At 73.3% G+C, this 56387-nt stretch carries 52 protein-coding genes and 1 pseudogene (1 of these 53 cut by a window edge); 29 read left to right on the top strand and 24 right to left on the bottom strand.

The window, feature by feature from the left end:
• Nucleotides 1–159: 159 nt before the first annotated feature.
• Entirely contained in the window at nt 160–504 is a 345-nt protein-coding gene (locus ACFY3U_RS26680; protein WP_387206584.1) for a putative quinol monooxygenase, read from the top strand.
• Here ACFY3U_RS26680 and ACFY3U_RS26685 read toward each other — a convergent pair.
• Nucleotides 491–1357 (bottom strand): NAD(P)H-binding protein, encoded by an 867-nt coding sequence (locus tag ACFY3U_RS26685; RefSeq protein WP_387206586.1) that lies wholly within the window; start codon nt 1355–1357, stop codon nt 491–493. The two genes, ACFY3U_RS26680 and ACFY3U_RS26685, sit on opposite strands and share 14 nt — an antisense overlap.
• 86 nt (nt 1358–1443) lie before the next feature.
• Between ACFY3U_RS26685 and ACFY3U_RS26690 the strand changes: the two genes are divergently transcribed.
• On the top strand, nt 1444–2187 hold the full coding sequence (locus ACFY3U_RS26690) for a TetR/AcrR family transcriptional regulator (protein ID WP_387206588.1): 744 nt from the start codon (nt 1444–1446) through the stop codon (nt 2185–2187).
• Between the two features lie 36 nt (nt 2188–2223).
• On the opposite strand, the gene ACFY3U_RS26695 is transcribed toward ACFY3U_RS26690, so the two are convergent.
• Both ACFY3U_RS26695 and ACFY3U_RS26700 read right to left on the bottom strand, forming a co-directional pair.
• On the bottom strand, nt 2224–3696 hold the full coding sequence (locus ACFY3U_RS26695) for an ATP-binding protein (protein WP_387206590.1): 1473 nt from the start codon (nt 3694–3696) through the stop codon (nt 2224–2226).
• Nucleotides 3693–5351 carry an FAD-dependent oxidoreductase gene (locus ACFY3U_RS26700; RefSeq protein WP_387206592.1) on the bottom strand — a complete coding sequence of 553 codons (1659 nt, stop codon included), beginning with the start codon at nt 5349–5351 and terminating at the stop codon, nt 3693–3695. Before ACFY3U_RS26700 ends, ACFY3U_RS26695 begins: the two co-directional genes overlap by 4 nt.
• 128 nt (nt 5352–5479) lie before the next feature.
• On the opposite strand from ACFY3U_RS26700, the gene ACFY3U_RS26705 reads away from it, so the two are divergent.
• The gene (locus ACFY3U_RS26705; RefSeq protein WP_387206594.1) at nt 5480–6349 is read left to right on the top strand and encodes an LLM class F420-dependent oxidoreductase; all 870 of its coding nucleotides are present in this window, start codon (nt 5480–5482) and stop codon (nt 6347–6349) included.
• A gap of 9 nt (nt 6350–6358) precedes the next feature.
• The gene (locus tag ACFY3U_RS26710) at nt 6359–7099 is read left to right on the top strand and encodes a YqjF family protein (protein ID WP_387206596.1); all 741 of its coding nucleotides are present in this window, start codon (nt 6359–6361) and stop codon (nt 7097–7099) included.
• 115 nt (nt 7100–7214) lie between these two features.
• Here the strand turns inward: ACFY3U_RS26710 and ACFY3U_RS26715 are convergent, their stop codons facing one another.
• Complete coding sequence (locus ACFY3U_RS26715) at nt 7215–8468, bottom strand: family 16 glycosylhydrolase (RefSeq protein WP_387206598.1); 1254 nt, start codon at nt 8466–8468, stop codon at nt 7215–7217.
• A 189-nt stretch (nt 8469–8657) separates the two neighbouring features.
• On the opposite strand from ACFY3U_RS26715, the gene ACFY3U_RS26720 reads away from it, so the two are divergent.
• Nucleotides 8658–10640: a putative bifunctional diguanylate cyclase/phosphodiesterase gene (locus ACFY3U_RS26720; RefSeq protein ID WP_387206600.1), complete on the top strand. Its 1983-nt coding sequence runs from the start codon at nt 8658–8660 to the stop codon at nt 10638–10640.
• Nucleotides 10637–11332 carry a VOC family protein gene (locus ACFY3U_RS26725; RefSeq protein ID WP_387206603.1) on the top strand — a complete coding sequence of 232 codons (696 nt, stop codon included), beginning with the start codon at nt 10637–10639 and terminating at the stop codon, nt 11330–11332. Before ACFY3U_RS26720 ends, ACFY3U_RS26725 begins: the two co-directional genes overlap by 4 nt.
• Before the next feature lie 56 nt (nt 11333–11388).
• Here ACFY3U_RS26725 and ACFY3U_RS26730 read toward each other — a convergent pair whose 3' ends face one another.
• The 9 genes from ACFY3U_RS26730 to ACFY3U_RS26770 all read right to left on the bottom strand — a co-directional run bounded on the left by ACFY3U_RS26730 (nt 11389) and on the right by ACFY3U_RS26770 (nt 17983).
• Nucleotides 11389–12519: a hypothetical protein gene (locus tag ACFY3U_RS26730; protein ID WP_387206605.1), complete on the bottom strand. Its 1131-nt coding sequence runs from the start codon at nt 12517–12519 to the stop codon at nt 11389–11391.
• A 264-nt stretch (nt 12520–12783) separates the two neighbouring features.
• Entirely contained in the window at nt 12784–14598 is a 1815-nt protein-coding gene (locus ACFY3U_RS26735) for a DNA/RNA helicase domain-containing protein (protein ID WP_387206607.1), read from the bottom strand.
• A gap of 221 nt (nt 14599–14819) precedes the next feature.
• Nucleotides 14820–15155, bottom strand: coding sequence for a nucleotide pyrophosphohydrolase (locus ACFY3U_RS26740; RefSeq protein ID WP_387206609.1), 336 nt, complete (start codon nt 15153–15155; stop codon nt 14820–14822).
• An 82-nt stretch (nt 15156–15237) separates the two neighbouring features.
• On the bottom strand, nt 15238–15474 hold the full coding sequence (locus ACFY3U_RS26745; protein WP_387206611.1) for a Uma2 family endonuclease: 237 nt from the start codon (nt 15472–15474) through the stop codon (nt 15238–15240).
• Nucleotides 15475–15495: 21 nt separating this feature from the next.
• Nucleotides 15496–15801 carry a hypothetical protein gene (locus ACFY3U_RS26750; protein WP_387206613.1) on the bottom strand — a complete coding sequence of 102 codons (306 nt, stop codon included), beginning with the start codon at nt 15799–15801 and terminating at the stop codon, nt 15496–15498.
• Nucleotides 15802–15925: 124 nt separating this feature from the next.
• The gene (locus ACFY3U_RS26755) at nt 15926–16120 is read right to left on the bottom strand and encodes a DUF4926 domain-containing protein (protein ID WP_387206615.1); all 195 of its coding nucleotides are present in this window, start codon (nt 16118–16120) and stop codon (nt 15926–15928) included.
• A gap of 9 nt (nt 16121–16129) precedes the next feature.
• Complete coding sequence (locus ACFY3U_RS26760) at nt 16130–17263, bottom strand: WXG100 family type VII secretion target (protein WP_387206617.1); 1134 nt, start codon at nt 17261–17263, stop codon at nt 16130–16132.
• An 11-nt stretch (nt 17264–17274) separates the two neighbouring features.
• On the bottom strand, nt 17275–17595 hold the full coding sequence (locus tag ACFY3U_RS26765) for a type VII secretion target (protein WP_387206619.1): 321 nt from the start codon (nt 17593–17595) through the stop codon (nt 17275–17277).
• Nucleotides 17582–17983, bottom strand: coding sequence for a YbaB/EbfC family nucleoid-associated protein (locus tag ACFY3U_RS26770; RefSeq protein ID WP_387206621.1), 402 nt, complete (start codon nt 17981–17983; stop codon nt 17582–17584). Before ACFY3U_RS26770 ends, ACFY3U_RS26765 begins: the two co-directional genes overlap by 14 nt.
• A 176-nt stretch (nt 17984–18159) precedes the next feature.
• Here ACFY3U_RS26770 and ACFY3U_RS26775 point away from each other — a divergent pair.
• A pseudogene (locus ACFY3U_RS26775) lies at nt 18160–18510 on the top strand (DoxX family protein).
• Between the two features lie 24 nt (nt 18511–18534).
• Here the strand turns inward: ACFY3U_RS26775 and ACFY3U_RS26780 are convergent.
• The 3 genes from ACFY3U_RS26780 to ACFY3U_RS26790 all read right to left on the bottom strand — a co-directional run bounded on the left by ACFY3U_RS26780 (nt 18535) and on the right by ACFY3U_RS26790 (nt 20533).
• On the bottom strand, nt 18535–19272 hold the full coding sequence (locus ACFY3U_RS26780) for a VOC family protein (protein ID WP_387206623.1): 738 nt from the start codon (nt 19270–19272) through the stop codon (nt 18535–18537).
• A gap of 153 nt (nt 19273–19425) precedes the next feature.
• Nucleotides 19426–19653, bottom strand: a complete 228-nt coding sequence (locus tag ACFY3U_RS26785; RefSeq protein WP_387206625.1) for a DUF397 domain-containing protein — start codon at nt 19651–19653, stop codon at nt 19426–19428.
• The gene (locus tag ACFY3U_RS26790; RefSeq protein WP_387206627.1) at nt 19646–20533 is read right to left on the bottom strand and encodes a helix-turn-helix domain-containing protein; all 888 of its coding nucleotides are present in this window, start codon (nt 20531–20533) and stop codon (nt 19646–19648) included. The genes ACFY3U_RS26785 and ACFY3U_RS26790 overlap by 8 nt, the downstream gene beginning before the upstream one ends.
• A gap of 259 nt (nt 20534–20792) precedes the next feature.
• Here ACFY3U_RS26790 and ACFY3U_RS26795 point away from each other — a divergent pair, with 259 nt between their 5' ends.
• The 3 genes from ACFY3U_RS26795 (at nt 20793) to ACFY3U_RS26805 (ending at nt 22799) form a co-directional block, all read left to right on the top strand.
• Nucleotides 20793–21059, top strand: coding sequence for a hypothetical protein (locus ACFY3U_RS26795; protein WP_387206629.1), 267 nt, complete (start codon nt 20793–20795; stop codon nt 21057–21059).
• Nucleotides 21056–21406 (top strand): DUF1330 domain-containing protein, encoded by a 351-nt coding sequence (locus tag ACFY3U_RS26800; protein ID WP_387206631.1) that lies wholly within the window; start codon nt 21056–21058, stop codon nt 21404–21406. The genes ACFY3U_RS26795 and ACFY3U_RS26800 overlap by 4 nt, the downstream gene beginning before the upstream one ends.
• 133 nt (nt 21407–21539) lie before the next feature.
• Nucleotides 21540–22799, top strand: coding sequence for a glycoside hydrolase family 6 protein (locus tag ACFY3U_RS26805; protein ID WP_387206633.1), 1260 nt, complete (start codon nt 21540–21542; stop codon nt 22797–22799).
• 60 nt (nt 22800–22859) lie between these two features.
• On the opposite strand, the gene ACFY3U_RS26810 is transcribed toward ACFY3U_RS26805, so the two are convergent.
• Nucleotides 22860–28325, bottom strand: coding sequence for a carboxyl transferase domain-containing protein (locus ACFY3U_RS26810; RefSeq protein ID WP_387206635.1), 5466 nt, complete (start codon nt 28323–28325; stop codon nt 22860–22862).
• Nucleotides 28326–28753: 428 nt separating this feature from the next.
• Here ACFY3U_RS26810 and ACFY3U_RS26815 point away from each other — a divergent pair, with 428 nt between their 5' ends.
• Both ACFY3U_RS26815 and ACFY3U_RS26820 read left to right on the top strand, forming a co-directional pair.
• On the top strand, nt 28754–29863 hold the full coding sequence (locus ACFY3U_RS26815; protein WP_387206637.1) for a hypothetical protein: 1110 nt from the start codon (nt 28754–28756) through the stop codon (nt 29861–29863).
• Complete coding sequence (locus ACFY3U_RS26820) at nt 29850–30887, top strand: alpha/beta hydrolase (RefSeq protein WP_387206639.1); 1038 nt, start codon at nt 29850–29852, stop codon at nt 30885–30887. Before ACFY3U_RS26815 ends, ACFY3U_RS26820 begins: the two co-directional genes overlap by 14 nt.
• Before the next feature lie 4 nt (nt 30888–30891).
• Here ACFY3U_RS26820 and ACFY3U_RS26825 read toward each other — a convergent pair whose 3' ends face one another.
• Nucleotides 30892–31566 (bottom strand): response regulator transcription factor, encoded by a 675-nt coding sequence (locus tag ACFY3U_RS26825; protein WP_387206641.1) that lies wholly within the window; start codon nt 31564–31566, stop codon nt 30892–30894.
• 29 nt (nt 31567–31595) lie between these two features.
• Nucleotides 31596–32117, bottom strand: a complete 522-nt coding sequence (locus tag ACFY3U_RS26830) for a hypothetical protein (RefSeq protein WP_387206643.1) — start codon at nt 32115–32117, stop codon at nt 31596–31598.
• Between the two features lie 85 nt (nt 32118–32202).
• Here ACFY3U_RS26830 and ACFY3U_RS26835 point away from each other — a divergent pair, with 85 nt between their 5' ends.
• The 6 genes from ACFY3U_RS26835 (at nt 32203) to ACFY3U_RS26860 (ending at nt 39270) form a co-directional block, all read left to right on the top strand.
• Nucleotides 32203–33543, top strand: a complete 1341-nt coding sequence (locus tag ACFY3U_RS26835) for an ATP-binding protein (RefSeq protein WP_387206645.1) — start codon at nt 32203–32205, stop codon at nt 33541–33543.
• Nucleotides 33544–33674: 131 nt separating this feature from the next.
• Nucleotides 33675–34412 carry an SGNH/GDSL hydrolase family protein gene (locus ACFY3U_RS26840; RefSeq protein ID WP_387206697.1) on the top strand — a complete coding sequence of 246 codons (738 nt, stop codon included), beginning with the start codon at nt 33675–33677 and terminating at the stop codon, nt 34410–34412.
• A gap of 179 nt (nt 34413–34591) precedes the next feature.
• Nucleotides 34592–36862 carry an FAD-dependent oxidoreductase gene (locus ACFY3U_RS26845; protein WP_387206647.1) on the top strand — a complete coding sequence of 757 codons (2271 nt, stop codon included), beginning with the start codon at nt 34592–34594 and terminating at the stop codon, nt 36860–36862.
• Nucleotides 36859–37179, top strand: a complete 321-nt coding sequence (locus ACFY3U_RS26850; protein ID WP_387206649.1) for a putative quinol monooxygenase — start codon at nt 36859–36861, stop codon at nt 37177–37179. Before ACFY3U_RS26845 ends, ACFY3U_RS26850 begins: the two co-directional genes overlap by 4 nt.
• On the top strand, nt 37176–38453 hold the full coding sequence (locus ACFY3U_RS26855) for a cytochrome P450 (protein WP_387206652.1): 1278 nt from the start codon (nt 37176–37178) through the stop codon (nt 38451–38453). Before ACFY3U_RS26850 ends, ACFY3U_RS26855 begins: the two co-directional genes overlap by 4 nt.
• 16 nt (nt 38454–38469) lie before the next feature.
• Nucleotides 38470–39270, top strand: a complete 801-nt coding sequence (locus ACFY3U_RS26860; protein ID WP_387206654.1) for a TcmI family type II polyketide cyclase — start codon at nt 38470–38472, stop codon at nt 39268–39270.
• A gap of 46 nt (nt 39271–39316) precedes the next feature.
• Here ACFY3U_RS26860 and ACFY3U_RS26865 read toward each other — a convergent pair whose 3' ends face one another.
• The gene (locus ACFY3U_RS26865; RefSeq protein ID WP_387206656.1) at nt 39317–40105 is read right to left on the bottom strand and encodes an enoyl-CoA hydratase/isomerase family protein; all 789 of its coding nucleotides are present in this window, start codon (nt 40103–40105) and stop codon (nt 39317–39319) included.
• A gap of 81 nt (nt 40106–40186) precedes the next feature.
• Between ACFY3U_RS26865 and ACFY3U_RS26870 the strand changes: the two genes are divergently transcribed.
• Genes ACFY3U_RS26870 through ACFY3U_RS26880 form a run of 3 tightly spaced genes read left to right on the top strand, consistent with a single transcriptional unit; the run spans nt 40187 to nt 42739 of the window.
• Complete coding sequence (locus tag ACFY3U_RS26870; protein ID WP_387206659.1) at nt 40187–41155, top strand: ATP-binding cassette domain-containing protein; 969 nt, start codon at nt 40187–40189, stop codon at nt 41153–41155.
• Complete coding sequence (locus tag ACFY3U_RS26875) at nt 41148–41948, top strand: ABC transporter permease (protein ID WP_387206661.1); 801 nt, start codon at nt 41148–41150, stop codon at nt 41946–41948. The genes ACFY3U_RS26870 and ACFY3U_RS26875 overlap by 8 nt, the downstream gene beginning before the upstream one ends.
• On the top strand, nt 41945–42739 hold the full coding sequence (locus ACFY3U_RS26880) for an ABC transporter permease (RefSeq protein WP_387206663.1): 795 nt from the start codon (nt 41945–41947) through the stop codon (nt 42737–42739). The genes ACFY3U_RS26875 and ACFY3U_RS26880 overlap by 4 nt, the downstream gene beginning before the upstream one ends.
• 59 nt (nt 42740–42798) lie before the next feature.
• Here the strand turns inward: ACFY3U_RS26880 and ACFY3U_RS26885 are convergent, their stop codons facing one another.
• Nucleotides 42799–43221 (bottom strand): DUF2809 domain-containing protein, encoded by a 423-nt coding sequence (locus ACFY3U_RS26885; protein WP_387206665.1) that lies wholly within the window; start codon nt 43219–43221, stop codon nt 42799–42801.
• A gap of 93 nt (nt 43222–43314) precedes the next feature.
• On the opposite strand from ACFY3U_RS26885, the gene ACFY3U_RS26890 reads away from it, so the two are divergent.
• Complete coding sequence (locus ACFY3U_RS26890; RefSeq protein ID WP_387206667.1) at nt 43315–43674, top strand: nuclear transport factor 2 family protein; 360 nt, start codon at nt 43315–43317, stop codon at nt 43672–43674.
• A gap of 35 nt (nt 43675–43709) precedes the next feature.
• Here the strand turns inward: ACFY3U_RS26890 and ACFY3U_RS26895 are convergent, their stop codons facing one another.
• On the bottom strand, nt 43710–44624 hold the full coding sequence (locus ACFY3U_RS26895; protein WP_387206669.1) for an alpha/beta hydrolase: 915 nt from the start codon (nt 44622–44624) through the stop codon (nt 43710–43712).
• A 107-nt stretch (nt 44625–44731) separates the two neighbouring features.
• Here ACFY3U_RS26895 and ACFY3U_RS26900 point away from each other — a divergent pair, with 107 nt between their 5' ends.
• Nucleotides 44732–45145 (top strand): MarR family winged helix-turn-helix transcriptional regulator, encoded by a 414-nt coding sequence (locus ACFY3U_RS26900; protein ID WP_387206671.1) that lies wholly within the window; start codon nt 44732–44734, stop codon nt 45143–45145.
• Between the two features lie 138 nt (nt 45146–45283).
• On the opposite strand, the gene ACFY3U_RS26905 is transcribed toward ACFY3U_RS26900, so the two are convergent.
• Nucleotides 45284–46462 (bottom strand): GDSL-type esterase/lipase family protein, encoded by a 1179-nt coding sequence (locus tag ACFY3U_RS26905; protein ID WP_387206673.1) that lies wholly within the window; start codon nt 46460–46462, stop codon nt 45284–45286.
• A 181-nt stretch (nt 46463–46643) separates the two neighbouring features.
• The gene (locus ACFY3U_RS26910; RefSeq protein WP_387206675.1) at nt 46644–49037 is read right to left on the bottom strand and encodes a beta-galactosidase; all 2394 of its coding nucleotides are present in this window, start codon (nt 49035–49037) and stop codon (nt 46644–46646) included.
• A 221-nt stretch (nt 49038–49258) separates the two neighbouring features.
• On the opposite strand from ACFY3U_RS26910, the gene ACFY3U_RS26915 reads away from it, so the two are divergent.
• The 6 genes from ACFY3U_RS26915 to ACFY3U_RS26940 all read left to right on the top strand — a co-directional run.
• The gene (locus ACFY3U_RS26915) at nt 49259–50527 is read left to right on the top strand and encodes a sugar ABC transporter substrate-binding protein (protein ID WP_387206677.1); all 1269 of its coding nucleotides are present in this window, start codon (nt 49259–49261) and stop codon (nt 50525–50527) included.
• Nucleotide 50528: 1 nt separating this feature from the next.
• The gene (locus ACFY3U_RS26920) at nt 50529–51485 is read left to right on the top strand and encodes a carbohydrate ABC transporter permease (RefSeq protein WP_387206679.1); all 957 of its coding nucleotides are present in this window, start codon (nt 50529–50531) and stop codon (nt 51483–51485) included.
• Nucleotides 51486–51487: 2 nt separating this feature from the next.
• Nucleotides 51488–52336: a carbohydrate ABC transporter permease gene (locus ACFY3U_RS26925; protein WP_387206682.1), complete on the top strand. Its 849-nt coding sequence runs from the start codon at nt 51488–51490 to the stop codon at nt 52334–52336.
• 38 nt (nt 52337–52374) lie between these two features.
• The gene (locus tag ACFY3U_RS26930; protein WP_387206684.1) at nt 52375–53919 is read left to right on the top strand and encodes a glucoamylase family protein; all 1545 of its coding nucleotides are present in this window, start codon (nt 52375–52377) and stop codon (nt 53917–53919) included.
• A 196-nt stretch (nt 53920–54115) separates the two neighbouring features.
• A complete protein-coding gene (locus tag ACFY3U_RS26935) occupies nt 54116–55147 on the top strand; it encodes a LacI family DNA-binding transcriptional regulator (protein ID WP_387206686.1) in 1032 nt (343 codons plus the stop codon).
• Nucleotides 55144–56387 carry the 5' portion of an ABC transporter substrate-binding protein gene (locus ACFY3U_RS26940; protein WP_387206688.1) on the top strand. It continues 427 nt past the right edge of the window, so only the first 1244 of its 1671 coding nucleotides appear in the window; its start codon is at nt 55144–55146; the stop codon falls past the right edge of the window. Before ACFY3U_RS26935 ends, ACFY3U_RS26940 begins: the two co-directional genes overlap by 4 nt.

Consider the following 56387-nt stretch of genomic DNA (forward strand, 5'->3'; position numbering starts at 1 on the left):
CGGGGGGGGGGGGGGCGCGCGCGCCCGCCCGCCGCCCCCCCCCCCCGGGGGGGGGGGGGCCGGGGGGGGGGGGCCGGCGCGCGGGGGGGGGCGGGGGGGCCCCCCCCCGGCCCGCTACCGTGGTGCGGTCCGCCCCGACAGCTCCCGAGGAGGCCAATGATGATCTTCATTACCGCCAAGTTCCGAGTGCTGCCCGAGCACGCCGACCGCTGGCCGGAGATCGCCGCCGACTTCACCTCGGCCACCCGCGCCGAGCCGGGCTGCCTGTGGTTCGACTGGTCCCGCAGCCTCGACGACCCGACCGAGTACGTGCTGGTGGAGGCGTTCCGGAACGGCGACGCGGGTGCCGCACACGTGCAGTCGGCGCACTTCCGGGCGGCCCAGGAGACGCTGCCCCCGCACCTGGCCGGGACGCCCCGGATCGTCAGCACCTCCGTCGACCAGGACGACTGGTCGGAGCTGGGCGAGATGGCCGTGCCGGACCGGCCGCTCAGCGCCGGCTGAGGAGCTCACCGAGCGCGGCGCGGGCCGACGTCGCCGGGCGACCGAGCACGTCGCCGAGCGCGGGCCCGGTCACTGCGAACTCGCCACGCCGCGAGGCGAGGAACATGCCGAGCAACATCCTCGCCACCCCCTCGGGCAGTCCATTCGCGGTGGACGTCGCGACGAACTCCTCGTCGTCGGCGACCACCCGGCGGACGGTGCGCCCGGTCCGGTCGCTCAGGATGGCGGCGACGTCGGCCAGGTCCAGGCACTCCGGCGCGGTCAACGGCGGGGTGGGGCCGCCGCCGGTCAGGCCCTCGTCGGCGGTCAGGACTGCGGCGGCCTCGGCGAGGTCGGCGTGCGTGGTCCAGGACACCGGCCCGTCCTCGGGTGCGACCAACGTGCCCGATTGCAGCGCCGGGCCGATCATGCGCTCGACGGTGCTGAGGTAGAAGCCGTTGCGCAGCGCGGTGAACGGGGCGCCGGGCGTGGTCAGGTGAGCCTCCGTCGCGGCGTGCGTGAGCATCGGCGGGAAGAGCGAGTCGGCGGCGGCGCCCTGGTGGCTGGTGTAGAGCACGTGGGCGGCGCCGGCGGCGCGCGCCGCGTCGGTCGCGGCGGTGTTGGCGGCCACGGCCGCCGGGCCGCCGATGTTGGCGGAGACCACCAGGACACGCCCCGCGTCCTCGAAGGCGTGGGCGAGGGAGCCCGGGTCGGTGAAGTCCCCGCGGCGCACCCGGACGCCCCGGTCGGCGAGGTCTCCGGCCTGCTCGGGGTCGCGGACGCTGACGCCGATCCGGGCCGCCGGGACCCGGTCGAGCAGGTGCCGGACGATGCGGGAACCCAGTTGACCGGTGGCGCCGGTGACGACGATCATCGAGTACTCCTCTGTTAGCAATGAAAGCACCGCAACGTTATCAGTGATATTAGCGCTGATGTCAACGATGCGCTATCGTCGGTACCATGACCGACGTCGCACTGAGCACCCGGAACACCGGCCGGCTCCGGATCGTCGAGATCGCGGCCGGCCTGCTGCGTGAGGGGGGAGCCGCAGCCGTCACCACCCGGGCGGTCGCCCGGGCGGCGGGGGTGCAGGCGCCGACGATCTACCGGCTCTTCGAGGACAAGGACGCGTTGTTGGACGCGGTGGCCGAGCATGTCTTCGCCACGTACGTGGCCGGCAAGGCACTCGCCGACCACACCGACGATCCGGTGGCCGACCTGCGGGCGGCGTGGGACACCCACGTCGGTTTCGGGCTGGCCAATCCAGCGCTGTTCGCGCTGCTGGCCGACCCCGGCCGGGGTACCCGGTCGCCAGCGGTGGCCGCCGGCCTGGAGGTGCTGCGCGCCCGGGTACGCCGGGTAGCGGTGGCCGGCCGGCTGCGGGTGACCGAGCGGCGGGCCGTCGAGCTCATCCACGCCGCCGGCACCGGAGCGGTGCTCACCCTGTTGGCCGCACCGCCCGACGAGCGGGCACCGGGCCTGGCGGACGCCATGTACGAGGCGGTGACCCGGTCGATCCTCACCGACGCGCCCACGCTCACGGCCGGCACCGCCACGGCCGCCGCCGTCGCCTTCCGCGCCGTGGTGTCGGACCTGCCGTCGCTCACCGACGCGGAGCGCGCGCTGCTGTCCGAGTGGCTCGACCGGGCCACCGGCGCGGCGCGCGAGCGGTCGGCGGCGCAAGCCCGCGCCGGGCGGGAGTAGCCGCCGCCACGACCGCCCCTCGGACGCGGGACCCGGTCAGTCCGCCGAGCCGGCTGGGCCCGCGTCGGCCACCCCGGCATCCGCGCCGCTCGACTCGAACGGCAGCAGGACGCGGAACACCGTGGCGCCCGGGACGCTGTCCACCCGGATGTCGCCGTGGTGCTTGTTGACCACGATCCGGTACGAGATGTCCAGGCCCAGCCCGGTGCCCTCGCCCACCGGCTTGGTGGTGAAGAACGGCTCGAAGATGCGCGGCCGGATCGCCTCCGGGATGCCCGGCCCGGTGTCGCCGATCTCGACGGCCAGCAGGTCACCGGCCCGCCCGGTGCGCAGGGTCAGGGTGCCGGTGCCGTCCATCGCGGACAGCGCGTTGTCGATCAGATTCGTCCACACCTGGTTCAGCTCCGCGGCGTACGCGGGGATCGGCGGCAGGTCGCGGTCGAACTCCTTGACCACCCGGACGCCCTCGGGGATCTTCGCCTTCAGCATCACCAGCGTGGCGACGAGCAGGTCGTGCACGTCCACCACCTGGTACGGCGCGCGGTCCAGCTGGGAGTACTGCTTGGCGGCCCCGACCAGGGTGGAGATCCGGGTGACCGCGTCGTCGATCTCACCCATCAGCTGCTCGGTGTCGACCGTGTAGGCCAGCCAGCGCACCGCCGACTCCAGGTCCGGCGCGCCGACGGTCGCCTCGACCCGGTCGAGCCACTCGGTGTCCAGGCCGCCGGCGACCAGGATGGGCGCGAGGTCCCAGGGGGCGGCGAGCCCGCGCTCGTCCAGCCAGTCGGCCAGCTCGTCCTCGGCGTCGCTGACCGCCATCGGGGAGAGGGCGGGTGCGGACGCGGCGCGCTTCACCGCCTCCTCCTGCAGCTCGACCAGGGTGTGCAGGCGGCTGCCGTCGAGCCGGCCGTCGGCGATCATCGACAGCTTGTGCCGCATGCCGGCGACCCGGTCGCGCAGCGCCGAGGTGGCCCGCACGGCGGCGCCGGCCGGGTTGTTCAGCTCGTGGGTGAGCCCGGCCGACAGCGAGCCCAACGCCAGCAGCCGCTCCCGCTCGTTGACGATGGTCTGCTGGTCCCGCATCCCGAAGAAGAGGCCCTCCAGCAGGTGCATCGCCATCGGGAACCAGGACCGCACCGCCTCCGCGAACGTCTCGGCCGGCAGCACCAGGAACTCGGCGTCGGTGATCGCCCGCATCGAGTTGCGGTAGACCTGCTCGACCTGGTCGCCCAGGTACGCCTGCACGGCGCCGCCGTACACGCCGCGCTGGTCGGTGCGGTTGACCTCCACGTCGTCGCCGCGTACCCGCCGGCTGAGCGTAACCGTGCCGGAGAGCAGGACGTAGAAACAGGTGGCCTGGTCACCCTCGGTGTAGACGGCGGCGCCGCCGTCCTGCCGCTCCACCCGGCCGTGCTCGGCCAGCCAGCCCAGCTGGTCGGCGTCGAGCGCGGTGAACAGGAACAGCTCGCGCAGCTGGTCGGGGGTCAGGCGTCGCTCGGTCTCGGTCACTGCGCCTCCAGGTAACGGTGCACCAGGGACACGGCCATCGCGCCCTCGCCGACCGCCGAGGCGACCCGCTTGACCGACGACGCCCGCACGTCCCCGGCGACGAACACGCCGGGCATGCTGGTCTCCAGGTGGTACGGGTCGCGGGGCAGCGCCCAGCCGGCCGGCCGCCGCCCGCCCACGGTCAGGTCGGGCCCGGCGACGATGAAGCCCCGCTCGTCGCGCGTCAGCACCCCGTCCAGCCAGTCGGTGCGCGGCTCGGCGCCGATGAAGATGAACAGCCAGGAGGTGTCCACCTCGCGGGTCTCGCCGCTGCCGGTGTCGCGCAGCCGCAGCCGCTCCAGGTGGTCGTCGCCCTCGCCGCCGACCACCTCGGTGTGCGGGTGCACGACGATCTGGTCGATCCGGTCCAGCTGGTCGATCAGGTACGCGGACATCGACGCGGTCAGGTCGGCGCCCCGGATCAGCAGGTGCACCCTCGCTGCGTACCGGGAGAAGTGCACGGCGGCCTGGCCGGCGGAGTTGGCCCCGCCGACGATGTAGACGTCCTGGTCGAGGCAGCTGGGCGCCTCGGTCGCCGCCGCGCCGTAGAACACCCCGCGGCCGGTGAGGTCGGACAGGCCGGGGGCGTCCAGCACCCGGTACGACACCCCGGTGGCCAGTACCACGGTGTGCGCGGCGATGGTGCTGCCGTCGCCGAAGTGCAGCACCCGGGCCGACCCGGCGCTCTCCAGCCGTACCACCTCGCGGGTGCTGAGCAGCTCGGCGCCGAACTTCAGCGCCTGCCGGCGGGCCCGGTCGGTGAGCTGCGCGCCGGACACCCCGTCGGGGAAGCCGAGGTAGTTCTCGATCCGGCTGCTCTGGCCGGCCTGCCCGCCGGTGGCCTGCCGCTCGACCAGCACCGTGCGCAGCCCCTCGGACGCCCCGTACACGGCGGCGCCCAGCCCGGCCGGGCCCCCGCCGATCACCACCACGTCGTAGAAGTCCTCGGCCGGGGCGACGGAGAGCCCGGCCAGCGCGGCCAGCTCCGACTCGGTCGGCGCGACCAGGGTCTTGCCGTCCGCGGTGACCACCAGCGGCACCTCGGCGGCGGTGACGCCGGCGGCGTCCAGCAGCCGGCCGGCCTCCGGGTCGTCGGTGAGCAGCCAGCGGTACGGCACCAGGTTGCGGGCCAGGAAGTCGCGGACCGCGAACGACGGCGCCGACCACCGGTGCCCGACCACCCGCAGCTCGCTGGCGTCGTGGTCGGGCACGGCGAGCCAGGCGTCCAGCAGCGCGTCGACCACCGGGTAGAGCTTCTCCTCCGGCGGGTGCCACGGCTTGAGCAGGTAGTGGTCGAGGTCGACCACGTTGATCGCGTCGATCGCCGCCTCGGTGTCCGCGTACGCGGTGAGCAGCACCCGGCGGGCGGTGGGGAAGAGGTCCATCGCCTGTTCGAGGAACTCGATGCCGCTCATCTCCGGCATCCGGTAGTCGGCCAGCAGCACCGCCACCCGTTCGCCACGCAGCTTGATCTCGCGCAGCACCTCCAGGCCGCTCGGGCCGGAGTCGGCCCGGACCACCCGGTAGCGGTCGCCGTAGCGGCGCCGGATGTCCCGGGCGACGGCCCGGGAGACGGCGGGGTCGTCGTCGATGGTGAGGATCACCGGTTGCGCCATGCGCCCATGAAACCACCTGGCCGGCGCGTCGCCCACCGGCGGAGTCGGCAGGTCGCCCGGCCGACCGGTGGTACGGACGCGGGCGGGGCGGCCACGGCACGACTAGGCTCGATCCGGAGGTGTCGAGAATGAAGCTCGGGCTGCACTACTGGACCTTTTCCACCCCGGCCGACCCGGCCGCGATCGCGCCGACCCTGGTCGAGACGGCCACCCTCGCCGAGCAGGCCGGGGTGTCGTCGTTCACCGTGATGGACCACTACTTCCAGATGGAGGCGATGGCGCCGGCCGAGGATCCGATGCTCGAGGCGTACACGACCCTGGGGTTCCTCGCGGCGCGGACCCGGGCGATGACCCTGGGTGTGCTGGTCACCGGCGTGATGTACCGCTACCCGGGGCTGCTGGCCAAGATCGTCACCACCCTGGACGTGCTCTCCGGCGGCCGGGCCCGGCTCGGCATCGGCGCCTCCTGGTACGAGCGGGAGCAGCGCGGGCTGGGCGTGCCGGTGGTGCCGGTGGCCGAGCGGTTCGAGCGGCTGGAGGAGACGCTGCGGATCTGCAAGCAGATGTGGAGCGACGACGACGGGCCGTTCGAGGGCCGGCACTACCAGCTCACCGAGACGCTCAACTCGCCCCCGCCGCTGACCCGCCCGCACCCGCCGATCATGATCGGCGGCAGCGGTGAGAAGAAGACGCTGCTGCTGGTCGCCCGGTACGCCGACGCCTGCAACATCTTCGGCACCAACCCGGAAGAGGTGGCGCACAAGCTGGAGGTGCTGCGCGGCCACTGCGCCGCCGAGGGGCGCGACTACGACACCATCGCCAAGACGGTGCTGGTGATGCGGTCGCCGCTGGAGGACCGGGCTGCCTTCCTCGCCGACGTCGAGGCGTACGCGAAGCTCGGCGTGACCGAGGTGCAGACCACGCCGGACCGGCACCCGGTGGAGTTCACCCGGCGGCTCGCCGACGAGGTGCTGCCGAAGCTCACCACCATCGGCTGAGCAGGCGGCATGGACGTCGAGGCGGTCAGCGTCGAGGCCACCCGGCCGCTGCGCCGGCCGCTGCTGGTGCAGAGCTGGCGGGACCTGACCTTCCTGCACTGGGCGGTCGACCCGGCGGTGGTGGCGCCGCTGCTGCCGCCGGGCACCCGACCGGACGTGCTCGACGGGCGGGCGTACGTCGGGTTGATCGCCTTCGAGATGGTGGGGCTCGGGCCGTTCGCCGGCCCCGGCCTGCCGTATCTGGGCACGTTCTGCGAGACCAACGTGCGGCTGTACAGCGTGGACGGCGCTGGCCGGCGGGCGGTGGTGTTCCGCTCGCTGGACGCGTCCCGGCTGCTGCCGGTGCTGGTGGCGCTGGGCAGCCTGCGGCTGCCGTACCGGTGGTCGCGGATGCGGTTGCGGCGCGCCGGCGGCGAGCTCACCTACACCTGCCGGCGGCGCTGGCCGGGCCCGCGCGGGGCGGCCAGCGAGTTGCGGGTACGCCCCGGCGACCCGATCGCCGAGCCGACCGGGCTGGAGCATTTCCTCACCGCCCGGTGGGGCCTGCACACCCGCGCGTACGGGCACACCCTGCACCTGCCGAACGTGCACCCGCGCTGGCCGCTGCACCGCGCCGAGCTGCTGCACCTGGACGACGAGCTGGTGGCCGCGGCCGGCCTGCCCGCCCCGGTCGGGCCGCCGGTGAGCGTGCTCTGGTCGCCCGGCGTACCGGTTCGGTTCGGTCCGCCCACGACGCTGCCGGAGCGTTGACGCCGCCCCGCACCCGCCGTCGCCGCAGTGCCGACGCCGCCCCGTACCCGCGTGGCCGCGATGATCGCGCGGCGCCCGGGGACGGCGGTGGCCGTCGCCCGGGCGCCGCGGTCGGTCAGTACCGCGACCACTTCTGGTTGGCCGCGCCGAGGCAGTCCCACAGGTGCAGCTTGCCGCCGTTGTTCGGGTTGACGTCCCGGACGTCGACGCAGCGGCCTGAGCTCACGTTGACCAGGTCGCCGGCGGCGGTGAGGTTGAACCGTTGCGCCGGGTTGCCGTTGCAGCTGACCAGGTTGACCTCGGTGCCGTTGGTGGTGCCGGCCCAGGCCGGGTCCATGCACTTGCCCATCGCCCGGACGGTGCCGTCGGCGGCGAAGGTCCAGGCCTGGGCGGCGGTGGTGTTGCAGTCCCAGATCTGCAGCTTGGCGCCGTCGACCGGGTTGGCGCCGGGGATGTCGATGCAGCGGCCGCTCTGCTGACCGCGCAGCCGGGTGGTGCCGCCCGGCGGCGGGGTCCCACCGTCGGGGGTGTAGCCGGAGACGCGGACGTAGTCGACCAGCATCTGCTGCGGGAACGAGGTGCTGGCGTCGGGGTAGCCGGGCCAGGAGCCGCCGACCGCCACGTTGAGGATCATGAAGAACGGGTGGTCGAAGACCCACCGGTTGCCGCCGAGCCGGGCCGGGTCGACCCGGTGGTACTCCACGCCGTCGAGGTACCAGACGATCAGGTTCGGCTGCCAGTCGACCCGGTAGGTGTGGAAGGCGTCGGCGAGCGGTTGGCCGTTGACCCGGTTGCCGCTGATCCCGCCCGCGCCGGAGTAGCCGGGCCCGTGCACGGTGCCGTAGACGGTGTTCGGCTCGCGGCCGATGTTCTCCATGACGTCGATCTCGCCGGCGGTGGGCCAGCCGGCGCTGCCGATGTCGTTGCCGAGCATCCAGAACGCCGGCCAGATGCCCTGCCCGCGCGGGATCTTGATGCGCGCCTCGAACCGCCCGTACGTCTGGGTAAAGGTGGCGGAGGTCAGCAGCCGGGCCGAGGTGTACTCGCACCGGCCGTAGTGGCACTGGTAGTTCGCCGGGTTCTCCCGGCGGGCGGTGATGACCAGGTTGCCCTGGCCGTCCTGCACCGCGTTGCTGGTGCTGTCGGTGTAGTACTGCCGCTCGTTGTTGCCCCAGCCGCCACCGCCGATGTCGAAGCGCCAGCGGTTGGCGTCGACCGGGGTGCCGGCGGGGGCGTTGAACTCGTCCTGCCAGGTGATGCCGCCGATGGCGGCGGCCGCCGGTGGGGCGGCGGTCGGGGCGAACAGCGCGGCGCCGGCCGCCAGCACGGCGGTGGCGGCGACGGCGCCGAGGCGCCGGATGCGGATCATGGAAGCCTCCTTGGGTGGTGGGGGAGAGCGCTCTCATGATGAAGAGTGTCGATATGCTTCGGTGCTGTCAACCCGACGGCGAGCGGCGCGGCACTCTCCTCGGTAGAATCCCGGTCGCCAGCCGGATGGCTGTCAGTCGATGCCGTCCGACGCCGCCACGACCGGTACGAGGGATGGGGTGCCCACCAGGTGAGAGCCGTGCCGGCGGTCGCCGCCGATGTCACCTCCACCGCCCTGGCGGTGCTCGGCCCGGACGGCCAATGCCTGTGGGCCAACGGGGCCGCCCGTCGGTCCGGGATCAGCCCGCAGGAGCTGGCCCGGGTGCGCCTCGACCCCGACGGCGCGGCCACCGAGGTGTCCTGGCCGGACGCCGACGGCGCGCCCCGCTGGTGGCAGGTGCGCTGCCAACGGGTCGACCACGACGGCCAACCGCTGCGCCTCTACGAGCTGCGCGAGATCAGCGCCGAGCGCCGGGAGCGGGAGAAGGGGCGCAACTACCGTTGGCGGCTGGCCCACATCGAGCAGCTGGCCAAGGTCGGCACCTGGGAGTGGGACGTCACCACCGACACCGTCGTCTGGTCCGACGTGCTGCTGCAGATGTTCGGCTTCCCGCCCGGCACCCCGCTGGACTACCCGTCGTACCGCGAGCTGCTGCACCCCGACGACATCGGCCTGATCGAGAGCACCCTGGCCACCGCCCTGCGCACCGGCGCGCCGTTCACCTACACCCACCGGATGTACCTCGCCGACCGGACGACGCTGCGGGTCTTCGAGTGCTACGGCGAGGTCTTCACCGACGCCGCGGGCGCGCCCGTCCGGGTGCTCGGCACCGCCCACGACATCACCGAGGCCCGCCGGGTCCGCGACGAGCTGGCCCGGCTGGCCGAGCGGGACCCGCTGACCGACCTGCCCAACCGGCGCGCCCTGTTGGCCCGGCTGGACGACCTGCTCGCCCACGGCGGCCCCCGGCCCGGCGCGCTGCTGCTGATCGACATCGACAACTTCAAGGACATCAACGACGTGCACGGGCACGCCGTCGGCGATGACGTGCTGCGGCTGCTGGCCCGGCTGCTGTCGCACGACCTGGCCCCCGGCACGCTGCTCGGCCGGCTCGGCGGCGACGAGTTCGCGGTGGTGCTGCCGGACAGCGACGCCGCCGACGCGCTCGCCGTGGCCGACCGGCTGTGCGACGTCACCGCGCACACCCCGGTGCCGCTGGCCGACGCCGGCCTGCGGGTCACCCTCAGCATCGGGGCTGCGTCGCTGGTGCCCGGGGACACCCGCGACGACGCGCTCGGCCACGCCGACCTCGCCCTCTACGAGGCGAAGAACGCCGGCCGCAACCGAGCCCGGCTCTACCTCCCCGAGCAGTACCGGCACGCCGTACAGCGGGTCAACGTGGTCAGCCGGGTGCGCAGCGCGCTCGACGAGCGGCGGATGCACCTGGACGCCCAGCCCATCGTCGACCTGGGCACCGGCCAGGTGCTCAGCCACGAGCTGCTGATCCGGCTGCGCGACGGCCGGCACCCGCCGCTGCCGCCGGCCGACTTCCTGCCCACCGTGGAACGCGACGACCTGATCGGCGAGCTCGACCGGTGGGTGGTGGCCACCGCCGCGGCGGCGCTGGCCACCCCGGCCGCCTGCGCGGCCCGGATGCGGCTGGACGTCAACATCTCCGCCCGCTCCATGGAGTCACCCGGATTCGGCGACTGGGTGGTCGCCACCCTGCGCGGCTCGGGCGTCGACTACGGCCGGCTCGGCCTGGAGATCACCGAGACCGCCGCCATCACCAACGTCGCGGCGGTCCGCAACCTCGCCGCCACCCTGCGGGACGCCGGCTGCCGGCTGAGCCTGGACGACTTCGGCGCCGGCTTCGGCTCCTTCGCCTACCTCAAGCACCTGCCGTTCAGCACCGTGAAGATCGCCGGCGACTTCGTCCGGCACGCCGACCGCGGCGGCGCCGACCCGGTGCTCGTCGACGCGGTGGTCCGCGCCGCGCACGGCCTGGGCATGTCGACCGTCGCCGAGTCGGTGGAGCACGCCGCGCTGGTGCCCGCGCTGCGCCGCCTCGGCGTCGACGCCGGCCAGGGCTACCACCTGGGCCGGCCGATCCCGCTGGACATCCTGCTCGACCGGTTCCGCGCCGACCAACCACCCCGGAGGCTCCGTTGACCGCATCCCTCGCACCCGCCGTACCCGGCCGGGTCACCCTCGTCACGCCCGACCCCGACGCCGCCCGCGCGTTCCACGCCGAGCTGCTCGGCTGGACGTACGCCGGTGACACCGCCCTCGCCTCCGACGGCCAACCCGCCGCCGACCTGCTCACCGGTCAGGGACCGGCCCGCTGGTGGACCACCTTCGCCGCCGCCGACCCCCACGCCGTCCTCGCCGCCGCGGAGAAGGCCGGCGCCCGGGTCGACGGCGCCGAGGTGCACGACCCGTACGGCGGGTCCTTCCGGGTCGACGCCGCCGCGTCCGCCGCCGCGCCGGGGCCCGGCCACCCCGTCTGGTACGAGTACATGACGACCACCCCCGCCGAGGCGGACCGGTTCCACGCCGAGGTGCTGGGGCTGCCGGCCACCGTGCCACCCGGCGCGCCCGACGACTCGTACGCGATCCTGCTCGCCGGCGGGCGCCCGGTCGCCGGCCGGCTGACCCTGCCACCGCCGATGGCGGCGCTGCTGCCCGCCGGGTGGATGGTGTACTTCGCCGTCGGCGACCCGGACGGCGCGGCGGAGCGGGTGGACGGGCTCGGCGGGCGGGTGCTGGTGCCGCCGCGGGACGTGGCCACCGGGCGGATCGCCTGCGTCGCCGACCCGACCGGCGCGGTGTCGACGCTGATCCGGCCGGCGGCTCAGGGGTAGCTCCCGCGCCGCGGTGGCCGGCGCCCCGAACGGGCAACGGCCACCGCGACGGGTGCTCAGGAGAAGAGCACGACGGACTTGCGGGTGGCGTCGCCGAAGCTCAGCTGCCGCCCACCACTACCGGCGACCGGGGTGACCGCCACCTCGAAGGTGACCGTGGTGCCGGCGGGCACCTGGTGGTTCTCGTTCGCGCTGATCACGACGAACGTGTCGCCGATGAGGGCCGGGTCGACGGTCACCGTCTGCTGGTTCAGGATCTGGACCGTCGGGGTGGGGTTGCCGGGCAGGACGTAGACCGCCCGCAGCCGGACCAGGTCGCCCTGGCGCAGGCCGCGCAGGTCGATCTTCGACTGGTGCCCGATCAGGCCGGTGGCGGTGATCCGGTACGCGGTGGCGCCGTCGCTCCACCGGATCGGGTGGAATGCGCCGTCCGCCGCGACCGCGAACCCGGGAAATATGGTGACTATGGAAACGGTCTGCACGTCCGTGCCTCCTGCACTGGTCGAGCCGATCATCACCGCGAAGTCGGTGTCCGTGCCCCGGAAGGCGTTGGCGTCGCAGGTCTGCTGCGCCCCGATCCGCGCGGTGCTGGTGTACTGCCAGATCCGGGGCAGGGCGGACGGCGTGCCGTACGCCACCCAGCCGGGCCCCGAGTCGCCGCCGGCCCTGGCGTACGCGGCGGTGAAGCTCTCGTCGAGGTTGTGCGGGTAGTTGGCGTTCCACCGGGGGAAGTCCCCGAGCGGACTGCTGCCGTACTGGCCCTTGGAGGCGTACATCACCGCCGTCCTGCCGGTGCGCGCCTCCAGTTCGTGGCCGACCTCGACGCCGACCGCGGGGGCCACGTCGTCGTACGGCCACCGCTCCAGGTCGATCTGCCAGAAGAAGCCGGGCCAGCTGCGCCACCAGCCGAGGTTCTCGTCGGCGTACGCGATCACGGTCTGCGCCTGCGTCGCGGGCGACACACCCGAGCGGACCACGACGTACACCCCCAGGTACGGGATGCCGGCGTCGCGGCCGGCGGCGAGGATCCAACCGCAACTGAGGCTGCGGAAGATGTTGGACGGCGTCTGTTCCGTCCCCTTGCTGGTGAGGAACCTGATACCCAGGCCGGCCGACGCGGCCACCCGGGCCCGGGTCAACCCCCTACTGACGTCGTAGTCGCTGGTATCCCATCCATAGAGCGTCACGGGCCGCACCTCCGGCGCCGAACATCGAGTGAGGTGGGATCGGTCGGCCCGGACCGTCCTGTGGGGACGCCGCGCGACGCTGGCGGAAATGACCGGCATCTCCGCGCTCGTCCGTGCTGCGTTAACTGCACCATACGTCGCCGGTGGAGCGATGAAACCCCTGTTCAGAGGCTATGTCGGTGGGTGCCAAATGCGGCGTCGAGCAGGCCGCGCGGTGCCGACGCGGGCGATGACGGCGATGGAACGAAGCGGTGGGAGGCCGCGCTACAGGTGGCCCTCGCCGGCGGGGTCGTCATAGACGACACCGACCGGACGATGTACGGCTACGAGGGCAGCGAGCCAGGCGCGCGTCTCCGCGTCGGTGGAGTAGAGCATCGTGCCGCGCATACCTCGGGTCATCAGGACCTTGTAGGTGTTCCGGATCAGGCGATCCGCCTCGTCGTCGGTCACCGACCTGCGACTGCGGAACGCCGGATCCTTCGACTCCTCGCGGCGGCTCATCAACCGACCGTCCCGCGCCACCAGGTCAGGCCCGAGGATGACGCCGGACCACTCGTACTCGAATCCCTGCGCGGTGTAGACGCACCCTACCTGCCCGAATCCCTGCGGGTCGGTGGCCCAGAAGGCGCTGCCGGGAGCCGCACCGACGCTGCGGTCGCTCTTGACGTTCCAGGGCCGGGCCCAACCGTTGATCCGCACGTCGGGCACGAGCGTGTCGTCCGGGCGGGGATCGCTCCACGGCCAGCAGTAGCCCGCCGAGATCCTGGCGGTCTCTCCCTTGTCCTGCTTCGCGGCCAGGAAGGCCTCCAACTGCTCCGGCGAATCGGCCAGCCGAAGGTCGAAACGGCCGTCGCCGTGCCAGACAGTCGGCTCGCCGCCGTCGAGCCCCAGCAGATCAAGCACCCAGCCCTCGTACGCCTCGCTGCCCCCACACCGGAACTGATCGTGGAGCGAGACCACCTCCACGTCCAGCTTCAGCTGCCTCGCGTGGGCGGAGATGATCTCGATGCTGCCCAACTCGCCGGGCTTGACCACCTGGTGCTCGTCGAGCAGGAAGACGGGTACTCGGGCGGCGGCGATCAGCTCGTCGATCTGCGGGCGAGCCGTGTCCCGTTTCGTCTTGGGCGTGAACCGGTTGACGGAGGTCTCCCGGATCCGGTGCGCCTCGTCGCAGATCAGCACGTCGAAGCCGTTGCGCTCGGCCGACATGAAGCTGTTGAAGTAGCCGAAGAGGTTCTTCAGCCGGGTCGAGCCCTTGCCGGCGTACCGGCGCAGCGTCTGCGTGAAGGATCGGGACCCGGTCGCGTGCATGACGGAACGCTGCTGCCGAGCCAGCTCACCGAGCACCGACAGGGCGATGACGCTCTTGCCGCTGCCCGGGCCGCCGGAGACGACCACGATCGACTTCCGGTCCGCCGCGCGAGCCCGTTCCACCGCGTGCAGCACCAATTCGTACGCCAGGCGTTGGTCGTCCAGCAGGGTGAAGTGCGACCGATCCTTCAGCTCGCTGGCGGCGTACGTCAGCAGATGCTTGCTGGGCCGGACCGCGCTGGTCAGGAAACGGTCCGCGGCGGTGGCGCCCGACGCCGGGGCAAGGTGGGTGCGCAGGTAGTCGAGAAACTGCCCGCGTCGCTGGCCGGTGAAGATCCTGCTCTGTTCGGTCGCGGGCCGAGCGAAGAGGTCATGCACGTCCCGATCCGCGGCGTTGTGCAGATAGGCCGCGCCGACGATCGGATTACGCCGATCGGCGAGCACGCCGAGGAAGTCGGTCAGGTACTCGCAGTAGTCGCCGACCTGAACGCCCGGATGGAGCCGGGGACCCCGAGCGTGCTCCACCAGGACCAGCCGGTCCGACCCCTCGTACGACTCGGCCCGGGACCACTGCTTGAGTTCGACCACCACGTACGAGTCGTCGGCGGTACGGGGGTGCAGGCCGGCGAGCACCACGTCCACGCGCTTGCTGGTCAGCGGAAGCTGGTACTCAACGAGCACCTCCACCTGGCCCAGCCCGGCGTCCGCGAGGTCCTGGCCCAGCACGGCGAGGCTCTTGGACCACGAGCGTCGTTCACTGCCGCTCACCTGGTGTCCGATACGGTCCGCAATCCGATCGGCGAGGTCACCCGCGGTGGCGAGACGAAGCAGACCGTCGGCTGACGTACGGAACTCTGACAACCCTTGCCCCCGGGCAGCACGAATTGATCGTGCGCATGGGGGGCATGTCCAGCGATCGCCGGAAGCCCGTCGGTACGCGCCTGTACGAGGTGCACTGTAGCGAAGAGATCAACTCGTCGCATGCCCGCTCACCGTTTGGCGGCAGAGCCTTTCGACTGGTCAACCGGATAGCGGAGGGCAACCTCGTCCAGTTTGGTCAGTGCGGCGTCCACCAGATCGATGCCGAGCACATCGGCGAGGCGGGTCAGGTAGATCATCACATCGCCGATCTCCGCCCTCACCCGCGCGCCGGCAGCCGGATCGCCCATCACGGTGCTTGCCTGTTCGGGCGTGAGCCACTGGAACTCGGCGAGCAGTTCGCCGACCTCGCCACCGAGAGCCATGGCCAGGTTCTTCGGGGTGTGGAACTGCTGCCAGTCCCGCTCCTCGGCGAAGTCGCGCACTCTCGCTGTCAGACCATCCACGTCCGGCTCCTTCGCCGGAGTGCCCGGGGGTGAAGTGTCCATGGGAACCACCGTAGTGCCGGCGGTATCACCATCGGCACCGTCAGCCGAGGTCGTGGTCGGCCGGGTCGGCGTTGAGGACCCAGGCGAGCGGCATGGTGGCGCGGACGACCCAGTGCTCGCCCTCCAGATGGAGCATGGTCACCGTCTGGGGCTGGTCCTGGTCGACCACCCAGTAACGCGGGATACCGGCGGCGGCGTACTCGCTGCGCTTGGTCACCGTGTCGATGCCCTCCGAGCCGGGCGAGACGATCTCTACGACGAGGAGGACATCAGTCACCGGCAGCCAGATTCCGTCGGCCTAGGCCTTGCTCCACACTATCAGGTCGGGGATACGTCCGCCGACCCCGCCGTGCCGGCCGGGGATACGCAGGCCGACCGACTGCGCGATCCGATCCGCCGGCACGCCACCATGGGTCAGCCACACCATGAGCCGGGTCGCGATGATGGCGTGGGCGTATCCCGGCGGCGGCATGATCGAGAGGCCACCGTCGGGACTGATCTCGTACCGGTGGTGTTCGTCGGCGGCCATCATCGCGGTGAGGTCGTCGAGCGTCACGGCAGGCGGCATGTACCTGCCAACCGCCTCTGAGCGTACGTAGAGCACCGCACCGGCAAGTCCCTAATGGTTGGCGCTATCGCCTCGCGTTGGTCGTCGCGGCACATCATCGACCGCAAGGTCGCTCACTCGGGCGCGGTGCTGATCACGATGGCGACATCGAATTCCTATGTCACTGGGCAGCGCGCCGGATCTTCTCAGGAGTGAGGGCGACCATGCTGATGGTGCTCCCGTCCTCGTCCACGAACTCGACCTCGTACGCGAGATTGGGGCGCTCGAAGATGTGCACGACGGTGCCGATCGCCCCGGCCGGAAGTCCTTCCTCCGGAAGCGCCTCCCGGAGCTCGATCACGTCGTACAGGTCCACGGGCATTCCCTATCTCGGCGGAAACGTGATGGTTGCCAGGCGCGGCGTCGTAGCGCCTTCGTCGATTATCCAGCCGGTTCGGACGAGGATGCTTCCAGAGGGGCCGGTCAGGGGCAGGTCCACCGACCATCGTTGGCCGTACTGGTCGGCCTTACCGAGGATCGGTGTGCCGTGACGCACCCCCTCTCTGATCTGTTCTTCGATGGCCGCCGCGTCGTCCGGGCCGAGGCCGGTGACGGAGTTGATCACCCGGTACTTGTGCTTACCGACGGGGTGCTCAGGATTCATGGCGTAAGCCGTGATTTTCTTTGGGTCGATCTGCGGATCACTGAAGTCGGGTCGGCCAGCCTCGCCGGGGACCCGGGGTGGTTCGGGTTCGTGTGGCGGCGGTGTCGAGGACTGCCTGTTGAGCCGACCTAACGCCTGCTTGAGTTTCTCGATTAGGTCGCCCAGCCGGCGGATCTCCGGCATCAGCCGTCGCAGGCTCGCCAACAACCCACGCAGCAACCGCGCGATCCGCGCCCCCCACGACGCCACCAGCGTGGTGACCTGCTCCACCACCAGCGGAGTGGCGAACCCCGCGGTGACCACCAGCTCGCCCGCGTACACGATCAACCGCGACACGCACGCGGCAACGGCGTCGCGGACCAGCAGCCGGACGGCGGCGACCAGCCCGGCGGCGCCCTCGGTCGCGGCGGCCAGGGTGTCGGCGCCCTGGGCGAGCCCACCAATGGCCTGCTGCTGCTCGGCGGCCCAGCTGCGGTAGGCCGGGCCGGCGGCACCGCCCCACCCGGCGACGTCGGTGCGTACACCGGCGGCCAGTTCGGCGGCCTCCGAGCGTAGCGAGGTGGCGACGTTGCGCCAGGTCTGGGCGTATGCGGTGATCTGCGCCGGGTCGCCGGCGAGCCAGTCGAGGGCCTCGCTGAGCGGCCGGACGTGCTCGATGAGCCAGGCGATGCCGTACTGCAGCAGGGCGCCGACCGGGTCGGAGACGAACGCGAGCGCGTCCAGGCCGGCGCTGACCACGCCCAAGCCGCCGTCGATCCAGCTGCCGGTGCGGATGCCCTGGGCGACGAGCTCGATGTCCTCGCAGATCCACAGCCCCGCCCAGGGCGTGGGCGCGGTGTCGGCCGGCGCGGCCACGAGCGGATTGGTCACCCCAGGCGCCCGGCCTGCCGGATCAGCCGCTCGGCGCGGGAATCGGTGCCGCGGTAGTTGTCGGCGCCGGTCCGCAGCCGGGCGGCGGTGTCGCGGACCGAGCCGGCGGCGGTGCCGATGCCGGCCACGAGCGTCCGCTGCAGGCCGTCGAGCAGGACCGGCATGATGGCGCACAGCTGCCCGTACGCGTCGCCGCCCAGCCGGACGTGCTCGCCGGCCTGCCGGGCCGTGTCGAGGCTGTCCGCGCTGCGGTCCAGCCGGCCGGCGTGGTTGAGCAGGTCGTCCGGGTCGACCCGGATGCCGTCAGCGCCGGGCATCGGGGGCGCCAGGGTCGGACCGCAACCGCCGACGGTACGACTCGACGACGGCCTCGCCGGTCGCGTCGCGGTCGCCCAGCGCGCCCACCGCCGCCTCGGTCACCTGCCGGAGCAGGTCGTCGCGGGCCGCGCGGGTGGCCTGCAGGATCAGCCGGGCGGTGTGGGCGGCGGAGTGCTGGCGTACCCGTTCGTCGAGCCGCAGGTCGGCCAGCGCGCCGGTGGAGTCGACGGTGACCGTGACCGTGCGGTCGGGGCTAGCCGCCGCGCCGGTCAGCGCCTGGACCCGCGCGGACAGGGCCTTCGCCCGGGCCGCCTGTCGGGCCAGGTCGGCCTCCCACCGGTCGAGCCGGCGGGTCGCCGCGTCGAGCGCGGCATCGTCCGTCCACATGCGAGCCTCCCGACATTCCCCCGAACCAGGATCGGCGCGAATGGACGTCACGTTACCAACGGGTGGCGCTCCGTGTCCGTCCCTGCGACCGGCGAACCCGCCGTTGGACCGGGAAAGGCGTGTCACGTTCGGGTCGGCTGCCTCGTCACGACCGAAACCAACCACGAGGGACGGCCATGCTCGCCGCTTACGTCACGATCACCATCGTCGCCGCGCTCTTCACCGGCACCGCCGCCGTCACCTACCTGGTCGGCCACGAGTACCCGAAGGCTTAGGCGGACATGAAGCGGATACCTCGCTCGTGGGTGCCGGTGCTCGGCCTGCTGCTGGCGGCGGGCTCGCTGGGACTGCTGGCCGGCTTCGCCGTGCCGCCGCTGGGCATCGCGGCCGCCGCCGGCCTGGTGCTGTACTTCGTCGGCGCGCTCGTCGCGCACCTGCGCGTCGGCTCCCGCCAGCTCGTCGGCCCGGCCGTGTTCTTCGTGACCGTGGTGGCCGCGCTGGTCGTGCAGCTGGGCTACCGGTGGTGACCCCGCACGCCCGCGGCGGAGGGGTCAGCTCGGGGTGAGCACGCAGAACTCGTTGCCCTCCGGGTCGCGCAGCACCGTCCACGGCACCTCGACCCCGCCCAGGTCCGCGTCGGTGGCGCCGAGACCGCGCAGCCGGGCCGCCTCGGCTGCCAGGTCGTCGTCCGGGTACGGGCGGACGTCGAGGTGCACTCGGTTCCACCCGGTCTTGGCGTCGGGAACACGGAGGAACTGCAGGTACGGCCCGACGCCCTGGGCCGAGCGCAGCACCGCGTTGTCGTCGGTCACCTTGTGCACGGTCCAGTCGGTGGCCCGGCCCCAGAACTCGGCCATCGCGCGCGGGTCCGCGCAGTCGACCACCACCGAGGCGATCGGTCCGGTGTCCCGCACCGGGTCGTGCCAGTCCAGCACGCAGAGCTCGTTGCCCTCCGGGTCGGCCAGGACCGTCCACGGCACGTCGCCCTGACCCACGTCGGCGGGGGTGGCGCCGAGCGCGGTCAGCCGGGCGACCAGCTCCTCCCGGTGCGCCGCCGAGGTGGTGGCGAGGTCGACGTGCACCCGGTTCTTCGACGTCTTGGGCTCGGTGGAGACCACCAGGTCGATGCAGACGGCGGTCGGGTCGGGATAGTCGAAGCCCGGGGGCTCCAGGTTGGTCACGCCGGGGCCCTCGCTGGACAGCTCCCAGCCGAGCGCTTCGGCCCAGAACCGGCCGAGCGCGGCCTCGTCCCGGGCCTTCATGTTGATCTGTACGAGTCGGGTCGCCACGGTGGGCACGATAGCGCGGTGACTCCGAAACGACGTGGCAATATTTCGGCTCCTACGGGCGCGGGTCATCGCCCGTACGGGGGTGCACCCTGGCAGCGAGTCGTTCGGCCACGAGCGGCTCCACGTCGCCGGGCGCGTCGGTCATCGGGATCGTCATCCGAGACTCCGTCCCCTCCCGGGGCCGGGGAGCCGGCCTGCCCTGATCGCGGCGACGAAGCCCGCCCAGGTCGCGGGGGAGAAGGCCAGCGCAGGGCCCGCGCCGTCCTTCGAATCGCGTACGCCGACCAGGCCGGGCAGGTTGGTGGCCACCTCGACGCAGGCGCCACCGTTGTCGCCGCTGCGGGTGCTCTTGCGCCAGATGGCACCGGCCAGATCAGTCATGTCGCATCTCCCCGGAGATCCTCTTGATCATGTCCTTCGATTCTGCCTCGTCGAGGGCGAGCGCATCCAGGCCCTTCCAGACGCGTTCGTAGGCGGCCAGTTCGTCGGGCTTGTCGAGGTAGAGCGCGCCGGTCAGCGATTCGCTGTAGACGACCGACGGTTCGGGCGCGGCCCGGCCACCCTTCGTCGCCGGGAAGTCGAGGATCATGAAGGTGCCGGCGACGGCCCCGGGCTGCGGCCCGGCCGCGAGCGGCAGCACACGGACCGACACGTTGCCCAGCTCGGCGAGCCTGGTGAGGTGGTCGAGCTGGGCGGCCATGACGGCGGCGCCACCCACCGCGCGCCGAAGGACCGCCTCGGAGAGCACCGATTCCAACCGGGGAGCGGCCGGCAGTCGACGCATGAGCAGGCCCTGCCGTTGCAGGCGCACCTCGACGGCGCGCTCGCGGTCCTCGTCGCTGAGCGTCCGCCCGAGCCGGTAGAGCGCGTCGGCGTAGCCCCGGGTCTGCAGGATCCCCGGGATCAGTGACTCGTCGTAGCCACGGAGGCGGGCGGCGGCGGCCTCCAAGCCCACGTACAGCTCGAACCAGCTCGGCACCGCGTCCCCGTACGCGTGCCACCAGCCCTTCGACTTCGTCTCGGTGGCCAGGCCGCGCATCGCCTCGGTCATCTCGGCAGCCACGCCGTACAGCTCGCACATCGCCTTGACGTCGAGCACCCGGACCGGCCCCATGCCGCACTCGATCCGCCAGATCTTCTGCCGGCTGTACTCCAGCGCCTCGGCGGCGGCGTCCAGCGTCACGCCGGCCTCGGTGCGGTACTGCCGCAGCAGCCGGCCCAGCTGCCGGCGCGGCACGGTCGATCCGACGTCCTCCGTCACCCGAACACTCCCCGATTCCATCTCGCAACACTGCGTCACGTGCCCACGTAACAGCTACCGATAGCAGCAAAGAAAGTCAATACCTCTGGCAAGAATTCTGCTGTGGAACGTTGCTTCCCGGCGCCCGACCGTCACATGCTGACTACCGAGCCCTGGTGCCGTACCGCCGATCGAAGGCTGCGGTGGCAGGTGCGGGGGTGGGTCCGCCCGCGGTGCGGGCGGGCGGCCCCACCCCTTCCAGGAGAGAGGCAGGCGGCGGATGGACATCCCCGAACGCGCTGGGCGGTACGTCATCCACCTGCCCGTGGTCGCCACCGACCTGCCGGCGGCGCAGCGGCTGGCCCGGGTGGTTGGCCGCTGGCTGCTGGTCCTGCCGCACGCCGACCCGGGGGAGACCACCGTGTCGGCCGAGGACGACCAGAACGTACGCCATCGGGTCTTCTGCGACCTGCGGCTGCCCGGCGGCCGGCGCTGCCTGCTGCGCGCCGACCACGACGGCCCCTGCACCCGCCGGCTGCGCCGGTGAGTCGTAGGGTCGAAACCGCTGCCCAGCGCACCGACGAACGGGAGACGGCGACGATGCCCAAGGCCTACTGGATCAACAGCTTCCGGTCCATCACCGACGAGCGGAAGCTCGCCGCGTACGTCGAGCTGGCCGGCCCGGCGATCGAGGCGGCCGGCGGCCGGTTCCTGGCTCGCGGCGTGGCGGCCGAGGCGTTCGAGTCGGGGCTCGTCGAGCGCACCGCGTTGATCGAGTTCGACAGCGTGGCCGCCGCCGTCGCCGCGTACCGCAGCCCCGGATACCAGGAGGCGCTGCGCGCGCTCGGCGACGGCGCCGAGCGCGACATCCGCATTGTCGAGGCGCTGGCCTGATCAGACGCCGCCCGACGGTCCAGGGTGGAAACGGCTCGGAAACATTGACAGTCGGCTTCCTGCGGGGCAGGGTCGGAGCTGCTGCGGGAACGCTCCCACAGTCCCGTCCCCGGTCTCACCAGGAGCAACAGACGTGGCCTTCACTCCCAGAACCCGGCGAGCCGTCACCGGTCTCGCCGCCGCCGCCGCGGCCCTCGCGGTGGCGCTTCCGCTCTCCGCGGCGCCGGCCGGCGCCGTGATCCCGGACGGCACCACCTTCTACACCCCGCGCCCCGACCACGGCGCGGTCAAGCAGATCGCCGCCCTCACCGCCGCCGGGCAGCGCGCCGACGCCGCCGCCCTGCGCACCATGATCGAAACGCCGCAGGCCGTCTGGGTGACCGGTGGCTCGGGGCACCGGCTCACCCAGACGATCAAGGCGGAGGTGCAGCGGGCGGCCGGCAAGAAGACCGTGCCGGTGCTGGTCGCCTACAACATCCCGTTCCGCGACTGCAGCCAGTACTCCGCGGGCGGCGCCACCTCGGTGGCCGAGTACGAGGCGTGGATCGACGCGTTCGCCGCCGGCATCGGCAAGCACGAGGTGGCCGTCATGCTGGAGCCGGACGGCCTGGGCATCATCCCCTGGTACACCACGATCAACGGCAGCCAGGAGTGGTGCAAGCCGGCCGAGGCGGACCCGGCGACCGCCGCCGCCGACCGGTTCGCCATGCTCAACTACGCCGTCGACAAGCTGACCGCGCTGCCGCGCACCAGCGTCTACCTCGACGGCACACACAGCGCCTGGTTGGGCGTCGGCGACATCGCCGACCGGCTGGTCAAGGCGGGCGTCGAAAAGGCCGACGGGTTCTTCCTCAACGTCTCCAACTACGAGACCACCGAGCGGCAGCTGAAGTTCGGCGACTGGATCTCGAAGTGCATCTGGTACGGCACCGAGGGGCCGGCCGCCGCCCGCGGCCACTTCGAGGCGTGCGCCAGCCAGTACTACCCGGCCGACCCGGCCGACTTCAGCACCTGGACCCGCACCGACGCCTGGTACGACGCCAACGTCGGCGCCGTGTCGCCCGACCGGCTGGCCCACTTCGTGGTGGACACCAGCCGCAACGGCCAGGGCCCGTGGACCCCGCCGGCCGGCGTGAGCTGGCCGGACCCGCAGGTCTGGTGCAACCCGCCGGGCCGGGGCCTGGGCGAGCGGCCCACCACCGCGACCGGTGACCCGCTCGCCGACGCGTTCCTGTGGATCAAGACGCCCGGCCAGTCGGACGGGCAGTGCGACCGGGGCACCGGCACCGGTCTCGACCCGGCCCGCGGCAACATCGCCGACCCGGCCGCCGGGGCCTGGTTCGACCAGCAGGCCCTGGAGCTGGTGCGGTTGGCCAACCCGCCGCTGCGCTGAGCGTCGACGCACACCGGGGCGGCCCGATCGGGCCGCCCCGGTTTCGCGTACCGGGCCTGATCAGGCCAGCCGGGCCTCGATCGCCTCGATGATCCGCGGGCGCAGCTCGGCGGCGCGGATCACCGCGTCCACCGAGCCCACCTCGACCGCGCGCCGGATGTCGTGCACGCCGTCGAACTCGCCTGCCACCTCGCCCAGCTTCTCCGCCCGCACCGACGCGCGCAGCTCGTCCAGCTCGGCCACCAGCGCCGCCCGGTCCGCCCCGGCCGCCGTGCCGGCGCGCTCCTCCAGCTCGCGTACCCGGGGGTCGGCCGCGGTGCGGGCGTTGACCTCGCCGGCGAAGACCACCGCGGCGGCCGGCGCGCCGCCGAGCACCGAGGCGAACGAGCCCTCCAGGGCGAGCACCGTCATGTTCGGGTTCAGCGCCTTGGAGAAGACCACGAACGCGCCGCCGTGGTAGCGGGAGATCACGCAGAACACGATCGGCCCGCGGAAGTTCACGATCGCCCGGCCGATCTCCGCGCCGTACTCCAGCTGGAGCTTGCGCATCGACTCCGGTGACCCGTCGAAACCGGACAGGTTCGCCAGCACCACCAGCGGCCGGTTGCCGCTGGCCGCGTTGATCGCCCGCGCCGCCTTCTTCGACGAGCGCGGGAACAGCGTGCCCGCGGTGTACGTGTCGGGGCCGTCGGTGGGCGGGAAGCCGTGCCGCGGCACCGACCGGGACTCGATGCCGAGCAGGCACACCGGGATGCCGGCCAGGTGCGCGTCCTGCACCACCGCGGTCTCCGCGTCGGCCATGCCCGCCCAGCGCTCCAGCACCGGGTGGTCCTGATCGGACAGCGCCCGCATCACCGTACGGATGTCGAACGGCTTCTTCCGGTCCGGGTTGGCCGCGGTCGAGAAGATCTCCCCGACGGTGGCGAAGTCGCTGCCCGCCACGGTGTGCGGGAAGTCCGACACGTCCCGGTCGGTCGGGTCGGTGGTGGCCGCCCGGCGCGGCCCGGACTCGCCCGGCGCCACGTACGTGTGGTCGTAGTGCGCCATCAGCACGTCCCGCGCGGCGGGCAGGTCCGGCGCCCAGTACTGCGCCTGCCCGTTCGGGCCCATCACCCGGTCGTAGCCGCCGATGCCGAAGTTGTCCTCCGCGGACACCCCGCCGGAGAAGTCCAGCGACTGCTTGCCGGTCAGCACCATCGCCGACTCCGGCGTCATCACCAGCACACCCTTGGTGTGCATGAGCATGGTCGCCTCGGCGTTCCAGTACGGCTGGGCGCCCACGTTGATCCCCGCCACCACGATGTTGATCTCGCCGCCGGCCTGGGTGAACTCGACGATCCGCTTGAGCGCCGCGGCCACCCAGTCCATGTTCTCGGTGCCCGAGGTCATCGAGATCCGGGCGCCGGCGGACAGCGCGTACCACTCCAGCGGCACATCCATCCGCTCGGCCAGATCCAGCGCGGCGATCACCCGGCGGCACTCCGGCTCCGACAGCGCGCCCAGCGACTTCGTCGGGTCGCCCAGCAGCACCACCCGGGTGACGCCCTGCGGGTGCCGGGCGGTCGGCGTGGTCACCACGCCCGCGACGATCGCCGCCCTGTTGCGCCCGCGCGGCCGGTCCACCGGCACCAGCGCGTACGCGTCGTCCAGGTCGTGCTCGATGAACTCGCCCAGCATCCCGGTCAGCTCGTACGGGTAGACGGTGTTGCGGCTGCTCGCGCGCAGCACCTTGAGCCGGTAGTCGTCCAGCGGCTCGATCGGCTCGACCGGCGGCTCACCCACGCTCAGCTGGGCGTTGCCGGTGGCGTCGAAGGAGATCCGCACCGCGATCCGGGTCAGCTCGCCGGTGCGGCGGTCGCGCTGACGGGCGATGAACAGGATCTCCTCCAGCCCGGCGCCCGCGGTCGTCGGGCGCACCCGCCCGGCGATCATCTCCATCTCCTGCCGGGTCAGCCCGCTCGGCGGCCACACGTAGATGACGATCCGGTTGGTGGTGAACCGCGACTTCGACGGCCGCTGGGACTGCGCCCGGCGGATCGAGTCCAGGCAGGCCGCCACCGCGTCCTCGGTGGTCGGCAGCGCCACCAGCCGACCGTCCTGCTCCCGCAGCTCGGTCAGGTCACGCACCTGCGCGAAGGCGACCAGCCGCTGGTCCGACGGGTTCTCCCGGGCCACGCACTGGAACAGGTAGACCTCCTCGTCCGCCGACGGCAGCCGGGTCAGGTCGAACTTGTGCAGCCGCTCCAGCTGCATCCGCTGCGCGATGTACGGGTGCAGGCCGCGGATCAGCCGGTCCTCGACCATCCCGTCGCCGGAGGGGCGGAACGTGAAATGGTGGTGCATCACCGCCCCGGCGCGCCCGGCCACGGTGGTGGTGACCCGGCGGACCTGCGCCGGCAGCGGGTGCGCGGCCAGCACCTCCCGCAGCGCGGCGGCCGTGGCGTCGAAGTCCTGCGGCTGGTTCTCCCAGGCCAGGTAGATGTCGGCGTCCAGGGTGTCCTCGCCGCCGGCCAGCTCGGCCAGCCCGCGCAGCGCGTCGCCGAGCGCGTCGAAGCGGACCGCGGCCGAGACCAGGTGGGTGTCGGCCCGCTCGGCCACCACGAAGGCGCAGCCGGCGACCTGCCGGGTGGTCACCCGGGTCAGCGCCCGGTTGCCGTAGTAGCGCCGGGTCAGCACCTCCAGCATCACCGCGTTGTCCAGGTGGTCGCGGACCAGCCGCTGGCCGAGCAGCCGGACCAGCGGCTCGGTGCTGCGGACCATCTCGGCGATCCGGTCGGCGCGGTCCGGCGCGTCCGGGTGCTCGTCCAGGTGCCGCAGGTGCCCCCGTACCTCGGCGTAGACCCGGGCCCGGTTGCGGCGCAGCAACGGCTGGGCGAACCAGGCGAACACCACCCCGCGGGCCAGGTCGGCGACCACCGGGAAGCGGACCTGGGTGGCCGCGATCAGCCGCTCCAGCGCCAGCCCGGCCGGCTCGCGCAGCGCCTCGTCCGGCGCCGGCTCGCGCAGCCAGGCGCGCAGCAGCGCCGCGACGGCGGCGGCGTCGGCCGACGCGCGCTGCTGGGCGAGGAAGATCCGGAAGACGGCGGCCTCGAGGTCGCCGGAGCGCTCCAGGTCGGTCACCCCGTAGTGGCCGAGCGCCTTGGCGAGCTTGGCCCGGAAGCTGTCCGGCAGCCCGGCCCGCTCCACGTCCAGGCTCTGCAGATAGGTGTGGAAGTACTCCCGGGCGCTGTGCACCCGGGCGTCGCCGCCGCCGTCCTCGCCGCCGGGCCGGTTGCGGCTCAGCTCCGCCAGGTCGGCGAACACGTTGAGCAGGTCGACCTCCTCGGCCAGCGGCCGGTGGCCCGCCTCGGTGGCGGCCCGCCGGGCGGCGAGGTAGTCGTCCAGCACCCGGCGGTCGTCCTGCGGGTCGACGTCGAAGCCCAGCAGCAGGGCGCGCAGGTCCTGCCGGCCGCGCGCCGCGCGCTCCCGGGCCGGCAGCGCCCCCGGCGTCGCCGGCAGGTCCAGCTCGACGGCCGGCCCGGTCGGGCCGGCCACCTCCTCGGCGCCCTCCTCGGCGAGCGGCTCCAGGCGCAGCAGCGGCGCGCCCGCCTCCACCTGGCTGCCGACCGCGACGACGCACTCGCGCAGCCGGGCCCGGAACGGCGCCCGCAGCACCGTCTCCATCTTCATGGCCTCCAGCACCAGCACCGGCTCGCCGGCCTCGACCTCGTCGCCGATGCCCAGCGGGGTGGCCACCACCAGGGCGGGCATGGGGGAGCGCAGCACGCCGCCCTCGTCCCGGCTGACCCGGTGCGTGACACCGTCCACCTCGACCAGGTGCACCGGCCCGTGGGTGCCGGTGAGCAGCCGGTGCCGGGCGCCGTTGACCACGATCTGCCCGGTGTGCCGGTCGAACCGGTCCAGGTCCACGTCGGCGGTGCGGACCGTGCCGCCGGCCTCGATGCCCACCCGGAACCGGTGCGCGCCGACCCGGGCCACCCGCAGCCGGTAGTCCACGCCGCGCAGCTTGAGGTCCAACGGCCGGCCGCCGGCGTGCCGCACCTGCGGGCGACCGCCGGCCGCCGTGGACAGCAGCCGGTCCCGCTCGCCGCGCTCCTCCTCCTCGTACGCCTCGATCGCGGCGGCCGCCAGCGCGACGCCGGAGTGCCGGTGCGAGACCAGCCGGCCCTCGCCGCGGACCCGGTCGATCCAGCCGGTGTCCGCGCTGGCGTCGATCACCTCCGGCTGGTCGAGCAGGTCAAGCACGAAGCTCTTGTTGGTCGCGCCGCCCTCGATGATCACCGTGGTGTTCGCCATCGCCCGGCGCAGCCGGCCCAGCGCCTCGTCCCGGTCCCGGCCGTACGCGATGATCTTCGCGATCATCGAGTCGAAGTCGGCGGGGATGGTGTCGCCCTCGCTGACCCCGGTGTCCACCCGGATGCCCGGGCCGGCCGGCAGGTCCAGCCGGGCGATCCGGCCCGGGGACGGCGCGAAGTCGCGGTCCGGGTCCTCGGCGTTGAGCCGGGCCTCGATGGCGTGCCCGCGCTCGGCCGGCGGGTCGCCCGCCAGCCGGCCGCCGGCGGCGACGTGCAGCTGGGCCTTGACCAGGTCGAACCCGGTCGTCGACTCGGTGATCGGGTGCTCCACCTGCAGCCGGGTGTTCACCTCCAGGAAGGCGAACAGCCGGTCGCCGGGGTGGTAGAGGAACTCGACGGTCGCCGCGCCCCGGTAGCCGACCGCCACGGCCAGCCGCTCGGCCGACGCCTTCAGCTCGGCGGTCTGCTCCGCGTCCAGCACCGGCGACGCGGACTCCTCGATCACCTTCTGGTTGCGCCGCTGCACCGAGCAGTCGCGTACGCCCAGCGCCCACGCGGTGCCCTGGCCGTCCGCGATCACCTGCACCTCGACGTGCCGGGCCCCGGTGACCAGGCGCTCCAGGAACACCACGCCGCTGCCGAAGGCCCGGGCCGCCTCCTGGCTGGTGCGCTCGTACGCGTCGGCCAGCTCGGCGTCGTCCCGGACCACCCGGATGCCGCGCCCGCCACCGCCGGCGGTCGCCTTCAGCATCAGCGGGTAACCGATCCGCGCGGCCGCCGCCACGGCGGCGTCCAGGCTCTCCACCGCGCCCCGGCTCCACGGCGCCACCGGCACGCCGACCTCCTCGGCGATCAGCTTCGCGCCGATCTTGTCGCCGAGCTGCCGCATCGCGTCCGGGCTCGGGCCGACGAAGGTGACGCCGATCTTCTCGCACAGCTCGGCGAACGCCGGGTCCTCGGCGACGAAACCCCAGCCCACCCACGCGGCGTCCGCCCCGGTCTCCAGCAGCGCGCGCTCCAGCACCGCCAGGTCCAGGTACGGGCGGGCGGACGCCGGGCCGAGGTCGTACGCGACGTCCGCCTCGCGGACGAAGGTGGCGCTCCGGTCGACGTCGGTGTGCAGGGCGACGGTCTCGATCCTGGCGCCGGTCTCCGCGGCGAGCTCCCGAACGGCGTGGATGAGCCGCATCGCGGCCTCACCCCGGTTGACGATGGCGACACGGCTGAACACCCGACCGACCCCTCCGGTAGACCCACGTGGTGCGTGCCGCACGGCGGTGTGCGGCAGCGATCACCTTTCCGTCTACCGTCGGGTAGCGCCATGTCGCAATCGCCGAACCCCGGGTGGCCGTGTTGTGGAGACCCGACAACATTCTTTGGCAGCCGTGGCGACCGGGCGGCGTCTCGGGCAGCGCGGACCGGCCCGGTCAGCGTGCTCCGATCCGGTGAAAGCCGGTGGTCCCGGGGCGCGGCGCGTCCGGCACCGGCCAGGCTGGGCGGGCGCCGTGCCGGGACGCCGAGGAACGCTCTCACCGACCTCTCATCGCCGGGCTGGGATGGTGCGGTCGGACGACGCTGTGGAACGGGGGAGGCCGTGGTCGCTCGACGCCAGTCCGCCCGGTGCCGCCGGGGCGGGCCGTACCCGCCCACCCGGGCGGCATGATGGCGCTCACTGGGCTCCCGCTGTTCGCGCTCGCGAGCACCGCCACCCTGGCGGTGCTCGCCGGCACCGTGCTGGTCTGGCCGCGGCGGTGGCGGCTGCGGCTGCCGCTGCGGGTCACCGGCGTGCTGCTCACCGAGGCGCTGGTGCTGGTCACCGTCGGCCTGGCGGTGAACCGGTCGGAGCAGTTCTACCCCAGCTGGGAGGAGCTGCTGCGCCCCGCCGGGAACGCCGATCCGACGTACCACCCGACGGCCGGGCGGCTGGACGGCTGGCTGACCGAGCGGGCCGGCGCCCGGGTCGACCAGGCGCAGCTGTTCACCTGGCAGCCGCCCGGCTGGAACCGGTGGGCGCTGGCCCGCCCGCCGAGCGTGCTGGTGCCGGCCGGCTACCTGCAGCACCCCGCCTGGCGGTACTCGGTGGTGCTGGTGGTGGGCGCCGCCGCCGACGGGCTGCCGCCGGCCGGGCCGCCCGCCGCCCCGACCGGACCCCCACCCGCCGCGCCGGCCGGGCCCACCGTCGTGGTGTACGTGACCACCGGGGCCGACACCTCGGCCGCCGTGCTCAGCGCCGGCCTGCCCGAGGATCTGGACCGGGACCTGCGGGTCACCGGCCACCGCTGGGCGCTGGTGACGTCCGCCGCGGACGGCCCGCTCGCCGGGCAGGCGGTCAACGCCGCCACCGGCCGCTTCCCGGCGCTGGCCGTGCTGCGGGCCGGGGCCAACCGGCCGACACCGCGCGTGCCGGTGGGCGTCCAGCTCGCGTCGTTCGGCACGGTCGGGCCGGCTCGCCCGCCTGGCGGGGTCGCGGCGGCCCTGACGGCGGCGCTGCGCTGGGCGGCGGCGCAGACACCGCCACCGCTGGCCGCGGCCAGCCCGCCGGTCCGGTCGCTGCCGGTGCAGCCACCGCACCGGCACCGCGGCGCACCGCACCGCGGCCACCCCCCGGCACCCACCGCCCGCACCGGCGGGAAGCCACCCACCGGCGGAAAGGCGACCACCGGCGGAAAGCCGCCCACCGGCGGGAAGCCGCCCACGGCCTCGACGCCACCCACCGGCGCGACGGCGCCCGCGACCGGAACGGGAGGTGCCGCCCGTGGCACCGGATAGCCTCGCCGTGCAGCTGATCGCCGTCGGAGCGGCCGTGCTGGCCGCCGTCGCGCTGGCCCTGGTCTGGAACCGCGTCACCGGCTGGCTGCGGTGGGTGGCCCGCCCGGCGCTCGTCGCGCTGTGCCTGGTGACCACCGCCGCCGGCGGACTGACCTGGGTCAACCGGCAGGTCGACGCGTACCCGACGTGGTCGAGCCTGGTCGGGTCCGGCGCGGCGGACGCCGCCCCGGCCGCGCCGGTCGCGGAGGCCCGGGCCGCCGCCGACAGCGGGCAGGTCGTCCGCTTCACCGTGCCGGGCCCGGCCAGCGGCCTCACCCTCGCCATGTACGCCTACCTGCCCGCCGGATACCAGAAATCCCCGACCCGGCGGTACCCGGTGGTCGAGACGCTGCACGGCTATCCCGCTTCGCCGGTGCAGTGGTTCACCAAGCTGGGCATCACCCAGACCCTCGACCAGGAGATCGCGGCCGGCCGGATGGCCCCCACCGTCGTGCTGTTCCCCTACCAGACGCCGGACGTCGCGCTGGACACCGAGTGCACCAACCTGGCCGGCGGCCCGCAGACCGAGACGTTCCTGACCGAGGACGTCCCCGCCTTCGCCCGTGCCCACCTGCGGGTCCGCACCGAGGGCTCCGCGTGGGGACTGATGGGCTACTCCGCGGGCGGCTACTGCGCCAGCGACCTGCTGCTGCGCCACCCCGGCCGGTACGCGGCCGGGGCCAGCCTCTCCGGCTACTCCAACCCGGGCATCGCGGTCGGCGACGGCAGCGAGCACACCGGCTACGACGAGACGTGGCGGCTGACCCACCTGCCGCGCGCCGCGGTCGCGCTCTACCTCACCTGCGCCCGCAGCGACCCGCACGCGCTCAGCGACACCCGGGCCATCGCCAAGCTGGCCCGCCCCCCGATGTCGGTCACCACCGCCTACGTCGACGGCGGCGGCCACAACGCGCAGACCTGGCGGGCCATGGAGGCGCCCGCCCTGGACTGGCTCTCCACCTGGCTGGGCCGGCCGACCGGGTGAGCGCTCAGGCGTCCGGGTCGAGCCGGTAGCCGGCGCCGCGCACGGTCAGGATGGTGGCCCGCCCGAACGGCCGGTCGATCTTGTCCCGCAGGTAGCGGACGTAGACGTCGACCACGTTGGAGCCGCCCTCGTACGCGAAGTCCCACACGTGGTCGATCAGCTGGGTGCGGCTGACGGTCTGCCCGGCGCGCCGCATCAGCTCGTGCAGCAGGGCGAACTCCTTCGCCGACAGCGCGACCGCGGTGTCGCCGCGGGACACCGCCCGGGTGGCCGGATCGAGCACCAGGTCGCCGACGCGCAGCGCGGTGGGCCGCTCCACCGGCTCCCGGCGGGTCAGCGCCCGCAGCCGGGCCAGCAGCTCGTCCAGCGCGAACGGCTTGGTCAGGTAGTCGTCGGCGCCGGCGTCCAGGCCGCGTACCCGGTCGGCCACGCCGTCGCGGGCGGTCAGCATCAACACCGGCACCCACCGCCCGTGGGCGCGGACCTGCCGGCACACCTCGAAGCCGTCCGGTGCCGGGATCATCGCGTCCAGGACCACCGCGTCGTAGTCGACCTCGTCGATCCGCCAGATCGCGTCGGTGCCGGTGGCCGCCGTGTCCACCGCGTGACCGGCCCGGCGCAGGCCGCGGGTGAGCATCGCGGACATGGCCGGGTCGTCCTCGACCACCAGCACTCTCACGGCGTCCAGGATAGGTCGCGCCAGGTCGGTCACGGCGGCCCGCCCGCGCTCGGGTCCGCCCGGCGCCGGGCCGATGGGAACGCGGCGGCCAGCATCCGCCCCGGCAGCCGCCGGACCGCCCGCGACCGGCCGACCCGCTCGTCGAAGTCGGCCACCGCCGCCCGCAGCGGGCCGTCGAGCGCCGCCAGCCGATCCACCGGTACGGCCAACCGGGCGTCCCCGCGCAGCCGCGCGTCCCGGTCGATGGCGGCCAGCAGCGGCCCGAGCGCGGCGGTCAGCTCCCGCTCCGCCGGGCCCACCCCGGCCCCGTCCGCGGTGACCGCCGCCGAGCGGGCCGCCCCCACCCGGCCGGCCTCCGCGGCGGTGGGACGCAGCCGCCGCACGTCCTCCAGGATCATCGCCACCAGGGCGTGCCGGCGGCGCAGCAGCGCGGCGACGCGCAGCCACGCCTGGGTGGCCCGGCGGCGCCGGACGATCAGAATGGACAGGTCGCACGCCAGTGCGGCCAGCGCCACCACCGTCAGCCCTGCGGTGAACAGCGCAGTGGACACGGTCACACCCTCCCTCGGTGTCCTCCGCAGGGTGGTGCGGGCACCATGACACGACCATGAGAGACGGGTACGGATGGTTCGGGTGATGCCGCGGTCCCTGCGTACCCGGCTGGTGCTGTTCTTCTCCGCCACCACCGCGCTGGCGCTGCTGGCGTTCCTCGCGCTGCTGCAGGTGGCGTTGGACCGGCAGCTCGACGGGGCGCTACGGGCGGACCTGGCCAACCGCAGCGGCGACCTGGCCGCCGCGGTGCGGGCGGGCGACCTCGGGGCCGTCACCAGCGACCCGCTGGCCCAGCTGTACGCCCCGGACGGCGCCGTCCTGGCCGGCTCCCCGGCGCTGCGCGGGGTGCGCCTGCTGGACCCGGCCGCCGTGCGGGACGTCACCGGCCGACGGACCGGCTCGGCGCGGGTGCCGCTGGGCACCCGGGGCGTGCCGACGCCGGTGCGGCTGCTGGCGGTGCGCACGACCGGCGAGGACGTGCTGGTGGTGGCGGCCCGCTCGGCGGTCATCGACAACGCCGGCGGCCGGCAGCTGATGGTGCTGACCGTCGCCGCGCCGCTGATGATCGCCGGGCTGGCCGCCGCCGGCTGGTGGGTCGTCCGGGCCACCCTGCGCCCGGTCGACGTGCTGCGCCGGGAGGCCGCGGCGATCTCCTCGCTGGACGCCGGGAGGCGGCTGCCGGCGATCGGCGGCGACGACGAGATCGCCCGGCTCGCGGCCACCCTGAACCAGATGCTGGAGCGGCTGCACTTCGCGTTCGCCCGGGAGCAGACCTTCGTCGACGACGCCAGCCACGAGCTGCGCACCCCGTTGGCGGTGCTGCGCGGCGAGCTGGACCTCGCGCTCGGCGCCCTGGACGACCGGCGGGAGGTCGAGGAGTCGCTGACCGCGGCCCGGGCGCAGGTCGACCGGCTCACCCGGCTCACCGACGACCTGCTGCTGCTGGCCCGGGACCGGGCCGGCGCGCTGGTCGTCGACCGCCGGCCGGAGGACCTGCGGGACCTGGTCCGCGCCGAGTGCGCCGCGTTGGCCCGGGCCCTCGACCTGGGCATCCGGGTGACCGGGCCGGAGACGGTCGTCGACGCCGACCCCGACCGGCTGCGCCAGGTGCTGGCCAACCTGGCCGCCAACAGCGCCGCGGCCCGGGCCCGCACGGTCCGGTTGGAGATCCGCCGGGACCCGGAGGAGACCAGCCTGGCCTGGGCCGACGACGGCCTCGGCTTCCCCGAGGGGCTGCTCGGCTCCGCGTTCGAACGGTTCGTCCGCGGCGACACCGCCCGGGCCGACCTGGCCGGCGCCGGACTGGGCCTGTCCATCGTCCGGGCGATCGTGGGCGCCCACGACGGCACCGTCGAGCTGGGCAACGGCCCCCCGCTCGGCGGCGCCGTGGTGACCGTCCGGCTGCCGACCCGGCACCGGCCCTGACCGTCGCGCCGCGCGAGCGGGCGGGCGGCGCCTGGCGTACCGTGCATGGGTCGGGGTCAGCCGGCCAGCGGGTCGGGCCGGGTGACCGCGGGACGGGCGCTCGGGCGGTGGAGGAGGCTGCTGCGGTGCGGATGCGTCGGCTGCGCCGGACGGTGCCGTTCGGCCTCGTCGCCCTGCTGGGCTGCTCCCCGTGGGAGACCGGCCCGGCGCAGCGGCCGGTGTCGACGCCGCCACCCCCGGCCGTGGTGGTCGCCCTCGGCGACTCGGTGCCGGCCGGTACGGCCTGCGCCTGCGACCCGTTCCCCGCCCTGTACGCGCGGCGCCTGTCGCCGGCCGCCGCGTCGGTCGACCTGGCCCGGTCCGGCTCCACCGCGGCCGACCTGCTGGACCAGCTGCGCGACGGGTACCCGCGGGAGGTGCTGCGCACGGCGACCGTGGTGCTCATCATGGCCGGCGCGAACGACTTCGCCGCCCGGTTCCCCGGCGGGCGGGACGACGACTACCGGCGGATCGCCGGCCAGGTGCGCGCCGACGTCGCCACCGCCGTACGCCAGGTGCGCGCGGACGCCGGCCGGCCGGTGCCGGTCGTCGTGCTCGGCTACTGGAACGTGCTGGAGGACGGCCAGGTGGCCGGCGCCGACTACGACGCCGACGGCACCGCCGAGGCGGCCCGGGCGACCAGCTACGCCAACGACGCGCTGGCCGACGCCGCGCGGGACGCCGCGGCCCGCTTCGTCCCCACCTTCGGGGTGTTCAAGGGGGCCGACGGGACGGTGGACCCGACCGCCCTGCTCGCCGCCGACGGCGACCACCCGAACGCGCGCGGGCACGCCGCCATCGCCACCGCCATCCCGGCCGCGGTGGAGTGACCGGGCGCCACGGCTCGGCCGGCTGACCGGGCACCGGGGACCCGCCCCGGGCGGGCCGGCCCGCGCCCATCCGTCGCGTGTCCACGGCGTCACCGCCGCCCGCGCCGGGTGACGCCCGCCGGTGACGGCGCGGTGACGCGACGCCGGGCAGCCTCGGGGCAGCCGTCGAAGGAGCCCCGATGATCAGAACGATGGTGCGGATCCGCGCGCGCCCCGGCCTGGAGGCCGCCGTCGCGTACGCCTGGCGCACGGCGTCCGGTCAGGTCGCCGCGGCCGCCGGCAACCTGCGGCGGGAGCTGTTGCGCGACGTCTACGATCCGCGCGCCGTGGTGATCGTCACCGAGTGGACGGACCTGGCGTCGCTGCGGGCGTACCAGAGTGGGCCGGTCGCCGCCCGGCTGGCCGACGCGCTGCGCCCACTACGCGACACCTCCGCCCCGGAGGACCAGCGGGTGCTCGGCGAGGGGCCGGGCGACGGGTCGGAGATCTGGGTCGACGTCGCGGTCACCGTGCCGCCCGACCGGGTCGACGAGTTCACCGCCGGGCACGCCGAGGTGGTGCGCCGGATGACCGGGGTGCCCGGCTACCTGCGCGAGGAGTTGCTGCGCGAGCCCGGCACCGACGTGCACCACATCTTCGCCCGGTGGCGCGGCGCGGCCGAGTTCCACCGCTGGGTCCGCGACCCCGAGCACGCCCAGCGGGAGGCCGGCCCGATCGCGCCGTTCCTGCTCGAGTTCCGCCGGCAGCTGTTCCACCCGCTGGCGCCGCCCGCCCGACCGTCTACCGGCAAGGAGACCGACGTGCAGACCACAACGGACGTACTCATCGTCGGGGCGGGCCCCACCGGGCTGACCGCCGCGATCGAGCTGGCCCGCCGCGGCGTCGACTGCCGGGTCGTCGAGCGCCGGGCCACCCCGCCCGGGCAGGCCGACCGGGCGATCGGCATCCACTGCCGCACCATGGAGATCTGGGAGGAGCAGGGCGTCGTCCGGGAGGCGATGGACGCCGGCACCTGGCTGACCGGGAACATGGTCTTCGTCAACGGGGTGCAGACCCACCGGATGAGCTGGGAGCTGCCCGACCTGCCGTACGCCCACCTGGGCCTGCCGCAGTACGAGACCGAGCGGATCCTCACCGACCGGCTGGACACCCTCGGGGTGCGCCCCCGGCGCGGCGCCGCGCTGACCGGTTTCGACCAGGACGACGAGGGCGTCACCGCGACCCTGGAGACCGCCGACGGCGGCGAGGAGACGGTACGCGCGAAGTACCTGATCGGCTGCGACGGCGCGCACAGCACCGTCCGCGAGCTGCTCGGGCTCACCTTCACCGGCGGCCTGGGCCAGTTCCCGCAGCTGTTCATGCTCGGCGACGTCGACGTGGACTGGACGATGCCCGAGGGGCACCTGCTGCGCTTCCTGCACCAGACCGACGGCCGGATGGACGGCATGCTGGTCTGCGTGCCACTGCGCGGCCGGGGCCGCTACCGGGTGGCGACGCTGGCCCCGCCCCGGTTCTTCGCGCAGACCGGCGGCCGGGACGCGCCGCCCGGCTTCAGCGAGGAGCTGGGCGCGCCCACCCTGGCCGACGTGCAGGCCGCACTGGACCGGCTCGCCCCGCCCGGCACCCGGGCCACCGCGCTGCGCTGGTCGTCCATCTTCCGGATCAGCCACGGCATCGTGGACCGGTACCGGGCCGGCCGGGTCTTCGTCGCCGGGGACGCCGCGCACCTGCACCCGCCGGCCGGCGGGCAGGGCATGAACACCGGCATCCAGGACGTCTGGAACCTGGCCTGGAAGCTGGCCCTGGCGGTCCGCGGCCTGGCCGCGCCGGGCCTGCTGGACAGCTACGAGTCGGAGCGCCGCCCGGAGGGGGAGGAGATCGTCGGCCGGGCGGTGCGGATGGCCGGCACCGAGGAGCTGGAACGCGACGACCTGGAACGCCAGTTCCGCCAGGAGATGGGCCTGCTGCTGCGCTACGCGGACAGCCCACTGGTCGGCGAGTCGGTCACCGACCCGGACGCCCTGGAGGCCGGCCCGCGCCCCGGCGACCGCGCGCCGGACCTGGCGGGGCTGCGCCGCCCCGGCGTCGGCCATCCGCTGCGGCTACGGGAGCTGACCCGGGGCACCCGGCACACCCTGCTGCTCTACGCCGACGCGGACGCGGACGCCGCGGCGGTGGCCGGGCTGGCCGAGCTGGCCGCCGACGCCCGCCGGTCGGCCGGCGGCGAGCTCGACGCGTACCTGCTGCTCGCCCCGGACGCCGCGACGCCCGACCTGCTCGACCCGCCGGTGCTGCGCGACGCCGACGGCGCGTTCCGCGCCGGGTACGGGGTGACCGGCACCGCGCTGTACCTGATCCGCCCGGACGGGCACGTCGGTTTCCGCAGCCATCCGGCCGACGGCGACGCGTTGCGCAAGAACCTGCAACTGGTCTTCGGCGGTGCCCGGTGACCCGGGTCAGGACGGTGCTGGCGATGCGCACCCGGGAGGGCTGCGCCGAGCGGTTCGAGGCGGAGTGGCGCTCGGCGGCCGACGAGATCCGCACCCTGGACGGCTGCCTGCGGCAGGACCTGGTGCGCGACGCCGACGACCCGCGCAGCTACCTGGTGATCAGCGACTGGGCCGACCGCGAGCGGTTGGACGCGTTCGGTCGCAGCGCGCACCGCGACCGGCTGCTGCGGGTGATCCGGGAGCTGCGGGAGACCGCCGACCGGCACACCTACCAGGTGCTGCACACCGTGCCCGGCCAGCCGGAGGAGGAGCGATGACCGAGCCGGTGCCCGCCGACGAGATCTACACCGACCAGTTCGCCGCCGACCCGTACCCGACCTTCGCCCGGTTGCGTGCGGACGCGCCGGTCTGCCCGGTCTCCGGACGGTTCGACTCGTACCTGATCACCCGGTTCGAGGACGCGCGGGCCGCGCTGACCGACCCCCGCCTCTCCAAGGACCTGTACGGGCCGGGGCGGCACTACCTGCGGCTGTTCGGCCCGAACTCGGAGGGGCTGAACCGCAACATGCTCAACTCCGACCCGCCGGAGCACACCCGGCTGCGCCGGATCGTGTCCCAGGCGTTCGCGCCGCGCCGGATCGAGGCGCTGCGGCCCCGGGTGGCGGCGATCGTCGACGACCTGCTCGACCGGGTGGTCGAGCGGGGCCGGGCGGAGTTGATGCACGACTTCGCGATCCCGCTGCCGATGCGGGTGATCGGGGAGCTGATCGGCATCCCGGAGGACGACCACGACCGGGTGCTCGACCAGACCCAGGTGATCCGCACGTCCGGGTCGTCCGGCCGGCCCCCGGCCGAGGATCGGGCGGCGGTGCAGGAGGCCCAGCTGTGGCTGCACGACTACCTGGTCGACCTGGTCCGCGCCAAGCGGGCCCGCCCGGGCGACGACATCATCAGCGCGCTGATCGCCGACTGCGACCAGGCCGGGCGGCTCTCCGAGGCGGAGCTGGTGACCACCTCGTTCCTGCTGCTGTTCGCGGGGCACCAGACCACCGCCGACTTCCTCGGCAACGCGACGGTGGCGCTGCTGACCCGGCCCGACCAGCTGGAGCTGCTGCGGTCCCGGCCGGAGCTGCTGCCGTCGGCGGTCGAGGAGCTGCTGCGGTTCGACGGGCCGTTGCCGGTGGCCAGCCCCCGGGTGGCCACCGAGGACGTCGAGTACGAGGGCGTCCGCATCCCGGCCGGGTCGATCGTCGGCGTGGTGCTCAACTCGGCCAACCACGACCCCGCGCACTTCGTCGACCCGGACCGGCTCGACCTGCGTCGGGTCCGCGGCCCGCACCTGGGCTTCGGGCACGGCGTGCACTACTGCCTCGGGGTGTCGCTGGCCCGGATGGAGGCGCAGATCGGCATCGGCACGATGCTGCGCCGGCTGCCGGGCCTGTCGCTCGGGGTGCCGGCCGGGCAGCTGCGCCGGCTGCCCGCCGCCTCACCGTTCCGCGGCCTGCTGGAACTGCCGGTCACCTTCGCCGCGTCGGCGATCCCACGGCAGGCGGCGCCCGCCGCCGCCACGCCGTCCCGTCCCCACCCGTGACATCAAGGAGTACGCCATGGTCTTCCGGAACGTGATCGTCTGTCACCTGGTTCCCGGCAGTGAGGACAAGGTCGGGCCGGTCTTCGACCACTACGACCGGGCCACCCGGCCCCAGGATCTCGGCGTGATCGGCCGGATCCTGCTGTCCCACGAGGATCTCTACATCCACGTCATCGAGCGGGTGCAGGACCCGGCGATCTCCGGGCAGACCCGGGGGCTGCCGGCGTTCCAGAAGATCGCCGAGGAGATCGGCCCGTACGTGACGCCGTACCCGCGCTACTGGACGAACCCGTCCCACTCGGTGGCCAAGGAGTTCTACCGCTGGGAGCCGCCGGCCGCGGCGTCTGGAGCGGACGCGCCGGAGACACCGGATCCGGTGGCCAGCGTGGACCCGCCGGGCACGTCCCCCACGCCGGACCCGCCCCCTGCATCGGACCCGCCCCCTGCATCGGACGAGGCCGCCGCTCCGGAAGCGGCGGCGGGGGAGCGGACGCTGACCGTGCTGGTGCAGCGGCTCAAGCCCGGCGCGGAGCCGGACGTGGCGCGGATCTTCGCCGAGTCGGACGCCGGTGACCTGCCGCTGCGGCTCGGGGTCACCGGGCGCTGGCTCTACTCGATCGACGACGTCTTCGTGCACCTGCTGGAGCAGGACGCCGAGATCGCCCGCAACCGGTCGCACGAGCACGACAGGCCGCTGTTCGGCAAGATCATGCAGGAGCTCAGCCCGTACGTCGAGCCGTACCGGCCGGAGACCTGGCGCGGCCACCGGGACGCCGAGGCCACGCCGTTCTACCGCTGGCAGGCGCCCCCGGACTGAGCCGTCGGCCCGCGCCGCCGGACCGGGGCGGCGGACCGGGCCCCGGTCAGCGCCCGGTGAAGGTGGCCCGACCCGGGCCGTCGACCAGGAACGAGCGCACCGCGCCGCGCAGGTCCTCGGTGCGGTAGAGGTCGGCGGCGATCGCGGTGACGTGCCGGTCTGCCTCGGCCAACCCGCCGTGGTCGAGGTGGTCCAGCACCCGCTTGGTGGCCGCGTGCGCGCGGGTCGGGCCGGCCGCCAGCTGCCCGGCGAAGGCCCGCGCGGCGGCGTCGAACCCCTCGTCGGGCAGCACCCGGTTGACCACGTTCCAGCGCTCCAACGTGGCCGCCGGGTACCGCTCGCCGGTCATCACGAACTCCTTCGCCCGGCCCACCCCGGCCCGGGCGGCCAGCCGCTGGGTGCCGCCCATGGTCGGGGTCAACCCGACCACCTTCTCCACCAGCCCGAAGCTGGCCCGCTGCGCGGCCAGGATGATGTCGCAGGCCACCGCCACCTCGAACGCCCAGGTCAGGCAGAGCGCGTGGGCGGCGAAGACGGTGGGGAACTCATAACCGGCGATCCGCTGCGGCAGGGTCAGCATCCGGTCGAACAGCACCTTCGCCCGCTCCGGCGACTGCTGCGCGTCGAACAGCGCGACGTCGACGCCGGCGCTGACCACCCGGCCGTCGAAGCGCACCAGCAGGGCCCGGGTGTCCGCCGGCAGCCGGTCGAGCGCGGCGTCGATCCGGTCGTGCAGGTCGAGGGTGTAGAGGTTGAGCGGCCCGGCCGCGACGCTCAGCACGGCCAGCCCGTCGGGCTCGAGGTCCAGGCGGGTCACCGCGGCGTCATCGATCATCGGCGCAGCCTAGCGGGCGCCGGCGCGGCCGGGGAAAAACCGGGTGTCGAACGGGACCAGCCACGCACTAGGGTCGAAAACATGATCGAGGTACGCGATCTGGCCAAGCACTTCTCGGTGCACCGGCGACAACCGGGCCTGCGTGCCTCGGTGCGGGCCCTGGTCCGGCGGGACCGGCTCACCGTACGGGCGGTGGACGGGGTCACGTTCACCATCGGCGAGGGCGAGGTGGTCGGCTTCCTCGGGCCGAACGGGGCCGGCAAGACCACCACGCTCAAGTGCCTCACCGGGCTGCTGCACCCCACCGCCGGGCAGGTGCGGGTGCTCGGGCACACCCCGCAGCGCCGGGAGGCCGCGTTCCTGCGCCGGATCTCGCTGGTGATGGGGCAGCGCAACTCGCTGTTCTGGGACCTGCCCGCCGCGGACGCGTTCGAGGTCAACCGGGCCATCTACGGCCTCGCCCCGGGGCCGTACAAGTCCGCGCTGGACGAGCTGGTCGACCTGCTCGACCTGGCGCCGCTGCTCGGCAAGCAGGTGCGGGTGCTCAGCCTCGGCGAGCGGATGCGCTGCGAGCTGGCCGGCGCCCTGCTGCACCGGCCGGACGTGCTCTTCCTCGACGAGCCGACGCTCGGCCTGGACGTCAACGGGCAGGCGGCCATCCGCTCCTTCCTGCGCGACTACAACGCCCGCTCCGGCGCGACGGTGCTGCTGACCAGCCACTACATGGGGGACGTGACGGCGCTGGCCCGCCGGGTGCTGGTCATCGACGGCGGCACGCTGCGCTTCGACGGCGACCTGGCCGCGCTGGTCGAGGCGCACTCGCCGTACCGGCTGGTCCGGGTCACCCTGCGCACGGCCGTGCCGCTGGAGACCTGGGCGGGGTTCGGCCGGGTGTCCGAGACCGACGGTGCCCGGGTGACCCTGGAGGTGCCCCGGGCGGAGACCACGGCGGTCGCGGCCCGGCTGCTCACCACGCTGGACGTCGACGACGTGGCGATCGAGGACCCGCCGGTCGAGGAGATCATCCGGGCGGTGTTCGCGCGTGCGTGAGGTGCTGGCCGCGTACCCGCCGCTGGTGCGCAGCGCCACCCTGGTGGCGCTGACCTACCGCGGCCGGATGGCGCTCTGGGTGCTGACCGGCTTCTTCCCGCTGCTCACCATGGCGGTCTGGCTCACCGTGGTGGCCGAGGGCGGCCCGCCGGCCGGCTGGACCACCGGCGACTTCCTCTCCTACTACGCCGCCGCCACCGTGCTGTGGAACCTCTCCGGCCAGCACGTGGTCTGGGAGTGGGACCGCGACCTGCGCAGCGGCGACCTGTCCGTGCGGCTGTTGCGGCCGGTGCACCCGTTCCACCAGTACGCCACCGCCGACCTCGGGCACCGGGTGGTCTTCGTCGTCATGCTGGTGCCCGCGCTGGTGCTGGCCGCGCTGCTGGTGCCCGGCCTGGACTACCCGGCCAGCCCGGCCCAGCTGGTCGCGGTGGCCGCCGCCGGCGTGCTGGCGTACGCGCTGAGCCTGGTGATGGCCTCCACCTTCGCGCTGCTCGGCTTCTGGAGCACCCAGGTGGGCAACGTGTGGATGTTCTGGTGGGGGCTGGGCTCGTTCACCTCCGGCTGGGTGGCGCCGCTGCCGCTGATGCCGGACTGGCTGCGCCCCGTCGCGCTGGTGCTGCCGTTCCGGTCCACCATGGGCTTCCCCGCCGAGCTCGCCATGGGTCGCCTCGACGCGGCCCAGACCGCGTACGGCTTCGCCGTCGGGCTTGGCTGGCTGGTGGCGTTCGGCCTGCTCTACCGGGTCGGCTGGCGGCACGGCGTCCGCCGCTACCAGGCGGTGGCCGGATGAGCGCGGTCGCCCGGCAGCTGCGGGTGCTGAGCCTCTGCTGGCGCGCCGCGGTGGCCACCGAGCTGGAGTACCGGGTCAACTTCCTGGCCACCCTCGCGGTCAGCGCCTTCTGGATGTCCTGGGCGGTGGGTGGCGCGTCGATCTACTTCCGGTTCACCGGCGCGATCGCCGGCTGGAGTCACGCCGAGGTGCTGGTCGTGATCGGGCTGTTCTTCGCGCTCAACGGGCTGCGCCAGGCGCTGCTGCAGCCCAACCTGAACCAGATGACCGAGTACGTCCGCCGGGGCACCCTGGATTTCCTGCTCACCAAGCCGTTCGACGCGCAGCTGCTGGTCAGCCTGCGGCAGCTCAAGGTGAGCAGCCTGCCCGACCTGCTGCTCGGGCTGGTCCTGGCCGGGGTCGGCGTCGCGCTGAGCGGCCGCCGCCCGTCGGTCGGCGCGCTGGCCGCGTTCGGGTGGCTGGCCGCCGCCGCGCTGCTGCTGCTCTACGCGCTGACCGTGCTGCTGATGGCGTTCGGGGTGGTCACCATGGCCGCCGAGGAGCTGGGCATCGTCGCGTTCGGCCTGGCGGAGCTGGCCCGCTTCCCGGTGCAGCTCTACCGCGACCCGGTGCAGACCCTGCTCACCGTGCTGCCGGTGGCGTTCCTGACCACGTACCCGGCGCAGGCGCTGCTCGGCCGGCTCGACCCCCGACTGCTGCTGGTGGCGCCCGCGGTGGCGGCCGTTGCGCTGCTGGTGGCCCGGTTCGCCTGGCGGCGGTCGCTGCGCGCCTACACCGGCGCCAGCGCGTAGCCGCCCGACAGGCGGTCGAGGCTCGGTGTCGACCGCGACCCCCGACCCTGCCGCCGCGGTCAGGGGCCCGGCGGGACGGCGCCGGTGTCGACAGTGGTCCGGGCTCGGGCGCGGACCAGGTGGTGCAGCAGCACCAGCGGCACGACGCCGACCGGATACCAGGCGAGGTCGACCGGGTCGAACTGCACGCCCAACGCCAGCCGGGCCAGCAGGCTCCGCGCCGACAGCTGCGCCGGGACGCCGGTCAACTGCGCGCACTCCACCGCCCAGCAGAACACGGTAGCGGCAACGCCGGCCGGCACCGGCGCCAGCCGTGGCCGCAGGAAGAGCACACCGCACCAGATCATCGACGCGTAGAGCGCCGTGCCGGAGTACTGACGTACCGCGCCGTCGTCGAGCGCCCGGATGAGCAGGGCGACGGCGAAGAAGAACGCCCCCGCGACCGGCATGAGCCACCGGATGGCGCGCGGCGTGATCCACATCCCGGCGATGCTAGCGGGGCGGGCCAGCCGTTGGGGTTCTGCCCGACGCAGAAGGACCTCGTCGCCGCCCGGTTCCCGGGCGACACTGCCGGCATGGACACGCACGGGCCGCCGGACCGGTGGCGACTGCTCACCGCCCTGTACGCCGCGTTCAACCGTCGAGACGTGCCGGCCCTGCTGGAAGCGATGACACCCGACGTGCGGTGGCCGAACGGCTGGGAGGGCGGCACGGTCCACGGGCGTGACGCGGTACGCGACTACTGGGCGCACCAGTGGGCGCAGATCGCGCCCACCGTGCGGCCGACCGCCTTCGTCACCCGGGACGACGGCCGGATCGCGGTCACCGTACGGCAGATCGTCCGGGACCTGGCCGGCCGGACGATCGCCGACCAGACGGTCACCCACGTCTACCGCTTCGTCGACGACCTGGTCGCGGAGATGGAGGTCAGCTAGTGCGGTGACCGCACGGGTTCGCCGGGTTGGATGCCTTACAGGTTGTTGACGTAGAAGTTGGTGAGCCTTTCGACGGCGGCGTCGACGTATGCGGGCTCGTCGTACATCTCGTAGTGGCCGGCGCCGTCGATCGTCATGAGGTCGACCGGGTTGGGGGCCAGTTTCCACAGCTGCGTGCCGGTGTCGTGGGAGCCGGTGTTGCCGATGCGTCCGGCGAGGATGACCTGCAGTGGCTGGGTCATGAGCTGATCGGCCAGGTGGAACGCGTCATAGCCCAGCAGGAGGGAGTCGCTGCGCAGTAGGCGCCGGTTCGTGGAGTGTTCGTTGCCGCCGCGCTCGGTGCGGTAGTAGGTGACGGCCTGAGTGGTGTCGATGTCGGTCAGGCCCGCTGCGGTGGCGTCCTCAAGGGTGTCGGGCAGCCAGTTCACGCGGGTCGTCTCGCCGGAGCGGGCCTCTTCGGTCCGGGCGTCCGCGAGGGCGTCGAGTGCTGCGGCCGGACCGTCGGGGGAGAAGCTGCGGAACGCGGCGCCGATGTTGACGGGGACGACCGTGCCGACCGCCTTGATGCGGTGATCCGTGCGGGCGGTGTGCACGGCGTAGCCGCCACCGGCGCAGATGCCGAGGACGCCGATGCGCTGCGGGTCGATGCCGGGGGTCGTGGTGAGCAGGTCGATGGCGTAGGAGATGTCCTCACCGCGGCGGTAGGGGTCTTCGAGGTCGCGGGGCTCGCCCTCGCTCTGGCCCTGATGGGCGGGGTCGAGGACGAGCGCGGCGATGCCGCGGGCGGCGAGACGGGAGGCGTAGTTGGCGCCGATCTGCTCCTTCACGCTGCTGCCCGGGGTGGAGAGCACCACGGCGCGCAGCGGTGCGCTGCTGTCGGCGTTGTCGGGCAGGTGGAGGTCCGCGGCGAGGTTGATGGGACCGCGCGGGATCGTGAGGTGCTGAATCATGCTTGGCTTCCCTCGTGAGATCGTTGTTCCATAGCAGTCCAGTACAAGACTGCATCTTGTACGACCTTGAACTAATACGAAACTGTATCACATGATGGAGGGGTCGCATGTCGGTCGACGGGGCGCAGCTGTGGACGCTGAACCAGCGGCTGCTGGCAGTCGTGATGGATGCCTGCACGGAGGAGTTGACCGAGCTCGGGTTGGAGACGAAGGAGTTCTTCGTCCTGGCCGAGGTGGAGGCATCGCCGTACCCGGCCGAGATCGCGACCGCGCTGCTGCTGCCCAAGGCGAGCGTGACGGTCTACGTCCGCAACCTCGTCGCCAAGGGCTTCATCCGCCGCGAGATCGACGAGGCGGACCTGCGGCGTCACCGGCTCGTACTGACCGCTGAGGGCACCGAGGCGCGGGATCGTGCACTTGCAGCCCTCGCGGCGGAGTACGACCGCAGGTTGGCGAGGGTCACCCCCCAGGACCGCACCGAGCTGCAGCGCATCCTTCAGGAGATGCTCTCGCCCGCGTGAGTCCATGGTCACGAGCGGTCCGTCTGCCCGGTGAGCACCTGCTCGCCAGTGCGGTGACCGCGGAGATTCGTGGGATCGTTCAGGCTGCGGTGGCGAGGGGCGCCGGCGCGGGGACACCCGCGGTGGCGCGTCGACGGGTCAGGACGCGGCCGGGGCGAAAGGGCCCTTCTCGCCGAAGGCCAGCGCGGCGAACCGCTCGCCGATCCGCCGGTCCGCCACCGGGTCCGGGTGCAGGTCGTCGGGGAGCGGCAGCTCGGCGTAGTCCGCCTCGCCGTAGAGGTCGAGTCCGTCGAGGTGGTGCAGGTGCGGATCGTCGGCCGCCCGGGCGGCGACGATCCGGGCGAGCTCGGCCCGGATGACCCGTAGGGTCAGCTTCCCGGCAGCGGTCTCGGCGGGGTCACCGGTGGCGACGAAGCGCAGCTCACCGGTGCTGAAGTCGGCCGCGCCCGGGCCGGGGGTGTCCTCCTGGATCGGGCACAGGATGGGCGACACCACCAGCAGCGGGGTGTCCGGGTGCCCTTCGCGGATGGTGTCGAGGAAGCCGTGCACCGCCGGGCCGAACGCGCGCAACCGCATCAGGTCGGTGTTCACCAGGTTGATGCCGATCTTCACGCTGATCAGGTCGGCCGGGGTGTCCCGGATCGCCCGTGCGGTGAACGGGTCGAGCAGCGCGCTGCCGCTGAAGCCCAGGTTGACCAGCTCCACCCCGGCCCGTGCGGCGGCGACCGCCGGCCAGGTGCCGGTCGGGCTCTCGGCGTCCGAGCCATGGCTGATCGAGCTGCCGTGGTGCAGCCACACTCGGCGACCGCGCTCGTCCGCGGTCTCGACCGGCGCGTCGGTGCGCAGCGCGACCAGTTCGGTGATCTCCCGCTGGGGCAGCCACAGCTCCACCGCCTTGTCCGTGTCGGGCAGCCCGGTGAACCGGACCGTGCCGACCGGGCCCGGCTGGGTCTTCACCCCACCGGTGCTCAGGTCCACGGTCAGTACCTTGCCGCCGTCGGCGACGGCCTGGCCGGCGAGCCGTCCGTCGACGACCAGGTCGTACCGGCCGTCGGGCCGGGGAGCGCCGCCGAGGTAGACCATCTTCGTGGCCAGCACGTCCAACTCCACCACAGTGGCCCGGGTGCGGAAGGCCAGCCGTACGCCGGACGGCATGGCCTCGGCCATGGCCAGCTGGGAATCAGTGTTCTGAGCCCGGGCGCGGGCCGGCAGCCGGTGCGGCAGCACTCCCGCGTCGGTGCGTTCCAGGTCCAACGCGCCGCGCACCAGTTCGGCGGTGATCGGGGTGGTCACGAGGTCGCGATGCGCAGCTGCCATGCCCCCAGCCTGCCCGCGGTCGGCCGTGGTCGCACGTGATCTCTCCGACACACCGCACCGGCTCCGGTGCGCCCGGAGGCCGGGCTGCACGGTCGCCGGCGCCGTCGTCCGCTCGACGGAGCCCGGCCGGCGGGGCGTCGACGTCCGCTGAGCGGCCCGGCCACGCCCCGCCCGGCCGCCGTCAGCCCACGTCCACCCGGACCGGGTCGTCGCCCGACACCCGGACGACCACCCGGCCGTCGGATGCCTCGACACTGCCCCGGCTCGCGGTGACCGGCCGGCCGGTGGCCAGCACCACCACGTCGTCGCCCTGGGTCGGGCGCAGCAGTACCGCGTCGCCGTCCCGGCTGATCAGCTCGCAGGTCGTCTCCACCAGCGTGGCCGCGCCGACCATCACCCCGTACGGCAGGATCAGGCCGGTCCGCGCCGGCACCCGCAGCCGACGGCCGCCGAGCACCGGCGTGCCGTGCCAGGACAGCGCCACGGTCACCGCCGACGGCGCCACGTTGACCAGGTGCAGCAGGCGCTGCCCGACCCGGTCCACGGTGGAGGTGAGCACCAGGCCGGGGGAGTCGGCGTCCGGCGCGAGCCGGGGGACCGCCCCCAGGTGGGCCAGCGCGCCGCGCCAGAGGTCCAGGTCGCAGGGCAGGTCGGCGGCGACCAGCACGGCCCGACCCTCGCCCACCTGCACCTGCACCGCGCACGGCTCGCCGGAGCCGACCTCGGTGAGCACCGGTACGGCGTCCGGGCCGGCGAGCAGCTGCGCGTAGCCCACCCGCAGCTCGGCCCGGCCGCCCGCCCAGCCGTGCCCGATCACCGACGGAAAGTAGTGCGGCCCGCCGTCCACCCGCCCGGTGACGGTCAGCGACAGCGCGTCGGCGAGCAGGGTGCAGGGGGTGCCGTCGTGGTCCCGGTCGGGCAGCAGCCCGTGCAGCAGCAGGCCGCCGCCGGCCCGCAGGTGCTCGACGAGGCGCTGCTGCACGTCCCGGCCCAGGGTGGCGCCGGTGGCCAGCGCGATCACCGGCGGGGCCGGGTCGGCCGAGGTCAGGTCGACGGCCGGGAAGGAGAAGCCGCCGAGCAGCAGCGCCCGGGCCAGCACGTCCCGCGAGCCCATGCCGCGGAACCGTTCCAGCTCGGCGATCTGCGCGGCGCGGGCGGCCGACGCCGGGTGCTGGTACTCGGTCAGGTAGTGGTCCGGGACGAAGCCGAGCGCCAGCCCGTCGTCCTCCTCGTCGGAGTCGGCGAGCAGGTCGGCGACGCCGCGCACCGCGTGCAGCGCCCGCCGGGCCGCGTCGTACGTGGGGTTGAGCCGTCCCTCCGGGTCGACCGGGGCGGCGAAGCCGTGCCGCTCGCCGGTGAACGCGATCCGGTCGTTGCCGTCGCCCACCGGCTCCGCCAGCGGCGGGTTGTGGCCGCCGGCGAAGAGGTAGAGGTTGAGCAGCCGGTTGCCCTGCGCCACGCAGAGCCGGGTCTTCAGCTCGATCGCCTCCGGCGGGTAGAGCACGGCCAGGTCCTCGCCGTAGTCGCCGTTGCCCGCCTCGAACTCCAGCGCGGTGAGCGGCTGGTCGGCGTCGTGCACGGCGGCCAGGAAGGCGTTGCCGACGTAGAGGTCGGCGACGTTGGTGACGGTGAGGTCGCCGAGGTAGTAGTCCGACCCGGAGGTCAGCTGCGGCTGGCCGCGGTAGGACTCGAACAGCTGGCTGATCCCGATCGGGAAGGTCCGCCCCCGGCCACCGCCGGTGCCGTGCACGTTGACCAGGAACGGCACCCCGGTGACGCCGTGCCGCTCGGCGGAATCGCGCAGCGCGGCGACGTACCGGCGGAAGCGGTCGCGCATGTAGCGGCCGAGAGCGTCGTGCAGGGTCAGCGAGCGGTCCTCGGCGGGGGTGCGCAGGGCGGTGGCCCAACCGGCGGGGTCGCCGGGGTCGGCGCCGATCCGCGCGGCGGCGCCCTCCGCGCCGTACCGGTCGGTGGCCCAGCGGGCCAGGTCGGCGCAGAGGCCGTCGGTGAGGTCGGGGGAGTTGGTGACCCAGGAGAGCATGCCGATCTCGTTGTCCAACTGCACCGCCACCACCGGGCCGCCGCGCGGGGCGAGCCGCTCGGCGATCACCGGCATCACCCGGGCGTACCAGCCGTCGGCGGCGGCCAGGAACTCCGGCGCCAGGTAGTCGACGGTACGGGTGGAGATCGGTCGACCGTCCCAGGTGGTCGGCAGCAGGTGCGGGTGCTGGTCGTACACCCGGTAGGGGATGCCCTCGTTCTTGACCTCGGCCATGATGAACGGCCCGGGCCGGACCACCGCGTGCAGGCCCCGCTCGTGGGCCAGGTCCAGGAAGCCGGCCAGGTCCCGCTGCTCGTGGGTACGCCCGGTCAGGTCGACGCCGCCGTCGGGCAGCTCGTGCCAGAGCCACGGCACGTAGGTGGCCACGGTGTCGGCGCCGCAGTCGCGCAGCCGGTCCAGCCGGTCGGCCCAGTCGGCCCGGGCCAGCCGGAAGTAGTGCACCTCCCCGGCGAGCAGGAGGCGGGGGCGGCCATCGACGAGGATCCGTCGATCCTGGAGGAGCACTTCGGACATAGACCTGTTTCGTCCTCTCGGCGGGGCAATTCGGGTCGGCGGCTTGTGATCTGCGCCTCACCTGCTTATGGTGCCTGAAACCGGTTTCTGTGAACCGCACGTTACGGACCGAGCGAGCCACGGGCAAGGGCCCGGTCCCGGTCCGCGAGATCGTCCGGCGGCCGCACCGCACCCCCGTGCCGGCGCCGACAGCCGAATCCCCCAGACCCAGGAGGTACGACATGAGAAGCACGCGGTTGACCACCGCGGCCGCGCTCGTCCTGACCACGTCGCTCGCGCTGACCGGTTGTGGCCGCGACTCCGGCGGCGGTCAGGAGCAGGCGAAGGCGGTCGGCGAGGGCAAGGCGAGCGGGGAGGTCACCGTCTGGGCGATGGGCGCCGAGGGGGAGAAGCTCGGCGAGTTCGCGAAGGCGTTCTCCGCCGACAACCCCGACGCCAAGGTCACCGTCACGGCGGTGCCCTGGGACGCGGCCCACCAGAAGATCGCCAGCGCCATCGCCGCCAAGCAGACGCCGGACGTGTCGATGATCGGCACCACCTGGCAGGGCGAGTTCGCCAAGACCGGCGCGCTCGACCCGACGCCACCGGATCTGATCAAGAAGGAGGACTTCTTCGCCGGCGCCTGGGACACCACCCTGGTCGACGACACCTCGTACGGCGTGCCCTGGTACGTCGAGACCCGGCTGATCTACTACCGCAAGGACCTGGCCGCCAAGGCCGGCTTCCCGAACGGCCCGAAGTCGTGGGACGACCTGAAGGCCATGGCCAAGGGCATGAAGGACAAGGCCGGCGCCAAGTGGGGCCTCAACCTGCAACCCGGCAAGACCGGCAGCTGGCAGTCGGTGCTGCCGTTCGCCTGGTCCAACGGCGCCGACGTGGCCACCGCGGACAAGCTGAACTTCGACACCCCCGAGACGGCTGAGGCGCTCGGCTACTACCAGTCTTTCTTCAAGGAGGGCCTGTCGCCCACCGCGCTGCCGGAGGGCTCGCTCGAACCCGGCTTCGTCAAGGGTGAGATCGGCGCGTTCATCTCCGGCCCGTGGCACATCGGCCTGCTCGACGAGCAGGGCGGCCCCGGCTTCAAGGACAAGTACTCCGTCGCGCGGCTCCCGATGAAGAAGTCCTCCACCTCGTTCATCGGCGGCAGCAGCCTCGCCGTGTTCAAGGACGCCAAGAACCGCGACGGCGGCTGGAAGTTCGTCCAGTGGCTCAGCAGGCCCGAGGTGCAGGTCAAGTGGTACCAGGCGGTCAAGGACCTGCCCGCCGTGCAGTCGGCCTGGAAGGACCCGTCGCTGTCCGGCGACGCGAACCTGGCCGCGTTCGGCGACCAGCTCGCCAGCGCCAAGGCGCCGCCGGCCATCGTCACCTGGGAGCAGATCGCCGAGGCGTTCGACCTCGAGGTCGAGAAGCTGTGCAAGCAGAACACCGACCCCGCCGCGACCGCCAGGGCGATCCAGCAGCGGGCGAGCGCCATCGGAACCGGGAGCTGACATGACCAGCGCCTCCACGGCGCCGGCGCGGACGGCCGGGGCGGCCAGCTCCGGCCGGCCCACCGCCCCGGTCCGACGCCGCCAGCGCCTGCGCCAGGCGCTGACCGGCTGGGCCTTCTCCGCGCCGTTCACCGTGCTGTTCGCCGTGTTCATGGCGCTGCCGGTGGTGGTGTCGCTGGTGATGAGCTTCACCGACCTGCGCTCCACCGACCTGAGGCACCCGCTCGCGGTCGACTTCGTCGGCCTCGACAACTACACCCGGCTGGCCTCCGACCAGCTCTTCCTGCGCGCGGCGGTCAACACCCTCGCCTTCGTCGTGGTGGGGGTGCCGCTGACCATGGTGCTGGCGCTGGCCGCCGCGACCGCGCTCAACTCCGGCCTGATCCGGTTCCGCGCCCTGTTCCGGGTCGGTTTCTACCTGCCGGTGGTGACCAGCATCGTGGCCGTCGCGGTGGTCTGGCGCTTCCTGCTCGATCCGGAGATCGGGCTGGTCGACAACCTGCTGCGGCTGGTCGGCGTGGCCGGCCCGAACTGGCTGTACGACACCCACCTCGCGCTGCCGTCGCTGATCGTGATGGCGGCGTGGCGCAACTTCGGGTTCCTGATGGTGATCTTCCTGGCCGGGCTCCAGGCGGTGCCGGCCGACCTCTACGAGGCGGCCACGCTCGACGGCGCGACGCGCTGGCAGCAGTTCCGCAACGTCACCCTGCCGATGCTGCGGCCGACGCTGCTCTTCGGCGGCGTGGTCACCGGCATCGGCTACCTCCAGCTCTTCGAGGAGCCCTTCGTGATGACCCAGGGCGGCCCGCTGTCCTCGACGCTGTCGGTGTCGTTCCACATCTACAACCAGTTCGGCTTCGGCAACTACGGCTACGCCGCCGCGGCCAGCTACGTGCTCTTCCTGGCCATCGTGGCGCTGTCGGTCGTGCAGTTCCGCCTGCTGGGGGAGAGGAGCTGACGATGGTCGCGACGAACGCCCCCGCGCGCACCCGGGACCGGGTCGCGAAGATCGCGCGCTACGCCGTCCTCGGCCTCGGGCTGCTCGCCGTGGCCGGCCCGTTCGTCTGGATGGCGCTCTCCTCGATCAAGCCGGAGCGGGAGATCCGCGAGGTGCCACCCACCTGGTGGCCGCGCACGCCCACCCTGGAGAACTTCCACGAGCTGTTCTCCCGGCTCGACTTCCCGCTCTACTTCTTCAACTCGGCGCTGGTCGCGGCCCTGGTCACCGCCGGCAACCTGGTCTTCTGCTCGCTCGTCGGGTACGCGCTGGCCAAGCTGCGCTACCCCGGCAAGCGGGTCCTCCTGCTCGCCGTGCTCGGCATGCTGATGGTGCCCGGCATGGTGACGTTCGTCCCGCAGTTCGTGCTGGTCAGCAACATGGGCCTGACCAACACGTACGCCGGTCTGATCCTGCCGTTCCTGGTCGGACCGTTCGGCGTCTTCCTCATGCGGCAGTTCCTCCAGTCGATCCCCGACGACCTCATCGAGGCCGCGCGGGTCGACGGCGCCGGCGAACTCCGGATCTTCTGGCGGGTGGTGCTGCCGCTCTGCCGGCCGGCGCTGGCCACCCTCGGCATCCTCACCTTCCTCACCTCCTGGAACAACTTCCTGTGGCCGCTCGTGGTCGCCACCACGGAGGACAAGTACACGTTGCCGGTCGCCCTCGCGCTCTACAGCGTCGGCCAGAACCGCACCGACTACGGCCTGCTGCTCGCCGGGGCGGTGGTCGTGGTGCTCCCGGTCCTGATCGTGTTCCTGTTCCTGCAACGGCACTTCCTGCGCGGCATCGCGACCACCGGAATCAAGTGATCCGGCACCGACCCGTCCCGCACCGGACAAGGAGACCCATGCGACGCCTACTCGCACCGCTCCTCGCGCTGACCATCACGCTGGCCGGCGGCTCGGCCGCCGTCGCGGCGCCCCCCGACCGCGCCGCCGACCGGGCGCTGCTCGGCTACGCCAGGGACACCTGGCGGTCGATGACCGCGATGACCGATCCCCGGACCGGCCTGGTCGCCGACAACATCACCGGTGACCTCGCCACCGGCGGCCGGTCCACCTACACGTCCCCCACCAACATCGGTGGCTATCTGTGGTCGGCGGTGGCCGCCCGCGACCTCGGCATCATCTCGCACCGGGAGGCCCGGGACCGGATCTCCCGGACCCTGGACACCCTCGCCGGGCTCAAGCACCACACCCCGTCCGGCATGTACTACAACTGGTACGACCCGCGTGACGGCTCGGTCGTCACCGTCTGGCCGGACGACGGCAGCACCGTGCACCCGTTCCTGTCCAGCGTGGACAACGGCTGGCTGGCCGCCGCGCTGAACGTGGTCAAGGGCTCCGTCCCGCAGCTGCGCGGCAAGGCGGACGCGATCCTGCGCGGGATGAACTTCGGCTTCTACTACAACCCGGCGGCGAGCACCCCGTTCGGGGCCAAGGGCCTGATCGCCGGCGGCTTCTGGGACGCGCCACCGCCCGGCTGCTCGCAGCAGCGCTCCGGTGTGTGGTTCACCTGCAACCACTACGACATCACCGTCAGCGAACCGCGCATCGCGACGTACCTCGGCATCGCGACCGGGCAGATCCCGCCGGAGGCGTACTTCCACACCATGCGCACCCTGCCGGCCAGCTGCGACTGGAGCTGGCACGAGATGCAGCCGGTCGGCTTCCAGACCAGCTACCGGGGCGTACCGGTGTACGAGGGCGCCTACCGGTACCGCGGCATCCAGTTCGTGCCGAGCTGGGGTGGCGACATGTTCGAGGCGTTGATGCCCGACCTGTTCGTGCCGGAGGAGCGGTGGGCGCCCGACAGCTGGGGCCGCAACCACCGCGCGACCGTCGCCGGCCAGATCGAGCACGGCCTGAACGACGCGAAGTACGGCTACTGGGGCTTCTCCCCGGCCAGCGACCCGACCGGTGGCTACACGGCCTGGGGCGTCGACGCGATGGGCATGGACACCGACGGCTACCCGTCCGACATCGAGCGCTCGAAGTACGACGCCGGCTTCGGCGAGTGTCGCCCGGCCGGCCCAGCGCCCGACTACGGCAACGGTGTGGTCACCCCGCACGCGGCGTTCCTCGCCCTGCCGTACGCGAAGGGGCCGGTGGTGGAGAACCTGGCCCGGCTCAAGGCCAACTTCGACTCGTACGGCCGGGGCGGCTTCTACGACGCGGTCGCGGTCGGCAGCGGCGCGGTGGCCCGGCGGTACCTCTCGCTGGACCAGGCGATGATCATGGCGGCGGTCGGCAACGAGCTGGCTCACGACGACATCCGCCGCGCGTTCGTCTCGCCGCAGTTCGAGCACCGGATCCGGCCGCTGATCGCCCAGGAGACCTTCAACATCCCGGCCGACCAGCGCCTGCCGCAGCTGGGCCGCGCCAGGTCCTGACCAGCGCCTGAGCCGAGGCGGCCGGTCCTTCGGGGCCGGCCGCCTCGGCGCGTCCCGACCCGGAAGAGACGGACACAAAGCATGTTTCAGGCCGTCGAGCGGGCAATTCGGGTGGACGACTTGTGATCTGCGACTCGCCTGCTTATGGTGCCTGAAACCGGTTTCTGTGAACTGCGCGTTACGGATCGAGGGAGTCATGGGCAACAGTCGGGTCACCGTCCGGGAGATCGCCCGGCTGGCCGGCGTGTCGGTCGCCACGGTGTCCCGCGTCTCCAACGGCACCGGTCAGGTGTCCGAGGAGATGCGCCGCCGGGTGCTCGAGGCGATCGAGAAGCACGGCTACCAACCGGACCACCTGGGCCGCGCCCTCGCCGCCCGCCGGCACGGCGCGCTCGGCCTGGTCTTCCCCGGCCTGTCCGGCCCCTACTTCAGCGAGCTGATCCAGGGCGTCGAGTCCGAGGCGGTGCCCGCCCGGGCCAGCGTGCACATCCTCTGCACCCACCTGCGGGAGGACTCCGACGCGCAGGTGCTGGAGATGGCCCGCCGGGTCGATGGCATCGCGGTCATGGGCGGCACCGTCACCGACGCGGCGCTGCTGCGGCTGGCCGAGCTGGTGCCGGTGGTGGTGCTCGCCGGCCACGGGCCGCAGAACGTGCCGTCGGTCAGCGTCGACAATGCCGGCGCCATGCGCCGGCTGACCCGGCACCTGCTGGTCGACCACGGCCTGCGCGACCTGGCCTTCGCCGGCACCCCTGAGGGGTCACCGGACGTCAGCGACCGGTGGGCGGGCTTCCTCGCCGCCCACGAGGAGCTGCACCTGACCCCGCCGGCCGAGCCGGTGCGGGTGGCCATGCAGCAGCCCGACGGCGTGCTCGCCGCCGAGCAGCTGCTGCGCGGCCGGGTCGCCCCGGACGCCATCGTCTGCGCCAACGACGAGATCGCCCTCGGCGCGCTCGTCGGCGCCTTCGGCCGGGACCTGCGCGTGCCGCGGGATCTGGTCATCACCGGCTTCGACGACGCGCCCATGGCCGCGCTCGTCGCACCCCCGCTCACCACCGTCCGGCAGCCCGTGCGAGAGCTGGCGGCCGAGGCCGCCCGGCTGATCCTGCAGGCCGTCGACGCCCCCGGCGCCCCCGCGCCGGACAGCATCGTCCTCCCCACCGAGCTCGTCGTGCGCCGCAGCTGCGGCTGCCCGGCGGGCACCCCCACTGGAGGTACCGGCAAGTGAACCGATCACGACTCACCCGGATCGCCGCGCTCGCGGCGGCCGTCACCCTGGCCGCCAGCGGCTGCACCGGCACCGAGAACTCCGGCAGTGGCGGCAAGGCCGCCGAGGGCCGGATCGCCTTCCTCAACTACGGCGGCTTCGGTGGCGGCAGCAACCCGCAGGCCAACTACAACCCGTACCTGGACGCGACCAAGCTCGGCGCCACCGAGTACGTCTTCGAGCAGCTCATCCAGTACGACAGCTACGGCTGCCAGGCCAAGCCGTGGCTGGCCACCGAGTGGAAGTGGACCGACCCGAAGACCCTGGTCTGGACCCTGCGCGAGGGGGTGAAGTGGAACGACGGCAAGCCGTTCAGCGCGGACGACGTCGCCTTCACCTTCGGTCTGCTGAAGAAGTACGCCGCGCTGGACACCAAGGGCATCTCCCGCTACGTCAGCTCGGTCGAGGCGACCGACCCCAAGACGGTGACGATGACGTTCACCCAGCCGGGCGCCGCCGCGTTCACCCTGTTCAGCGAGATCAAGATCGTGCCCAAGCACGTCTGGTCCACGGTGGCCGACCCGGTCACCTTCGTCAATGCCAAGGACCCGGTCGGCACCGGCCCGTTCACCGTCAAGTCGTTCAACCCGCAGCAGTTGGTGATCGCCCGCAACCCGAACTACTGGCAGGCGGACAAGGTCCGGGTCGACGAGATCCGGTTCAACGGCGGCGACGGTGGCGGCCAGGTCGACCAGCTCAAGCTCAGCCGCGGCGAGTACGACACCAACGCGATGTTCGTGCCGGACATCAAGAAGGCGTACGTCGACCGCGATCCCGAGCACAACAAGTACTGGTACCCGCCGGGCGGCTCGATCAGCGTCTACATGAACCTCACCAAGGCGCCGTTCAACGACCCCGCCTTCCGGCGCGCCCTGGTGCCCGGCTTCAACCGGCAGGAGATCACCGAGAAGTCGCAGCTGGGCTACGTCAAGCCGGCCAGCCAGACCGGCCTGGTCGTGCCCGGCCAGGCCGAGTGGGTGCCCAACGACATCCCGAACCAGGGCATCGTGGGCTACGACGCGGCCAAGGCCGACGCGGACCTGACCGCCGCCGGCTACAGGAAGGACGGCCAGGGCAAGCGGCTGGGCAAGGACGGCAAGCCGATCAGCTTCAGCTTCCGGGTGCCCGGCGCGTGGACCGACTGGGTGCAGGCCCAGAAGATCATCGTGAAGAACCTGACCGCGCTCGGCTTCACCGTCCA

This window comes from Micromonospora sp. NPDC000089 (genome assembly GCF_042899365.1).
Classification (GTDB): Bacteria; Actinomycetota; Actinomycetes; order Mycobacteriales; family Micromonosporaceae; genus Micromonospora.

Excerpts from the sequence above, each read along its gene's own strand:
- ACFY3U_RS26855 (WP_387206652.1), top strand. The coding sequence starts at position 37,176 with ATGACCGAGCCGGTGCCCGCCGACGAGATCTACACCGACCAGTTCGCC.
- ACFY3U_RS26870 (WP_387206659.1), top strand. The coding sequence starts at position 40,187 with ATGATCGAGGTACGCGATCTGGCCAAGCACTTCTCGGTGCACCGGCGA.
- ACFY3U_RS26840 (WP_387206697.1), top strand. The coding sequence starts at position 33,675 with ATGCGTCGGCTGCGCCGGACGGTGCCGTTCGGCCTCGTCGCCCTGCTG.
- ACFY3U_RS26685 (WP_387206586.1), bottom strand. The coding sequence starts at position 1,357 with ATGATCGTCGTCACCGGCGCCACCGGTCAACTGGGTTCCCGCATCGTC.
- ACFY3U_RS26845 (WP_387206647.1), top strand. The coding sequence starts at position 34,592 with ATGATCAGAACGATGGTGCGGATCCGCGCGCGCCCCGGCCTGGAGGCC.
- ACFY3U_RS26770 (WP_387206621.1), bottom strand. The coding sequence starts at position 17,983 with ATGTGGACGGACGATGCCGCGCTCGACGCGGCGACCCGCCGGCTCGAC.
- ACFY3U_RS26885 (WP_387206665.1), bottom strand. The coding sequence starts at position 43,221 with ATGTGGATCACGCCGCGCGCCATCCGGTGGCTCATGCCGGTCGCGGGG.
- ACFY3U_RS26680 (WP_387206584.1), top strand. The coding sequence starts at position 160 with ATGATCTTCATTACCGCCAAGTTCCGAGTGCTGCCCGAGCACGCCGAC.
- ACFY3U_RS26890 (WP_387206667.1), top strand. The coding sequence starts at position 43,315 with ATGGACACGCACGGGCCGCCGGACCGGTGGCGACTGCTCACCGCCCTG.
- ACFY3U_RS26925 (WP_387206682.1), top strand. The coding sequence starts at position 51,488 with ATGGTCGCGACGAACGCCCCCGCGCGCACCCGGGACCGGGTCGCGAAG.
- ACFY3U_RS26900 (WP_387206671.1), top strand. The coding sequence starts at position 44,732 with ATGTCGGTCGACGGGGCGCAGCTGTGGACGCTGAACCAGCGGCTGCTG.
- ACFY3U_RS26710 (WP_387206596.1), top strand. The coding sequence starts at position 6,359 with ATGGACGTCGAGGCGGTCAGCGTCGAGGCCACCCGGCCGCTGCGCCGG.
- ACFY3U_RS26715 (WP_387206598.1), bottom strand. The coding sequence starts at position 8,468 with ATGATCCGCATCCGGCGCCTCGGCGCCGTCGCCGCCACCGCCGTGCTG.
- ACFY3U_RS26915 (WP_387206677.1), top strand. The coding sequence starts at position 49,259 with ATGAGAAGCACGCGGTTGACCACCGCGGCCGCGCTCGTCCTGACCACG.
- ACFY3U_RS26690 (WP_387206588.1), top strand. The coding sequence starts at position 1,444 with ATGACCGACGTCGCACTGAGCACCCGGAACACCGGCCGGCTCCGGATC.
- ACFY3U_RS26920 (WP_387206679.1), top strand. The coding sequence starts at position 50,529 with ATGACCAGCGCCTCCACGGCGCCGGCGCGGACGGCCGGGGCGGCCAGC.
- ACFY3U_RS26785 (WP_387206625.1), bottom strand. The coding sequence starts at position 19,653 with ATGACTGATCTGGCCGGTGCCATCTGGCGCAAGAGCACCCGCAGCGGC.
- ACFY3U_RS26935 (WP_387206686.1), top strand. The coding sequence starts at position 54,116 with ATGGGCAACAGTCGGGTCACCGTCCGGGAGATCGCCCGGCTGGCCGGC.
- ACFY3U_RS26865 (WP_387206656.1), bottom strand. The coding sequence starts at position 40,105 with ATGATCGATGACGCCGCGGTGACCCGCCTGGACCTCGAGCCCGACGGG.
- ACFY3U_RS26880 (WP_387206663.1), top strand. The coding sequence starts at position 41,945 with ATGAGCGCGGTCGCCCGGCAGCTGCGGGTGCTGAGCCTCTGCTGGCGC.
- ACFY3U_RS26930 (WP_387206684.1), top strand. The coding sequence starts at position 52,375 with ATGCGACGCCTACTCGCACCGCTCCTCGCGCTGACCATCACGCTGGCC.
- ACFY3U_RS26815 (WP_387206637.1), top strand. The coding sequence starts at position 28,754 with ATGATGGCGCTCACTGGGCTCCCGCTGTTCGCGCTCGCGAGCACCGCC.
- ACFY3U_RS26835 (WP_387206645.1), top strand. The coding sequence starts at position 32,203 with ATGCCGCGGTCCCTGCGTACCCGGCTGGTGCTGTTCTTCTCCGCCACC.
- ACFY3U_RS26700 (WP_387206592.1), bottom strand. The coding sequence starts at position 5,351 with ATGGCGCAACCGGTGATCCTCACCATCGACGACGACCCCGCCGTCTCC.
- ACFY3U_RS26765 (WP_387206619.1), bottom strand. The coding sequence starts at position 17,595 with ATGCCCGGCGCTGACGGCATCCGGGTCGACCCGGACGACCTGCTCAAC.
- ACFY3U_RS26895 (WP_387206669.1), bottom strand. The coding sequence starts at position 44,624 with ATGATTCAGCACCTCACGATCCCGCGCGGTCCCATCAACCTCGCCGCG.
- ACFY3U_RS26910 (WP_387206675.1), bottom strand. The coding sequence starts at position 49,037 with ATGTCCGAAGTGCTCCTCCAGGATCGACGGATCCTCGTCGATGGCCGC.
- ACFY3U_RS26905 (WP_387206673.1), bottom strand. The coding sequence starts at position 46,462 with ATGGCAGCTGCGCATCGCGACCTCGTGACCACCCCGATCACCGCCGAA.
- ACFY3U_RS26705 (WP_387206594.1), top strand. The coding sequence starts at position 5,480 with ATGAAGCTCGGGCTGCACTACTGGACCTTTTCCACCCCGGCCGACCCG.
- ACFY3U_RS26795 (WP_387206629.1), top strand. The coding sequence starts at position 20,793 with ATGGACATCCCCGAACGCGCTGGGCGGTACGTCATCCACCTGCCCGTG.
- ACFY3U_RS26860 (WP_387206654.1), top strand. The coding sequence starts at position 38,470 with ATGGTCTTCCGGAACGTGATCGTCTGTCACCTGGTTCCCGGCAGTGAG.